Raw genomic sequence first — 57,671 nt, forward strand, 5'->3', positions numbered from 1 at the left:
TATTTCTGAGAGAAACGGCTCTCATTCTTTTTCACTTTAATTTATACAAATCTAATTTGATTTATTAGCACTGCAAACATAGGAGGAGAGGGGAGTAGCTTCACTCATATGTTTGATTAGGAATAAAAAGAAGAATATTGATTGTTGTTCTGTACCGGTTCCAGGTTCCCTTAGAGAGGGGTTGGGGTGAGGCCGCTGGGGGTTGATTAAGTCGCAAAATCTAAAACAAAAAAAACACGGCAACGTAATTGCCGTGTTTCTTAGTGTGTAAAAAAACATTTATAAAACTCCAAATCTTACCAGAAAACTGTGTAGAGCGCTGCAATAACGGCTATTACTATCAGCGAGCCTACCGTAAAAGACGGAGATACTTTAAACATAGACGAATCTACTTCCAGTCCATTGGTTTTAACACCTTTGCTGGTTTCTGATTTACTAATTATAAACATACCGGCAATACAAATTACAAATACAAATGCCATCCTGTCTAAGAAAGGTATTTCGTAAATGCCTGCTGCATTTGGCACGGCAAAGCCCCACTGGTATAAGAACGAAAGGTCTACATAAGCCGGCAGGAACTTAAAGAAGATGGAGAAAAGGAAACCGCCAATGGTTGCAAATAATGCTGCATTAGACGTTGCTTTTTTCCAGAAGAAACCAAGTATAAACATGGCAAAGATACCCGGGCTTACAAAGCCGGTGTATTCTTGTATAAACTCGAAACCACCTTTTTTGTCGATACCTAAAAACGGTGCTATCATAATGGCAACCACCATAGAGGCAACCACCGTTATTTTACCCACCTGTACCTGTTTTTTCTCGGTAGCCTCAGGGTTAATGTTTTTCTTGTAAATATCCAGCGTAAAGATGGTAGCAATACTGTTAGCCTTACCGGCTAACGACGCTACAATAGCTGCTGTAAGGGCTGCGAACGATAAACCTTTAAGTCCGCTTGGTAACAGGTTAAGCAGTACAGGATACGCCCTGTCCGGGTTTATAGAGCCGTCCTGTAGCATTTCTGTCTGAAAGCTACCGTGCTGATATAATACATAAGCTGCAATACCCGGTATAACCACGATAAGCGGCATTAATAATTTTAAGAATGAAGCGAATAGCAAACCACCACGGGCCGTTTTAAGGTCGGCACCAAGGGCACGCTGAGTAATGTACTGGTTACAGCCCCAATAGTTAAGGTTAACAATCATCATACCACCAATAAGTACCGATAGGCCCGGTAGTGCACTGTAGTTCTCGTTATCTTTTTCGAATATCATGTGGAAATGGTCCTGAGCCTGGGTTGTCATGATGCTAAAGCCATCAAGAATGCCATCGCCACCAAATTCTTTAGATACAAGGTTTACCGCAAGGTAGGTAGTTATAAGGCCCCCCAGGATAAGGAAAAACACCTGTATAACATCGGTAAAGCCAATAACCTTCATACCGCCAAGGGTAATCATGATAGAGAATATAGCAAGGAAACCAACACACAGGTTAAAGTCCAGGCCAGAGATACTGCTAATTGCCAATGCCCCTAAATACAATATAGAGGTAAGGTTTACAATAACATACAGCAATAGCCAGAACACGGCCATAATCATGGCTACAGTACCGTTATAACGCTGGTTAAGAAATTGCGGCATGGTAAATATCTTATTTTTAAGATATACCGGTATAAAAAATACGGCCACAACAATAAGGGTTAGGGCTGCCATCCACTCGTAAGTGGCAATAGCAAGGCCCAGCTTAAAGCCGCTGCCGCTCATGCCAATAAACTGCTCAGCACTAATGTTACTGGCAATTAAAGATGCTCCAATAGCCCACCATGTAAGTGAGCCCTCGGCTAAAAAGTAATCGTTGCTGCTTTCGCTTTCTTTCTTTTTGCGGTTGTATATCCATAATCCGTAGCCTACTATCAGAACGAAGTAAACCAGGAAAACGATATAGTCAGCAGTAGATAGTGCTTTCATAAAAGTTTGGGATTTGTGTTTGGGTTTGGTTTAAAAAATTATTTATTTCTGTTTGTAATGGGTTTCAGAAAGGTCGCGCAAAATGGCTGCGCTTTTTTCGGACGATACATCGCGTTGCGCTTCGGCCATCATTTCGTAGCCTACCATAAATTTCTTTACGCTTGCAGAGCGCAGTAATGGTGGGTAGAAATGCATGTGGAAATGCCATTCCGGGTGGTCTTGCCCATCGGTTGGGGTTTGGTGTATGCCCGATGAGTAAGGGAACGACGTTTCAAAAAGGTTATCGTACTTAACGGTAAGGCGTTTAAGGGCATCGGCAAAAGCCACGGTTTCTTCGGGCGTCATCTGGGTAATGTTGCCAAAATGCCTTTTGCTTACAATAAGAGTTTCATACGGCCATATAGCCCAAAAGGGTACCAGTACCACAAAGTGCTCGTTCTCTAAAACAACGCGCTCTTTGCGTTGCAGCTCTTCGGCAATATAGTCTGACAGTAAACTCCTGCCATTGGCCTCAAAGTATTTTTTAAGGTTGGCCTGTGTTTTTTCTACATTAGTGGGTAATGATGATTGCGACCATATTTGCCCGTGTGGGTGCGGGTTGCTGCAGCCCATAACGGCACCTTTATTCTCAAATATTTGTACGTGGTTTATAAAATCGCGGCTGCCCAGGTCTGTATACTGTTCTTTCCAGGCTTGTATTACTTTTTGTATGGCGCTAACTTCCATTTCAGGAATAGTAAGGTCGTGCCTTGGCGAAAAGCAAATTACGCGGTTTATGCCCCTTTCCGGCTTTAGCTGGAAAAGCGGACTTGTTTCTGCGGGAGCCTCGGCTTCGCCTTCTAACAAAGAGGGGAAATCGTTATCAAAAACATATACATCGGTATACGCATCGTTATGTACGCCATTAGAGCGCTCATTGCCGGCGCAAAGGTAGCAGGTAGTATCATAAGCAGGCAGGTTTAATGCCTGTGTGCTTTCTTTTTGCCCTTGCCAAGGCCTTTTTGCCCTGTGGGGAGATACCAGTATCCATTCGCCTAAAAGCGGGTTAAAACGCCTGTGCGGATGCTCGTTATTATCAAATGCCTCCATACTATGCTTTGTAAAGGGTAGTACCTTTAGCTATTTTTACTTTATAAGCTTTAAGGCTTATGTTATACTTTTCTTTGTACTCTTTGCTAACACGCTCTATTAGGCTGTTAACCGCATCTTTTTTAACAAGATTAATAGAGCAGCCGCCAAAGCCGCCACCCATCATGCGCGAGCCTATTACATTTTCGTCGTTTCTAACGGCATCTACCAAAAAGTCGATTTCTTCGCAGCTTACCTCATAGTTTTTAGAAAGGCCATCGTGGGTTTTAAACATTAAGTCGCCTAATTTAGTAAAATCTTTGGCTTGTAACGCAGCAACGGCATCTAATACACGCTGAATTTCGCGCACTACAAAAAGGCAGCGCCTAAATATAACATCGCCAAGCTCCTCTTTATAAGCTACAACCTGAGCTTCGCTAAGGTCTCTAAAGGTATTAACTTCGGGGTAATATTGTTTCAGTTGGGCAAGGCCTTTTTCTACCTCGTTCCTTCGGTCGTTATAGCCCGATGTTAAATGCGTGTGTTTTACTTTGCTGTCCAGCAGTAATAAAGCATACTCTTTAAAGTCGGCGTTGTGGTATTCGTACTCTAATGTGTTACAGTCTAATTTTATAACCTTGTTCTTTTTGCCGAAAACACTGGCAAACTGGTCCATTATACCGCAGTTAACACCTACAAAGGTATGCTCTGATTTTTGTCCGATAAGGGCAATGTCCTGTTTAGAAAGGCCCAAGCTAAAAATTTTATTAAGCGCATAGCCAAAACCGCACTCTACCGCTGCCGAAGACGATAAGCCCGCACCCATAGGCACCGTGCTGCTAAAGGCAATGTTAAAGCCCGTCATGGCAAAGCCCCTGTCTTTTAACTGCTGCAGTACCCCTAAAAAGAAGTTAACCCACATTAAATCAACAGGCTTTAGTTCATCGGTAAGGTCGAAAGAATAAAACTCATTAAGGTCTTTAGCAATAATGGTGCATTTAGTGTCTGCATTGGCCGATACTGCAAAGCACACATATTTGTTTATGGCAGCCGGCAGTACAAAACCATCGTTGTAGTCTACGTGCTCGCCAATAATATTGATACGCCCCGGCGAAAGAAAAATATGATCGGGCGCGTTTTTAAATTGTTCTGTAAAATAAGCAGTAACCTGCTCTACTAATTTCTTTTTCATTATTTAGTATATCCTTATAGTTGTAATCTCAGATAAGCAGTTTGCCCGGCAGTAGTGTGCAAAATCTTTAAATGTTTACCGGTAGAGGCATTGTATTAAACCCAAACTTAACCCAAAATTTCTTTTGGTAAACAGATTGAACCCTTTACCGGGCAACAGCTTATCAACCCAAATTTTTATTGTTGTGCAGCCGTGCTGCTATTATTTACGCCCCTGCCGTTGTAAAGGCAAAGGTGGTATTGTGCTTGTAAACCCCGCCCTTTTTTAAAACCGGACTGGGAAAGTGGGATTGGTTGGGCGCATCAGGATAGTTTTGAGTTTCAAAACAAATACCGCTCGTGGTACCGTATGCTGCGCCCTCCTTCCCGTGTATAGTATCAAAACAATTACCTCCTACATATATATGTACAGAGGGCTGATTGGTATAAACCGTAAGTGTAAGGCCATTATGCGGGCTGTGCAGTGTTGCTGCCGCCTGGCCGTTATTATCTAAAACAAAAGAATTATCTATAATCGCAGGGCATGCCTTTGGTGTTGTAAAATCAAATTCGCTGCCCTTAACCTCTAAAAACGCTCCTGTAGGGATGCCGCCCGGGGTAACCTCCAGCATTTGCGCCGAATTTACATACAGCTGCTGGCCAGAAACCGTTTGCGTGTGCCCATCTAAATTAAAGTAGGCATGTTGGGTAAGGTTAATAACCGTATCGGCAGTAGAGGTGGCATTGTAAGCAACAGCCAGTTCGTTATTTTCGGTAAGGGTGTAGGTAACTTCAATAGTAAGCTCGCCGGGGAATTGCTCATCGCCATCGGGACTTGTATAGGTAAATGTAATAGCAGGGTTTTCGCCGCCCTGTAGTTGTTTCATTTGCCAGTATACACGGCTAAAGTTTATTTTACCGCCATGCAGGGTATTAGGGCCGTGGTTGGCGTTAAGTTTGTACTCGTTACCGTTTAGGGTAAAGGCCGCATTGTTTATTCTGCCTGCATACCTGCCTACAATAGCACCTAAATAGGGTGGCGATGGCAGGCTGAACGAATCGATATAACTATTAATATCGTCAAAGCCTAAGACAACATCAGTCTTTACATTATTTGCCTTTGGCACTTTTAAAGATGTAATGGTGGCACCGTAGTTTATAACGCTAACTTCCATACCGTTGCTGTTTGCCAGGGTGTAGCTGTGTACCTCCTTGCCATTTGGCAGGATGCCGAATAATTTCGTAACACAATTAGCGGTATTATATGAAATGTTATTTTTTTCCATTACTTTTTTATCAATAAAGCATCAAAAGTAAAAATTAAAATCAATTGACCATACCAGTGCCTACCAGTTTGTATAAATTAGCCACCAGTTTTGCTATAACGTTTGAAAAAACGCCTATAAACTCAGAAAAAACTTTCAGGAATTGATAAAATATACAACAAAATTTATGCAGTTGGGAGCAACCATTGTTTTTTATATTTTTATGCCGTAACCAAAACCACCTATTTTGCACAACACCCTCCTTATAATATTAGGCCTGCTGTTTATAGTAATGATGCTCGTGCTCCTGGCGCAGCGCATAAAAGTAGCTTACCCCATATTTTTAGTAGTTGCCGGGCTTGGCATAAGCTTTATACCGGGTATACCCAAAATTGGGCTTGATCCTGATGTTATTTTCTTGTTGTTTCTGCCGCCCCTATTATATGAAGCCGCCTGGTATACATCGTTTAAAGATTTCTGGAAATGGAAACGCCCCATTGCCCTGCTGGCCTTTGGGTTAGTATTTTTTACATCGGTAATTGTGGCGTACACATCGTCGGCATTAATACCGGGCTGCACCTTGGCATTAGGCTTTTTGCTGGGAGGTATTATATCGCCGCCCGATGCGGTTGCTGCCGGCACGGTTATGAAGGGGCTCGACACGCCCAAGCGCGCCGTTACCATACTGGAGGGCGAGAGCCTTGTTAACGATGCATCATCGCTTATCGTGTTCCGGTTTGCGCTGGCTGCCGTGCTTACCGGCACGTTCAGCTTTCAGGTAGCTGTGGGTCAGTTCTTTCTGGCTGCCGGCATGGGCGTGGTGGTTGGCTTGGCGGTAGCCCACGTAATTTATGCTATACACCGTTTTTTGCCTACCACCCCGGCAATGGATGCAGCACTAACATTAATGACGCCCTATATTATTTTTCTGGTGGCAGAAGAATTTCACTTCTCGGGTGTAATAGCCGTGGTTACGGGCGGCTTGTTTATGTCGTTCCGCGCCCACGAAATATTTACCACTGGCGATACTAACATTACTATGACAAGCGTTTGGACCACCATTATTTTTGTTATGAATGCCCTTGTTTTTGTATTGATAGGGCTGGAGCTGCCTAACATTATTGCCGCTATGGATGGGCACTATTCTATTATGGAGGGTATTACATACGGACTAATAATTAGTGGTATTACCATTGCGCTGCGATTTATATGGGTGTACCCGTCTACCCACATACCAAGGTGGCTTAGTAAAAAGATTAGGCAGGAAGCCAACCCCGGCTGGAAAGGCCCCCTGCTTGTAAGCTGGGCGGGTATGCGCGGTGTGGTGTCGTTAGCTACGGCGCTGTCTATCCCGGTGCTGATGGATGACGGATCGGCTTTTCCGCTACGCAGCCTCATTATCTTTATAACCTTTGTAGTGATATTTATAACGCTGGTAGTGCAGGGCTTAACGCTGCCGCTGATAATAAAACTGATCAGGTTTAAAGAACTGGATGAAGAGCTGCCACCCGAACAGCAGCAGGCTGCCATCAGGCTGCGTTTAAGCAGGGTTGCCCTGCAAAGATTACAGGATAACTACGCCACTGAGGTGGAGGATAACGGGCTGCTCGCCTTTTTTAAACGCGACCTTGAAGAGGGCATACAAATTACTCGCGAAAAACTGGACGCCTTGGAATGCGACCCCGCCGAACGTGACGATATTAAGCAGTATGCCACCGTGCTTAGGGATATTTACCACGTGCAGCGCAAGGAGCTTTTTAAACTGCGCAGCGACCAAATGTTTAGCGATGAAGAAATTAGGCGTACCGCCATGCAATTAAGCCTTGATGAGCTAAAGGTAAGCGGACACGAGCATTGATGTTTTATTATTTTGGGAGGCTACACAAAGTATTTGTAATGAAAACTATTGAATCTCTGGAAGTAATTTGACACGAATTTTTCCAATTAAAATTCGTGTCTGACTTCGCGAATCTTTGTACCCTTATTGTGAATCTTTTGCGTAGTAACTAATTGAGAAATAAACTTTAGTTAAAGTACCATCAGCCAACTGCCTTATTACCTTAGCTTTAAGATTGTAAACAGCACATCAATGGCGCCTTCAACTAAGAAGAACTTTTTTGATGCCTTTTCAAAGCCATCAGGATTACTCCCAATGGCTTAGTATGCTTTATTATAGCACTTATCCCCTGCTGTTCATAGCAGCAAATGCAGCGGCAGGATCTGATTTAGAAAGCTCGTAGATTAGGGCAGTATTGCCTGTGTGTATTTGGTAAGTATCTGATGCAAAAGCAGCTAAAAGGTCATCAGCCAGTACCGATGGTGCTATACCATTTTCGCCACCAATATCTTTAGAAAAACTGGTGTTTACCAACGGCGGCATTAACTCAAACACCTTAACCTGAGTATCTTCCAGTAAAAGGCGCAGCGACTGGCTGTACGAATGCAATGCCGCTTTACTGGCCGAATAGGTGGGTATACCGGCATTAGGCACAAACGCCGCGATTGAGCTAACATTTACTACGGCAGCCTCGGGTTGTTGTTTTAACAACGGCAGTAATTTTTCGGTTAAACGAATAACCGACAGGTAGTTAACCAGCATTTCGTGTTCGGCTTTAGCAAAAGCATCGGCATTTTCATCTAATTTGTAATAGTAGGCCTGACCTGCGTTGTTTATCAACACATTAAGATTAGGGAATTCGGCTGTTAGCCTTGCAACCAGTGCGGTAACATCTTCGGGCTTAGATACATCAAATGCAATGGCAGTTACCTTATTACCCAATTGTGCGGCGGCTTCGTTAAGGCGGTTCTGATCGCGGCCGGTTATTATAACGTGGTTGCCTTCGGCTATAAATCGTTCGGCTAAAGCTAAGCCAATACCGGCACTACCGCCGGTAATTAGCACTGTATTATCTGTTGTTTTCATTATTGATTATTTTGAATTTATATTATTACTATCATTTTTGCCACAAAGGCACAAGGGGGCTTTTCACTAAGTCCGCAAGGCTAACTGCCTTTGGCAGAGTGACACAAAGCTTTGTGCACATCAGTTTGTAAAACAACCTGGCCTCCTTGTGTATCTATGTATTTTAGCTTTGTGTACACCGTGCTAACTTTGTGACGCGTAGCGCTTGTGGTTAAAATTTTAAATTAAACCTTCTTAAAAATAGTACTCGCCGTATGCCCGCCAAAGCCAAAGGTGTTGTTTAGCACGTAGTTAATCTCGGTTTTTTGGGCTTTGCCTAAAACAAGGTTAAGTCCTTGTGGTACAGCAGGATCAATGTTTATGGTGTTAATGGTAGGAGGGATAATACCATGCCTGATGGCCATAATACTGATGATGCTTTCAACCGCTCCGGCAGCACCCAGCAGGTGGCCCGTCATGCTTTTGGTAGCGCCAATGGGCGTGTTAAGTCCTTTAAAAACAGTACTAATAGCGGTTAATTCACTTATGTCGCCCTGACCTGTAGAGGTGGCGTGCGCGTTGATGTAGCTTATCTTATCGGGCGTAATATTGGCATCGGCCAATGCCTTTTGCATACCTAAATTGGCACCAAGCCCATCGGGTGGTGTACCTGTAAGATGATAGGCATCGGCAGCCATGCCACCGCCCACAATCTCGGCGTAAATAGTTGCGCCACGGGCAATTGCATAATCCCAGTCTTCTAAAATCAGCGCTCCGGCACCCTCTCCGGCTACAAAACCATCGCGGTCAACGTCGAAAGGCCGCGAAGCCCCCTGTGGGTCATTGTTACGTTTAGATAGTGCATGCGATGCATTAAAACCACCTATAGATGAGGGTGTTAACGCCGCCTCGCTACCGCCTGCTATCATTATTTTTGCTTTACCAAGGCGGATGGTATCAAACGCTGCAATAATGGCGGTATTAGATGATGCGCAGGCCGATACCGTAGCATAATTGGGTCCGTGCAGTCCGTAACGTATTGATAGTACGCCGGCTGCAATATCCACTATCATTTTTGGAATGAAGAATGGGTTAAAGCGTGGCGTGCCATCTCCGGTGTGAAATTCGCGCAGTTGCTCCTCAAACGTGCCAATGCCCCCGTTACCCGATGCCCAGATAACGCCAATATCAAACCGCTCGTGCTGAGGCATTTCGGCAAAGTTTAACCCTGAGTCTTTAACCGCTTCTTCAGTCGCGGCAATGGCATATTGTGTAAACAGGTCGTACTTGCGTACCTCTTTTTTCTCTATGTAATCTTCTGCATTAAAGCCTTTTACCTCGCAGGCAAAGTTGGTTTTAAACTTAGAAGCATCAAATTTTGTTATAGGCCCGGCACCGCTTTTGCCTGCCACTATATTGGCCCAAAATTCGGCTACATTGTTGCCTAACGGCGTTATAGCGCCAAGGCCGGTTATTGCTACTCTTTTCATAATCAATTAATTGGTGTTTTAATCATGTTGGTATACCCTTTGGCTATAAGGCGGGTACGGTCGTGGTTCCAGACCTCGCACTGGGCGTTTACAATTTGCTTACCCTTCTTAATTACAGCGGTTTGCGCTATAATTACATCGCCTTCTTTAGCCGAAGCAAAGTAATCTATGGCCAGGTTGATGGTTACGTGAAAAAACGGCTCGCCATAGGCAATCAGCGTAGCACCAATGGCATCGTCTATTATGGCGGCGGTTACGCCTCCGTGCAGGGTGCCGAAAGGGTTGGTCATTTCTTTACGGATGGTGTGCTGAAATGCCAGGCTACCTTCTTGTACAGAAAGCACAATTGGGCGTAAAAAGTTCATAAATGGAGATGGAGATTGCACTACCCCTTTACCTATAAACTGCCTTAAAAATGCTGCTTCTTTTGTGTCCATACTGTCTATTTTATACCGATCGGTATATTTTTAATTACAAAAATCCTTTATATTTCATAATATACCAATCGGTATATTTTATGTCAAAAAAAATCTATTTTATACTTTTAGTTTCGCTTTAAATTAGCCAAAAAATACCTGCATTATAAAATATACCAATCGGTATATTTTTAGGTAAATTTTTTAAGGGGTAATTTCCTTAAGCATTTTTAAACCCTGTTTTACGGCGGCGTTTAAACCGTCGTTTTTACCGGTAACTTTTGCCAGCATAACGCCACCTTCTATAAGGGCAATATAGGCGCCGGCAAATTCCTTTGCATCTACTCCCAACCTTATCTGTCCGCTATCCTGTCCGGCATTAATAATTCCGCCAATGGTCTTATACCAATTGTCTATAGCATTAGCTGCTTTACGGCGCAGGGCATCGTGGGTATCGTCGGCCTCAATGGCGGTATTTAAAATTGGGCAGCCGTATTGCAGGCTCGTAACGTGTTGAAGATCTGAAAACACATCTAAAAACACCCTAAGCTTATCTATTGGGTGCTCTTTGTCTTCCATTTTACGCTTTACAGCAGATGATAAGGTTCCATAATTATAGTCGAACGCCGCAAGGGCCACCTCGTCTTTATTGCCAAAGTTACCGTATATACTGCCTTTAGTCAGGCCGGTAGCCTCTGTAATATCGTTTAAAGATGTGCCTGCATACCCTTTTTTGTTAAAAATGGGTGCGGTGGTTTCTATAATAAACTGCCTTGTTTTTTCTGCTTTGCTCATAATCTCAATTTCACACTACAAAATTATACCAATCGGTATATTTTTCCAAATTATTTCATCGTTTATATTTATCAGTGCATAGATAAATCCTAATCTTATGCTAATGTGCGTGTTTTGCCTCTTTAAAAATGCTAAATTTGAGTATAGACTTTAAATTAAAATTATATGCAAATTACCATAAACACAGACAACCACATAGAGGGTAACGACCGCAGAGAGAGCTATTATACCGAGGTATTAAAAGAGAAGCTAAAACGCTTTGATGATAAGATTACCGGACTGGAAATTCACCTTACCGATGAAAATGCGTCCGACAAAACAACTGTTGCCGATATAAGGTGCCTTATCGAGGCCCGCATTAACGGACTTGCACCTCAGGCAGTTACCAACCATGCCGATACAGTAGAAAAGGCCATTGCCGGAGCTACCGATAAATTAAAAAAACTGCTGGAGCATACTTTTGATAAGATGCGCACGCACTAAGATACTTACCCGCACACAACTTAGAAACCTTTAGCCATACGGCTGAAGGTTTTTTTGTTTAATAGCCCCAACCTTGTGTTCCTCCATCTTTAGATGGCTGTCTTAGCGGGCTTTGTGTTTAGCGAATCAGTATAGCTTCGTGTCTTTGTGGTTAAAATTAAAGCTTTACGTGTTGTTTGTAGTTGAAATTTCTTAATTCCGTTGCGCTTTATTCGGAATCGAATACGCTGCGCTTCCATTTTATTCGCAGGAGGAATCTCAAACCACACCTTAAAAAGGGCTTTCTAAAATAATATCCAGTGCCAGGTAATTAGCATCTTTAATATGGTGGCCGTGGCCTCCCATAAGGTCGTTCATGTAGCCAATATCAAAGGTTACAGGTATAGCATCGGGCGAATAGCAGTAGTACAGGCAAAAGCGGCTTTCTTTATAGGCAAAGTCGCCCCAGCCGGCATCAGCGTCGTTGCTTATAGAAAATAAGGCTTCGGCGCTGCCCATCAGGCTGTTCTCTTTATCGGTATCTAACGGAAACAACACCTGTGTTTTAAACCTTGAACGCAACTGGAAACCGCCGGGCACATCATCAAAATCGGGGGTAAAAAACTTCCTGAGTTCCTGTCTATAAGTGGTTGTCCATTTAGCCGAAGACCCAATAGGAGTAGCATACGCAAGCCTTCCGTAGAGGCGAAACTCCTGCTGTATGGCAGGCGTTTCCAATTCATAAGGCGCCTCGCTTTCATACTGGTTCTGCCTCCTGTAGCTCAGGGCATAGTTGTATTGCCAATGGGTATTCATCTTGTGGTAAAACTCCTGGTTAAATACCAGTATCGACTGCTTTTTAAAGGGGTTGGCATCGCCCTCGGGGTCGCTTATCCTGCCAAGGCCCAGGTAAGTTACAAAGCTGTTCTTGGCATCCAGTTTTTGGCGTATACCCACGGCGCTCCAAAAAGCGGTGCTGGTAGTGCCCAGCCCGGGCGGACTAATTTGCGCCGATGCGGTACTTATAAATAGTAGTGTGATTATTGCCGGTAGTATACATTTGATATTTTGCATAGTAAGTGTTATTTTGATGCAAGTTGCAATGCGAAACTGGAAACAATTAGGATTAACCTGTTTTTAACAAACCATTGGTTGGGGGCGAGGTGTGTTATGATAGATACCTAACACACAGCCGCTTTAACGATCTCTTTTAGATACAAATAAATTTATATTTACAGATATAAAAATTTACATATTTGTAAACTTTTAACTGTTCATAAATTTTTATATAATTGTTTTTCAGTATTTTATGATGCTAAATTTGTAAACTTTGTGAGCTGTAATTTTTTTAGGATTTATTTTAGTTGTAAATTTACATCTCGTTACAAATACAATTCCCAACTCAATTATATCATTATGAGTACATCTCTAACCATAAAAAACGCAGCCACTTACACCCAGGAAGAAGCTGTAAACGCCTCTTTAGAATACTTTAAAGGCGACAGCCTTGCCGCTACCGTCTGGGTAAATAAGTACGCGCTTAAAGACAGTGCCGGCAATATTTACGAGCGCACGCCCAACGATATGCACCGCCGTATTGCCATCGAAATTGCACGTGTAGAATCTAAGTACGCCAACCCGCTTACTGAAGAAGTAATTTTCGACCTGATAAAAGACTTTAAATATCTTGTGCCGCAGGGCAGCCCTATGACGGGTATTGGCAACCCGTTCCAGATAGCATCGTTATCCAACTGTTTTGTAATTGGCAACGATAATTCTGACTCGTACGGTGGCATCATGAAAACCGATCAGGAGCAGGTACAACTCATGAAACGCCGCGGTGGCGTGGGGCACGACCTGAGCCACATTCGCCCTAAAGGCTCGCCGGTAAAAAACTCGGCGTTAACCTCTACAGGCCTGGTGCCGTTTATGGAGCGTTTTTCTAACTCAACGCGAGAGGTGGCCCAGGATGGCCGCCGTGGTGCGCTGATGCTTTCGGTATCTATAAACCACCCCGACGCTACCGATTTTATAGATGCCAAGATGGAGCAGGGCAAGGTTACTGGCGCCAACGTATCGGTACGTATAGACGATGCCTTTATGAAATCCGTACAGGCCGGTACCACTTACACCCAAAAATACCCCATATTTAGCGATACCCCTTTATATACTAAAGAGATCGATGCCCAGGCGTTGTGGGGCAAGATCATCCACAATGCATGGAAATCGGCAGAGCCGGGCATCCTGTTCTGGGATACCATTATTAAAGAATCATTGCCGGATTGCTATGCTGATTTGGGTTACAAAACACTGTCTACCAACCCGTGTGGCGAAATTCCGCTTTGTGCGTACGATAGTTGCAGGCTATTGGCCATTAACTTACTGTCGTATGTAGATAAGCCGTTTACCGCCGAAGCATCGTTTAACTACCCGCTATTTAAGCAGCATGTTGCCGCCGCCCAAAGGATAATGGACGATATTATTGACCTTGAACTCGAAAAAATCGACACCATACTTGCTAAAATTGATGCCGACCCGGAGGGTGAGGAAATTAAACTGGTAGAGAAAAACCTTTGGCTAAACATCCGCACCAAAGCCCGCGATGGCCGCCGTACCGGTATTGGCATTACTGCCGAAGGTGATATGCTGGCTGCCCTTGGCTTGCGCTATGGCAGCGATGAAGGTGTGGCATTCTCAGAAGAAATTCATAAAATACTTGCCGTTGAGGCGTATAGGGGTTCGGTTAACCTGGCTAAAGAGCGTGGTGCTTTTACAATTTATGATAGCGAACGCGAAAAAAATAACCCGTTTGTGCTGCGCATTAAAGAGGCCGATAGCCAGCTGTATTATGAAATGCAGGAGCATGGCCGCCGTAATATTGCATTGCTTACCATTGCCCCAACAGGCACCACCAGCCTTATGACGCAGACTACCAGCGGTATTGAGCCGGTTTTTCTTCCGGTATATAAACGCAGGCGTAAAGTTAACCCTAACGATAAAGATGTTCGCGTAGATTTTATTGACGAGGTGGGCGACAGCTGGGAAGAGTACGTGGTTTTTCACCACCGTTTTAAAGAGTGGATGGAAGTAAACGGCTTCGAAATTACCAAAAACTACAGCCAGGAAGAACTGGATGCCCTTGTAGAGAAATCGCCGTATTATAAAGCTACCAGTAACGATGTCGACTGGCTTAGCAAAGTGCGCATGCAGGGCAGGATACAAAAATGGGTAGACCACTCTATATCGGTTACGGTAAATGTACCTAACGAAACCCCCGAAGACGTGGTGGCTAAATTATATATGGAGGCCTGGGAGGCCGGTTGCAAAGGTGTAACCGTATATAGGGATGGGTCGCGCTCCGGGGTGCTTATTTCTAATTCTGAAAAGAAAGAAGAAAAAACCGGCGGTCTGCCAAGCATTTTCCCTACCAAGCGCCCACAGGTTTTACAGGCCGATGTGGTTCGTTTCCAGAATAGTAAAGACAAATGGATTGCCTTTATTGGCTTGATAGACGGGCGCCCGTACGAGATATTTACGGGTCTTGTGGATGATGAGGATGGTATCCTTATTCCGCGTTGGGTAACCGAGGGGCTTATTATAAAAAATAAGAACGATGATGGTACCACCCGTTACGATTTTCAGTACAAAAATATGCGTGGCTACAAGACTACCATAGAGGGACTGTCGCATAAATTTAACCCGGAGTACTGGAACTATGCCAAGCTAATTTCGGGCACGCTGCGCCACGGCATGCACATAGAAAAGGCGGTAGACCTTATCAACAGCCTTCAGTTGGACAGCGAGAGCATCAATACCTGGAAAAACGGTGTGGCCCGCGCCCTTAAGCGTTATATTGTAGACGGTACCGAGGCACACGGCCAAAAATGCAGCAATTGCAACTCCACCAACCTTATTTACCAGGAGGGTTGCCTTACATGCAACGATTGCGGATCGTCTAAATGCGGATAATCTTGCCAAAAATGTTAATGATATCTATAATCCGTTCTCTTTCGAGAACGGATTTTTTAATTTTAGGGGATTATGGCTTTTTCTAATTCCAAAATCTACAATGTAGCAAAGACCTTGCAGGTTAGCAGTACCGGAACCGGCCTCATTTCCTGCAAGGTTTTTAAAACCTTGTAGATATAATTTTTTTAATCTTACAGCACTATGACCCAAATACACAGCAACAGCGGCTTTTTACAATTTTTAGTGTTTGGCGCGCTTGGGCTGGTGCTAACCTTTAGCATTGTTTTTTTTATACTAAAGCGGGTAGGTAAAGATCCTAAAAACCTGCTGCCGGTCAACTTTGCTAACCGTATAAAATTCCCACTGCTACTTATAATCATTGCCCTGGTGCTGCGTATAGGCCTGGTTAACGATGTGTTTTTAGAGCAATACATAAAAATTATAGGGCATGTGTGCACACTGGTGCTCATTTTTGCCGCAACGTGGAGCTGCATTGTGCTGCTGCGGGCATTTAAATCGGGGCTAATGCGCAAGTACGATATTACCGCCGACGATAACCTGCATGCCCGCCGTGTGTTTACGCAGTTTACCATATTAGAGCGGGTAATCATCTTTTTGCTGGTGGTGTTTGCCATAGGCATTGCCCTTATGAGTTTTGATAACATCCGCGCCATAGGCATCAGCTTTTTAACATCGGCAGGTATTGCGGGAATTATACTGGGGTTCTCGGCACAAAAAATGCTGGCAACGCTGGTGGCGGGTATCCAGATAGCCATAACGCAGCCCATACGTTTAGACGATGTTGTTATTGTAGAGGGCGAGTGGGGCTGGATAGAAGAAATTACACTAACTTACGTAGTGGTACGCATTTGGGATAAGCGCCGCATGGTGCTGCCTACCACTTATTTTATAGAAAAGCCGTTCCAGAACTGGACACGAACCACATCTGAAATTTTGGGTACCGTTTTTATCTACACTGATTTTATGATGCCGGTAGATAGCCTTCGTGAAGAGCTAACAAGGCTATTAAATACAACCCCACTTTGGGATGGCAAAGTAAACGTACTACAGGTTACCGGTGCCACCGAAACAGGTATGGAGATCCGGGCGCTTATGAGCAGTAAAAATTCGCCCACCTCGTGGGATCTGCGGGTGTTTATCCGCGAAAAGCTTATTTATTATATTCAGCAGCATTATCCGGAGAGCCTTCCTCGAACGCGTATCGAAATGAAGTCGGCCGCAACAGCAACTACGCCATCCACACTTTAAACAATCACTATGGAAAATTTGAATGACTATCTTCCGCAAAGCATATCGGGCAAAAGAGTACTGGTTACAGGTGGTAGTACAGGCATAGGCCGTGCCATTGTGGTGCTGTTGGCATCGTTAGGTGCCGATGTGCTTTTTTTAGGCAATAAAGCGCAATATTTAAACGATGCCCTGGCCGATGCCAGCAGAACTGCCAAAGGCAAAGTGTTCGGCTTTGTAGCCGATGTATCTCAGGAGTCGGAAATTGAGCGTATTTTTAAAGAAGTAGATGATAAACTGGGCACGCTGGATATTTTAATAAATAACGCCGCAACCGGTGCCGGCAACGTTACCGATGGTGTGTATGCCGACTGGCAGTACGTGTTAGATACCAATCTGCTAAGTTACCTGGCCTGTTGTGCCGGGGCAATTGAACGTATGGCCAAAAGGCAGGAGGGGCACATTGTAAACATAGGCTCTATGAGTGCCGAAATACGCGAGGCTACCGGCTCTATTTATGTGGCCACCAAGGCGGGCATACAGGCGTATAGCGAGGCTTTGCGCAAGGAGGTTAACAAGCAGGGTATAAAGGTTACTTTGGTGGAACCCGGCGCGGTTGATACCGATATGCAGCAAAAGCCAACCGCCGAAAAGCTGCTAAAAGTAGAAAATTTAGAAATGCTAAAGGCCGATGATATTGCCGTGGCGGTGCTCTATGCCCTTAGCCAGCCCAAACGCTGCGATGTGGTAGAAATTAAGGTACGGCCACACCTTCAGCTAATATAAGTTTGGCATCATATAAAAATTAACCATTACTATAAAAGTCTTAGTAAACTTTTGCATCTTTGTAGGTATATGAATTCAGGTAACTTTATGCAGCGCATTTATCTTTTGTTGTTCTGTTTAAGCGGCTTTGTGTCGTTTGCACAGGTTATGCAAACCGTAGAAAAAGATACGATAGAATTAGACAGCGTGCCTGCCGTGGCCGACCCTAAATACCGCGAAGACCAATTTTATGCCTCGGTAGCTTATGCGCTTATGCAGGGCAACCCCGATGGTTATAAGCAATACTCGTTCTCAACCTCGTTAAGTACCGGTTTTTTGCGGGATATGCCCCTAAACAAACGCCGCAACCACTCTATTGCCCTTGGTTTTGGTTATACCTACAACAATATAAAACACAACCTTGCCGTAACCGAGAAAGGTGGGGTAAACAGCTATAATGTTATCGATAAAGACCAGTATAAACTCAATAAGCTGGTGCTGCATTATTTAGATGTGCCATTAGAATTCAGGTGGCGAAATTCAGACTCCATCAGCCATAAATTCTGGAGGGTGTACCTGGGTGTTAAAGCAAGTTATATGTTTTATAACAAAGCCCAACTGGAACCCGAAGAGGGCGGCGGAACGGTTAAAATACGCAAAGACCCCAATATTAATAAGTTTGTGTACAGCACGTATATTTCGGCAGGGTGGAATACCTGGAACTTTTATGTGTCTTACGGTACCCCAATTTACGATACAGCCATGATAGATGGTAAGAGGTTAAAAATGAGTCCCGTTAAGCTTGGGCTTATATTTTATATCCTGTAGCCCTTATGCTTACTACCTTAAAGCAGCATATAGAGCAGCTTGTACCGCTAACCGATGCCGAGTTTGCGCAAATTGCCTCATTTTTTACCGAGAAGAAATTTAAAAAACACCAATTCCTTATCCAGGAAGGCGAAGCAGCTCCCTACGAATTTTTTGTGGTTAAGGGCCTTGTTAAAGCCTATCATACAGATACCGATGGCAAAACCCACATACTGCAATTTGGCCAGGAACAATGGTGGATAACCGATTATCAGGCCTTTTACAGCGGCGCTACGGCAACCCTTGCCATAGATTGTATAGAAGATACCCACGTTTTGTGCATTACCCGCGCTAACCGCGAATTGCTGTGTGCCAACCAACGTAAAATGGAGCAGTTTTACCTTAAAAAGTCGAGCTTTGGCTACATGGCGCTGCAACGCCGCATACTATCGTTACTTACCACCAATGCTAAAGAGCGGTATGAGCAATTGCTGCTGCAATATCCGGGGCTGATTAACCGCGTTCCTAAAACGCTTATTGCTGCTTACCTTGGTCTATCGCGCGAAACGCTCAGCAGGCTTTCCTAAGCTTTCGCCGCAGGTGTGATGCACATCACAGTAAAATCGTGATGTACGTCCTTCGTTATATTTGGCTTTACGCCGAACTTTGTACCTGTAATTATAACCTAAATTATTTATGATGCATAAAATAACAAAGGCAATGGCTGTTATAGTACTGTTTGCTGTTGCTGTACAGGGATATTCTCAAACCGTAAAAAAAGAAGTTAAGATGAAAAAGAAAATATTATTTGTGGTTACCAGCCACGATACAAAAGGCAGTACCGGCGAGCCTACCGGGTTTTATTTGGGCGAGGTTGCACACCCGTGGGAGGTGTTGCACAATGCTGGCTATGAGATAGATTTTGTTAGCCCTAAAGGAGGCAAAGCACCTGTTGATGGCTTCGATCTGACCGATAAAGTTAATAAAGAGTTTTGGGAAAATGCCGAATACCACAACAAGATTGAGCATACCCTTACACCAGCCCAGGTTAACGTAAACGATTATGCTGCTATATACTATGCAGGCGGGCATGGCGCCATGTGGGACTTTGCCCATAATACAGCCCTTGCCAAACTTGCTGCTACAATATATGATAATGGCGGTATTGTGGGTGCTGTTTGCCACGGCCCTGCGGGACTGGTTAATATTAAACTGGCTAACGGTGAGTATTTGGTAGGCGGTAAAAAGGTAAATGCCTTTACCAACGAAGAAGAAACTGCGGTTAAACTGGAAAAAGTTGTACCGTTTTTGCTGGAAGATAAACTTATTGAACGTGGTGCTAAATTCGAAAAATCGGGTATGTGGCAGGTGCATGTAACTACCGATGGCAGGCTGGTAACAGGCCAGAATCCGCAATCGGCAAAAGGCGTAGGCGAGGCTATTTTAGCGTTGCTTAAAAAAGCGAAGTAAATTATTAGTGAAGATAGTTAAGGGGCGGGGAATGTAAATTCTCTGCCCTTTTTTGTTTTATGCCGATGGCAGCAGCCAGATGTACCACAGCCCTACCTGCGGCAAAATGCCCAGCAGTGCACCCAACGCCAGTTCGCTTAAAGAATGGGCTTTTAATTGCAGCCTGGACGAGGCTACAAAACCACAGCTCAGTATAAAAAAGGCAATTACATACACAAAGCGTATGTGGTAGTAAGCCGATATGCTAATTATAAACATGGTTAAGGTGGTAACACCCATCATGTGCAGGCTGGCTTTATGCCCAAAAAGTACCAGGGCAAGTGCCAGTACGGTACTTATCATCAATCCAAGAAAATAGTAGTATAATTCCGGAATGGTTACCGCCGCAAAGCTGTGCTTTACAAGCATAAGCAGCAGCAGCGAGTAAAATGCCAGTGGCAGCCTGCGCTCTTTTTTATCCAGCAGCATTTTAGATTTTATACGCCCTAACGACTGTAATAAATAAAACAACGATATGGGCAACAGCACCGTAAGTATAAGCACCTGTATAAAAACAAGGTAAATCTCGTTATTATGAAAGTACTTACCTGCTATAAAAAAGTAAAACAACGTAGCATATACGGGTATAAACAACGGGTGGAACAGGTAAGAAAACCAGCTTATAAACTTTTGCATGCGTTTATATTTTCTTTCTCATACGTGCTACAGGTATGTCTAACTGTTCGCGGTATTTGGCAATGGTACGGCGGGCTATAGGGTAGCCACGCTCTTTAAGTATATCGGCCAGTTTATCATCCGGCAGGGGTTTTCTTTTGTCTTCTTCAGAGATAACGGTTTCCAGTATTTTCTTAATTTCGATGGTAGAAACATCCTCGCCCTGGTCGTTTTTCATGGCTTCGCTAAAAAACTCCTTAATAAGCTTGGTGCCATAAGGGGTTTCTACATATTTGCTGTTGGCCACACGCGACACGGTAGAAATATCCAGCCCCACCATGTCGGCAATATCTTTAAGGATCATTGGACGAAGCTTGCCTTCATCGCCATCTAAAAAAAACTCTTCCTGATAGTGCATAATGGCATTCATGGTAACAAAAAGCGTTTCCTGGCGCTGGCGTATAGCGTCTATAAACCATTTGGCGCTGTCCAGTTTTTGCTTTATAAACTGCACGGCATCTTTTTGCTGGGATGATTTATCGCGGCTGTCTTTATAGCTTTGCAGCATTTCCTGGTAGTCTTTGCTAACATGCAGCTCTGGCGCGTTACGCCCGTTAAGCGAAAGTTCCAGCTCGCCATCTACAATTTTAATGGCAAAATCAGGTACCACATGCTCTACCGCTTTAGATGACGTACTGTCGTAGCTTCCGCCCGGTTTAGGGTTAAGCCTTTCAATTTCGTCAATAGCGGCGCGCAACTGGTCTTGCGAAATATCATATTTTTGAAGTAGCTTGTCGTAATGTTTTTTGGTAAAGGCATCAAACTGGGTTTCCAATATGCTAATGGCCAGTTCTATGGGGGCAGTAGGGGTTTTATGCTTTAGCTGAAGCAGCAGGCATTCCTGCAAATCGCTTGCGCCCACGCCGCTTGGCTCCAATTGGTGAATAATGTGCATAATATGCTCCACCATTTTCTCGTCGGTATACACGCCCTGTGTAAAAGCAAGGTCGTCTACTATATCCGGTATACTACGGCGAATGTAGCCCATATCGTCTATACTGCCCACGAGGAATTCGGCAATTTCGCGCTCATCGTCGTTTAGTATAAAAGTGTTAAGCTGGTCTATAAGGCTTTGGTGAAAGCTAACCGGGGCAGCAAAAGGCATGCTGCGGTCTTCGTCATCATCACTGTAATTGTTGGCCTGTAGTTTATAATCGGGGGTTTCGTCGTCGCTAAGGTATTCGTCTATATTAATCTCGTCGGCTTCAATCCTGTCGTTATCATAATCATCATAATCGTCAAATTCATCGGTAGTATCAAATTCATCCTTTTCATATTCCGGTTCGTCCGTTCCGGTTTCCAGGGCGGGGTTTTCTACCATCTCTTCTTTAAGGCGCTGCTCAAAAGCCTGCGTAGGCAGTTGTATCAGCTTCATCAACTGGATTTGCTGTGGCGATAATTTTTGCGATAACTTTAATTGTAAATTCTGCTTAAGCATATAAAACGGGACTATTTTGTACAGTATAAAAGTACAAAAAGCAGGCATAATTATTGATGCTTTTTAGATAAAATTATAAATGGCGTTAAGCAGAGTTGCCGATTTTGCTGATTGTGCGCGGCATAACATAAGTTATCTGTAATTGCTTAACTTAGCACATACTTAAAAACAGGTTATAATTTTACAAATACGGCTGCTTGAATACTTTTATTACATACTTTTTTTTGTTGGCCCTCTTGCCTGTCTATGCTCAAAGCCCAACGCAAAAAAAGCTGGATAGCCTGGAGCAGGTACTGCTGACTGTAAATAAAAACGACACCAAAAAAATAGTAAGCATTGGCGAATATCTTATAGCCAATACTGAATCTGACGAAAAGAAGTTTTACCTGTTGGGGATAATAATCTCGTCGTATGCTACTAACAACGATAAAAAGAAATCGATAGAATACCTTTTCAGGGCCAAGAAAATAGCCGAAGATATTGGCGATGTTGAGCTTACTACCAAGGTATACGCTACTTTGGCTAGCCTGTATGCATCGCTTAAGCTAAATGATAAAGCCATGCTGTATTTAAAAGAAGCCTGGCAGCAAACCGAAAAGCTACCTGCGGGTAACGAAAAAAGCAATATTCGTGCTTTTTTGTATAACGAACAGGGCAATTTTTACTATAATAACGAACAGTACAAACAGGCAAACACCAACTACAGGCAGTCTATTGCTGAGTTTAAAAAAGCATTGCCATCGGGCGGTGGGGCTAACACCCCGTTTTATTACAAGTCATTACTACACAATTACGGCAAATCGTTCCTGCAGTTAAACGAGCCCGATTCTTCTACGGCATATCTAAACAAAGCCCTTACGCTTAAAGATACGTTGTACCCCAATTTAAAGTATCATATTTATATTAGCCTTTCGGAGGCGTATGCCCACGCCGGCCACTACCAGCGGTCTATAGACACGCTACAGGTAGTGCTAAATGATAAAGGTTTTGATATACCCGAGCTACAATCAGCGGCTTATTTAAACCTGTCGCGCAACTATAAAGCATTGGGCGATATTACCAATTATGCGCTTTATAACGAAAAGTACCTTGCCCTTAGCCCGTATGTAAAAAATGAAGACCTGGCCGCCATAAGTACTGTGTTTAATGCCGAACAGGGCGAAGCTATTGCGTCGGCTTCAGCATCTAAGCAAGATAGTTATTTGCTTATGCTGTGCCTGCTATTGGTTGTTGGAGCGGGGTCTGTTACGGTATATGTTATCTACAGGAAGAAAAAGAAAGAAAAGGCTATTTACACGTCGATTATAAAGAATCTGGAAAGCAAACTCACTCTCCCAATAGCTGAAGTAATTACGGAAGAAGAAGAGGGAGAAACCCCGCAGGTTTCTATACCGCTACCGGTTGAGCAGGAGATTTTAAGTAAGCTGAGGCAGTTTGAAAATTCGGTAAAATTTACCAACCCTAAGCTTACTATTGCAACGCTGGCAGTACAGTTTAAAACCAATACTACCTATCTGTCTGAAATTATAAACCGCGAAAAAGGCAAGAATTTTAATGCCTACATCAACGAGCTTCGCATTAATTACATTTGTAATAAAATCTACACCAATCCGGAATATCTCAATTATAAAATAAGCTACCTGGCCGAATCCTGCGGCTTTAATTCGCACAGTGCCTTTGCTACTGTCTTTAAAAATGTGACGGGAATTTCGCCGTCGGCATTTTTAAAACAGGCTTTAAAAAACAATGCCAATACATTGGTTGAATTTAATTAAAAAGCTGATTTATAGTTATATAAGGCGGTTTTTAGGCTTTATAAATGGCTGATTTTACAAGCCTGTTGCTTTGCTCTTACTGTTTGTACTGTTACTTTTACAACTATACAAAAATTAAGACCATGAAAAAAACTACCTTGTTACTTACAGGTTTGCTGTTATCAGTTAAACTATTTGCGCAGGTTACTCCGTACACCACTGCAGCATCTTTACAAAACGATTTTACTGGCACTATAGTTACCGAAGACTTTACCGGTGGTCTAAGCGAACCTTTTATTTGCGGAAACGTAGTTAGCAGCGCAGGCAACGATTGCTTTGAGGCAGGCGTGCTTGTTGCCGGGTTCGAATTATCGGCCACTAACGATGGGCCTATTGTTTTTTTACCGGAAGGTTTTTTACCGTCGGAAAACGAAACACCGAGATTGGGCGCCAATGCCGGCCTTGAAGTTACAGTACTTACTTTTACGGCCGATAATGTATTTGCCGTAGGCCATTCGTTACACGTTGATAACAGCGGCGATTTTAACTATACGGTGTACGATAAAAATGATGCCGTTATTTATGATGAAGACCTTGCATTCTCTGGTTTTTACGGAATTATTTCTAACACACCTATTGGCAGGATAGAAATTAAATCTTTAGCTGATGCAGGAGAATTAATAGGCGATTTAATAATGGGCACCAATACCCTTAGTGTAAATAGCAATAAGGCCAACCAGTTTACCTACTATCCAAACCCGGTTAACGATGTGCTTACCGTACAGTCGGCTACGGCAATAACATCTTTAAAGGTGGTAAACATGCTGGGCCAGGTAGTGGCTCAAAACAATGCAAGCACTACTATAAGCCTTAGCGCTGTAAATACAGGAAGCTACTTTGTACAGGCCACTTTTGAGAATGGCGCTACCGAAGCTTTCAGGGTTGTTAAGAAATAACTATCTTATCTTATAAAACAAAAAAGGCATTACAATGTAAATTGTAATGCCTTTTTTGATATGTAGTGAACCCTGTTTTTAAAACTCTGCGTTTTGCGGAGTTCTTGGAAAAGGAATAACGTCTCTAATATTACCCATACCGGTTACAAACAATACAAGGCGCTCAAAGCCAAGGCCAAAGCCACTGTGTACTGCGGTGCCAAAACGGCGGGTATCAAGGTACCACCAAAGTTCTTTTTCGTCGATACCAAGGTCGGCAATTTTTTGCTGAAGCACCTCAAGGCGCTCCTCACGCTGCGATCCGCCCACAATCTCGCCAATACCCGGGAAAAGGATATCCATTGCCCTTACGGTTTGCCTGTCTTGTGGCGCATCATCATTAAGCCTCATGTAGAACGCTTTAATTTTTGCAGGGTAATCAAACAAAATTACCGGGCATTTAAAGTGTTTCTCTACTAAAAAGCGTTCGTGCTCACTCTGTAAATCAGCACCCCACTCTTCAATAATATAGTTAAATTTCTTGTTCTTATTAGGCTTAGAGTTTTTAAGAATCTCAATAGCCTCGGTATAGCTAACACGCTTAAAGTTGTTCTCTAAAACAAAGTTCAGTTTTGCCAAAAGGCTCATTTCACTACGCTCTGCCATTGGCTTTGTTTTCTCCTCGTCAGTCAAACGCTGGTCTAAGAATTTAAGGTCGTCTTCGCAACGCTCTAAAGCATATTTAATAACGTACTGAATAAAATCTTCGGCAAGGTCCATGTTGGCATCCAGGTCGTTAAAAGCAACCTCCGGCTCTACCATCCAGAACTCGGCAAGGTGGCGGCTTGTGTTACTGTTCTCGGCACGGAAAGTTGGACCAAACGTATATACCTGGCCCAAAGCCATAGCATAGGTTTCGGCTTCAAGCTGGCCCGATACGGTTAGGTTGGTTTCCTTACCAAAAAAGTCTTGTTTATAATCTACAGCACCTTCTTCGTTCTTGGGGGCATCGTTTATTGGCAATGAAGTTACATGAAACATCTCGCCCGCGCCCTCGGCATCGCTACCGGTAATAATTGGCGTGTTTACATACACAAAGCCTTTTTCCTGAAAGTACTGGTGGATGGCAAAAGATAGTACCGAACGTACCCTCATAATGGCACCAAAAGCATTGGTACGCACACGCAGGTGGGCATTTTCACGCAAAAACTCAAGGCTTGGCTTGTTTTTTAGCTGTATAGGATATTTTTCGGCATCGCTGTCGCCCAGTATTTCAAGGTGTTTTACCTGTATTTCGTGCTTTTGGCCTGCGCCCTGGCTTTCTGTAAGGTTGCCCTTTACCAAAACGGCTGCACTTGTGGTTAGGCGTTTAAGGGTATCGGCAGATGTGTTTTCAAAATCTATTACTGCCTGTATATTATGAATTACAGACCCGTCGTTAATGGCTAAAAACTGATTGTTCCTAAAAGTTCTTACCCATCCTTTTACAATTACATCATCAATCGGCTTCGTGCTGTTTAGCAGGTCTTTAATTTTTGTGTGCTTCATTTTTAAAAAAGATTAATCTTTGTTTGTCTACAATAATTGCATAATATATATGTACTGGCCATGCAAATGCCTGCAAATGTAGTAAAAAGCACAAAAAAGTAGGGCTACCAACTACACAAATTTGTAACTGGCCTTTAAATATTATCTTTGCAAAAACAAATAACCATGAACTGGATACTGCTTATTATTGCCGGATTGTTTGAAGTTGGCTTTGCCTCCTGCCTTGGTAAGGCTAAAGAAACAACCGGCATGGTTTCTAACTACTGGATGGGTGGCTTTTTTGCCTGCCTTACCATAAGTATGGTGCTGCTTTACAAAGCTACCCAAACCCTGCCTATTGGCACTGCCTATGCGGTATGGACGGGCGTTGGCGCCGTGGGTACCGTGTTAGTGGGTATTGTGGTTTTTAAAGAACCGTCAGACTTTTGGCGACTGTTTTTTCTTGCTACCCTTATTGCCAGTATTATAGGGCTAAAGGTGGTAACGCATTAATAAGATGTTGTTTAAGATTGCAATTTGTTTGCGTAAGATATTCCGTTCCACGCTCCCCTCTCCTTTGGAGAGGGGTTGGGGGTGAGGCCTATATAGATGAAGAATCCTTATAGGATAATCGCTCTGCTAAAACAGTTTTGATTTTAGAGCAAACCGCTGTTATATCTTTTGTAACTTCTTCGTTAGTAAATCGGACTATTTTAAACAAATATTTCTGTTCCAACGCTAAAGTCCTGGCTTCATCTAATTCTATTTGGTCTTTAGTATTATGGTAGCCACCATCTATTTCTATGATCAATCGCTTTTCAAGGCAAACAAAGTCGGCAATATAGATGCCAATAGCATGTTGCCTCCTGAACTTTAATCCGAGATTTTTATTACGCAAAGCATTCCAAACCAAAGCTTCGCTTTTAGTAGGCTCTTTACGGTTGTTTTTAGAGTGCTGAATTAACTCTTTTGCCAATAACTTATCTGCGGTTTGATAATGAGGCGCGGCTTCGGTTTTCTTTTCTTCGGGAGATGAATTGTTGGATGAGCCTGTACGTGATATATCCTGCATATCCTAAAACAAATTAAGCACATACGATATTTTAACAGATAAATTCCGGTCGAAATGGGGTAGCTGGTACGGCCCGTAGCGGTAAAATGCCGTTAACCCCAGGCCTTTATAAATTTCGTTGAATTCGATGCCGCTTTCGTAATAGCCGTCTTCGAGTGTTTTATAGTTAAGGCCTATATGATGGTCTTTATTATCCATACCGCCAATGGCAAAACGGGTAACCAGCATAGGCGATAATTTAATACCTCTAAAAACGGTAAAACGGTTAATGCCATGTTTTACCTGCAGCATCATGTAGCGGCTGGAAAAGAACTCATTAAAATACATGGTTTCAAAACTGTTCTTGCCGGCAAAAGTAATACGGGCAAGTATGCCGTTACGGTCCAGGTTGTTGGGCGATGTACTGTACAGATGAGTAAGGGGCGTATCGCCAATGGCAAGGCCGGTTTGCACCAAAGCCGTGGTTTTTTGCCCATTGAGGTATTTTTTTTCAAACTCTGCCCTAAAGTCTAACTTGCCGAAATTAAAATCGCCGCCCAAAAGTCCCGATACTGCCTGCGAGTACTGGAACGCGAATTTAGGGAAGCGTTTTTCGACCTCAATCCGTCCGGACGGGGTTTGCATATAATCGCTAAACGGGTTCCACTGCAAGGCTACCGATGCCATAGTAAGGTTGAAAACCGAATAGGGGTGACTACCCGATGGGTCGTACACGTATTCAAATTTAGGGTCTATGCGGCTGCGGGTAATTTGCCACATGCTCTCGGTTTTGGGTATTATCTTGGTCTCTACATAACCATTCCAGGCCTGGTAATTGTAAAAGGTAGAAATGTTGATAGGGCGGGGGTCGTAAATTTTAAACACCCGCTTATCAGTAGCAAAAGAGGTACTGCCAATCTCTCTGATATCATCGGTATACGAACCGCCTACCCATGAGTTAGAAAATTTACCCAAGCGTACTGCGCCGCCGAGGCTGTATTTAAATTCGCCATCTTTAGTGCCGTACGCCCCATAAGTGCTTATACGGAAGGTTTCTGCCAGCTTATCGTTAGTTACAAAGCCTACTCCAACCCTAAAGCCCTCGTAGTTGTTGTATTTTACAATCTGGCGCAGGTCAAGGTCAATAGGGCCAATGGGCACATATCCGTTAATAATGCGCCTGCCCAGTAAAAGGCGCTGCTCCCAGTTTTCTTTGGCCACAATACTATCTAAAGCCATGTAGGTGGTAAGACTACGGGAATCAAGCGTATCAGTGCGGAATTGGTTCCAGTAACTCTCCGGGCGGTTTATGGCCTCATCTTTTATTTCGATGGCTACCGATGTACGCCTTATGGTAACAGGAATGTTGAATTTCTTTTCAAAATTTTGCGATTCAGAATACAGGTACACAAAGTCTGACGGGTCTTTTTCGCGGTTGTTGCCCTGGCTTTCTACTGCATCAAATTTTATGGTTTCGCCTAAAATTTTAATATCCTGCTTGTTGTTGCCTTTTACAATTTTAAGCGTTTTATGGTCGGGAAACCAAAGCCCCATATCTTCCTCGTACGTAAAAAAATGGGTAGAGGTAATATCCAGAACATTCTTAACCCTGAACACAGCTTTAGAAACGCCGTAGGTAGTAGTGTCTATGTACAAAATACCATTCAGCTTTTTCTTCATCCGGTTTTTGGAGCTAAAATATATCATGTACGAATCCCGGTTGTTAACGCTAACGGTATCCAGTATTTTGTAATTGTATTCGGTTAAGGCATCATCGGCCATTGGGCCGGCATACTTAGTTTCCAGCAGGTCTATCTTATCGGTATACACCGAATACGATTGCAGTTTTAGGCCTATAAACTCATAAAGTGGCTGCTTAAAACCCGCCATGCGCGTAGCAAGCACCTCTTCTTTAAGGCCTTGGTCGCGGTTAAATTTATATTCAGATACTTTTTCGGTTTGGTATAAGTGCCTTTTGTCAATCAGTTTTTTAAACTTAAAGCGGCTGGAATCTATCTTGGCCAGTCGTTTACCAATTTCTTCATACACAAAAACCGAATCAAGTTTACTGCTTATGGAATCGGGGTTGGCAGTAACAACAAGCCTGTCGTACGTCTTGTAGCTAAAGCTGGCCAGTTTTTGCTGCGGATTGGTAATGGGCTTACGGCGTATGGCCCTGCCCATAATTTCTTTAGCGGGGTTATTATCGTTTATAACAAGCTCTTTTAAAACCTCAGAGTGCGCAGCAAGCTTTATGGTATAAAACCGCCTTTCGGGTGTTATAGTCACGCTTTGGGGAGTATAACTGGTATACGTAGCCGTTATTGTGGCCGATGGCTGCTCCAGTACCAGTTTGCCATCAACATCGGTAATGTAATTTTTACCCTGCGATATTATGGTTGCAAAAGGCAGGCCGGTATTGTTTTCGGCATCTTTAACGGTAACCGTAATAGCGGTTTGCGCCCCAACGGAGATAGAAAGCAATAAAAATAAAAACGTAAGGATTTTCATAAGTTTCTTCAAACCTGGGAGTTATTTATTTTTTTGAAGAATCCTGATAGCAATTAATAACGGTTGCTATTTTAATTGTCCTGTCATCTGCAGTGTATAAAACTTTATAATTTCTAATTATCACCCGTCGGTATTTATTATAAATTTCGTCAATTTGGAATTGTTCGGGAAATACTATCTGTTTAGGTGCAGAAAAAATTTCACTTCTGATTTTTAAGGAAGTCTCTTCTGAGTTTCGCTCAAGCAAATTGTAGTAAATTGACCTTAAATCCGCAATTGCTTCGTCAGACCATTTTATAAGAAGTTTTTCTAAAGGCATTACCAGGATTTCATGTCGTTAAAAAGTTCGTCGTCAGTCATGTACCGGCCTTCTTCTATGTCTTTCAGTCCTTTATCTGCTTTTGCTTTATATTCATTAATGTTTAAAGGTTCGCCAACAGCATTGTAAGCAACAATTTCATTTTCCATTTCTGCCTTAAGAGCAAGTACTTTTTCTACTTTAGCCTGATCTCTTAAATGCATTATCCAGTCCAGTATTTCCAGTTTTGTTACAGCTATATCCATGGCGCAAATTTATTGATATGTAAAGATAACGACTTTTCTTTGAATTTATGATAGCAAAAAAAAGTCTGCCATGTGGCAGACTCTTCTTAACTTATACTTTCATGATCTCTGCTTCCTTAAGGGCAAGCAGTTCGTCTATCTTTCTAATGTAAGCATTGGTAAGTTCCTGTACCTCTTCTTCGGCGCCTTTGCAAACGTCTTCAGAAAGTCCGTCTTTCTCCAGCTTCTTAATATCGGTATTGGCATCCTTACGGGCACTGCGCACACCAATTTTAGCATCTTCGGCCTCTACTTTTGCCTGTTTGGCAAGGTCGCGCCTTCTTTCTTCGGTTAATGCAGGCACGCTGATTATAATGTTATCGCCATTGTTCATTGGGTTAAACCCAAGGTTAGCAATCATAATAGCTTTTTCTATAGGGTGCAGCATGTTTTTTTCCCAGGGGGTAACAGTAATAGTACGTGCGTCGGGCACGTTAATGTTAGCCACCTGGCTTATTGGGGTTTGCGACCCGTAGTAATCTACCTTAACACCACCCAGCATAGCAGGGCTTGCCTTACCGGCACGAATGTTTAAAAATTCTTTTTCTAAGTGGGTTAAAGAACCTTCCATCGATTCTTTTGTGCTATCTAAAATAAATTCAATCTCTTCCATAGTTTTTAATTCTTACGGTATAAAAAATTAAACGTTTACAGTAGTTCCAACCAATTCGCCTTCGCAAACCTTAACAAGGTTGCCCGGTTTGTTCATATCAAAAACAATAATTGGCAATGCATTTTCCTGGCTAAGGGTAAATGCAGTAGTATCCATTACATTAAGGCCTTTTTTAAGCACATCCTCAAAAGTAAGGGTATCATATTTAGTGGCAGTAAGGTCTTTCTCCGGGTCGGCAGTATAAATACCATCAACGCGGGTACCTTTAAGTATTACATCGGCTTCTACCTCTACGCCCCTAAGTACAGCAGCGGTATCTGTAGTAAAATACGGGTTACCGGTACCGGCTCCAAATATTACAATACGGCCTTTTTCAAGGTGGCGCACGGCTTTTCTTTTAATATAAGGCTCTGCAATAGCTTTAATTTCTAAAGCAGTTTGCAGGCGTGTTTGCATACCGGCATCTTCCAGGGCGCCCTGTAAAGCCATACCGTTAATAACGGTGGCCAGCATGCCCATGTAATCTCCCTGAACCCTATCCATACCGTTACTGGCCCCGGCTAACCCCCTAAAGATGTTTCCGCCGCCAATAACAATAGCTATTTGTACGCCTTTATCGTGTATTTGTTTAATTTCCTGGGCATATTCGGCAAGCCTTTGTGGGTCAATACCATACTGCCTTTCGCCCATAAGAGCTTCTCCGCTTAGCTTTAACAGGATTCTATTGTATTTCATAGGGTTATTTTTGTGGTGCAAATATAGTAATAATTGTTTTTGCTAAAAGCACAATTTTATACCTGTGCATAACTAAACTATTAAGTCCTGGTACGACTTTTTAGCCGACTCATATCCAATCTGGAAAATCTCGTCCATCTTGGCCTTATTGGTCTCAAAAGTACTAAACAGTGCCAGCTCATCGGGGCTTATAACCCAATCGCACAGTGTAAACTTCTGCATGTTGCTGTTGGCCGAAAGCAAATCGTAAGCACGGGTGGTAACTGACTTGATAGAAGTAAGGTCTTCTTTATCAATTTTTTGTATGGGGCTAACATACACGCCAATAAGCGTATCGCAGCGACCCTGTAAAATATCGGTAGGAAAGTGGTTAATGATACCGCCATCGCTATACAGGCGGCCGTCTATCTCGTAAGGCGAGATAATACCCGGAAATGCCGACGAGGCCAGTACGGCATCGGCAACTTTGGTCTCCGACCCAAATATTTTTAGCTTGCCCGATACTAAGTCGGTTGCGGTAAGGTGCATTTTATAGGGTAGGTCGCCCAGTGTGGCTTCTTTAAAAATACCGTCGAAATAGTCTTTAAAGGCTACCGAATCGATAAAACCGGGCTTACGGAAGGTAAAATGCCGCCAGTGGAAAAAGTAAATGGACTTAAAAAATTCCAGTATTTCTTCGGGTTGCTTGCCCCAGGCGTAAAGTGCTGACACAATGGCGCCTGAACTGGTTCCGGCAATGTGAGAAGGGCGGATGCCTATCTCATCAAAAAATTTTAAAACGCCCGCGTGGGCTATGCCTTTGGTGCCGCCCCCCGAGAGGATGATGCCAATGGTGTTTCCGTCAAATTTCATTAGGATGTGATTTCCTGACTAAATTACAGTTTTTTATTGAATGGCCTTTTTTTTGATGTACTAAAAATAGAAGTATTTTTGCATTAAATTTTGCAGTTATGATAACAGATGAATCGTTAATTGAAAAAAGCCTTAAAAACGGCTTTTCTTATACCGAGTATAGAAACCATGTAATGCAATTGCTTATGGATGGGCTCTCTACAGGTGCCACCCAAAGCGAAGACCTTACACATTATACCACCCTTAACGAGGTGCGTATGAACCGCCTTGACAAAACCATTAAGCTGCCTGAGGATATTAAAAACCGCCTTGCCAACCTTAAAAAGGAGCATACGCTTTTAGTAATATCTGAAGGATGGTGTGGCGATGCTGCCCAGATATTGCCTATTATAAATAAAATGGCCGAGGCGAGCGATAAACTTAGCATAGAGATTGTTTTGCGCGATGAGAACGCCGAACTCATGGATGCTTACCTAACTAACGGTGCGCGCTCTATACCTAAAATGGTATTGTTGGATGATGCTTTAAATGCCCGCGCAAGCTGGGGCCCAAGGCCACAGGGTGGTGCGCAGCTTATAAGGGATTATAAAGAACAATTTGGTGTAATAGACCAACAGGTTAAAACCGATTTGCAAAAATGGTACCTGCAGGATAAAGGCCACAGCACTATGGAAGAAATAACGCTGCTGCTTGAAAACGCAGAAAACATAGAGTAATTTCAAATTTCAAACATATTTTTGCCACGAATTACACTAATTTCCACAAATTAATTTTTTGAAATTAGTGTAATTCGTGAAATTCGTGGCAAACTGGAATCGTAATTTGAAATTCGTAATTCAAAAAAACTATTTCCACTTCAGGGTTTCCATAATATTTTGCATGTCTTCTTTTATGTAGGCAGCTGCCGGCATAACCGAATCGAAATTGGGTTTGGCATAAAAGTACATAGAGGCCGTTAAAAAGTGGCGGGTACTATCGGTTACATAAAATTGGGCATTGGTAGCAGCATCGCCACCCACCTGAGAGAACATGCCGTAAACCTTTTTGTCGCGGTTAAGGTACGGCTGGGTTTCTATAGCATCGGCCTTTATGGTGTGCTTGTAAGTTAGCTCCTCCGCATCGCGTAAAAGCGACTCTAAATTATTGTTTACCGGTTTGTAAGTAAGGTAAATGGTAGCCTTCATTTTAGGGTACTCTATAGTAAAGCTGCAGTTGCCTTTATCTTTAACCGTAGCCAGTGAGTTGTAACCAAAAGTGTAAGGGCAATTGGCCTCGAAAGGTTTGTAGGTACCCATTGGATATTCCAGGTTTAAGTAAGCCTGCGGCTTAGGCACGGCATCATCTTTACAGGCTGTAAACAATATGCCTGTTAACCCTAAAAGCCCTAACCCCATTATTTTATTGATCATTTTCATGCAAGCGTAACCTTAATTTGTTTTATCCTTCTCCTATCAACAGATTCGACGGTAAAGATATTGCCATTAAAGGTAATTTTTTGCGCTTTTTTAGGAAAATTGCCGGTTATCTCCAACAGAAAGCCTGCCAGGGTTTCGGCTTCACCTTTGGCAGCCTCAAAAACATCCTCAGTAACATCGGTAATACGGTAAAAATCCTTCAGGCTTATCTTACCATCAAAAAGGTAATTGCGGTCGTCCAGCTTCGAATAAATAATATCTTCATCATCAAACTCATCGCTAATATCGCCCACAATTTCTTCCAGTATATCTTCTAACGATATAATGCCCGATGTACCGCCGTATTCGTCTACCACTATGGCAAGATGGTTTTTCATTTCCTGAAATTCTTTAAGCAGGTTGTCCAGCTTTTTATTTTCGGGTACAAAAAATGGTTCACGTAAAATAGACTGCCATTCAAAATTATCGTTGTCTATGTGGGGTATCAGGTCTTTTATAAACAAAACGCCTTCTATTTTGTCAATGTTATCGCGGTATACGGGTATGCGCGAAAAGCCGGTATCTACAATTTTGGGCATTATTTTGCTAAAAGGCTCCTCTATGTCCAATGCAAAAATGTCGATACGCGGACTCATAACCTGCCGTGCATCGGTATTGCCAAAGCTTACAATGCCTTGTAGTATTTTTTGCTCTTCGGCAGTGGCGTCGCCATAATCGGTTAGCTCCAGCGCCTGTGATAAACGGTCTATGGAAAATTCTGATTTTTGGTTGCCAAATTTTTTATGCAGCCATAACGATACCTCGCGCATGGGCACACTAAGCGGCGACAGTAATTTGTTAAGCACAAACAGCGGCCACGCAATTTTTTTAGCAAAGCGGCGGCTGTTTCGGCCGGCGTATACTTTGGGCAGCACTTCGCCAAACAGTAAGATAAGCAGGGTAATAATGGCAACTTCTACCCCAAAGCGCAGGCTAAGGAAGGGTATGGCCGAAAACGCATTCATACGGAAAAACAGTATGATGATGCCTATGTTTATAAAGGTGTTGGTAATAACAATAGTGGCTAAAAGCTTTTTAGGCTTTTCGAGCAGGGTGGCTATAAGGCTGCCTTTTTTGTTGTCTTTGCTATTTATTTTATCGAGGTCGTCTTTATTGAGGCTAAAAAGTGCCACCTCTGTACCCGATATAAAAGCAGAACAAAAAAGCAGCACAACAATGGCTGTAAAACCTATTACAAGGTTATAATCTATAGAAAATATGCTCGTGGGGCCGGGGTCCAAAATAGGGGGTGTTAGTTAAACAATCAAAACGGCAGGTCGTCTTCCGGGGCCGGCACGCTTGGTACATCATACGCCGGTGTTTTGGCAGGCTCGCTACCCGCAGCCACCGGCTGCCTGTTATTATTGTCGAGTTCTTTCTTAGTTGTTAGAAAGGTAAACTCTGTAACCTGAATTTCGGTAGTGTATTTAGTGGTGCCATCTTCGCCCTGCCACTGGCGCGATTTTATGCGGCCTTCTATATAAATCTTGTCTCCTTTGCTAAGGTATTTCTCACAAATTTCGGCAGCTTTATTGCGCACAACAAGGTTATGCCACTCTGTAGATGTTATCTTTTCGTTGGTTTGCTTGTTAATGTAAATTTCGTTAGTAGCCAACGGAAACCGGCCAATGCAATTGCCACCCTCAAAATAGTGGATCTTTACTTCGTCGCCCAGATGCCCAATAAGCATCACTTTGTTTAACGTACCGTTCATTGCTTTGTTTTAGTGTTAACCAAATGTAATAAAATTAATCATCAATCCCAATTGTTCTCTATAAAATTATGAATGACGATAGGAAACGGATATGTTTTTACCTGCTCAATATCAATAGATTCGGGCAATTCGGCGTCAGAAGTTACTTCCCAAAATCTAATGTGCAGTTTTTGGTGCGAGAGCTTGTGTATAATAACGTTTGGGTGCAGTAATTGTATGCCTTTTGGCGTAAATCCGAGCGGGGCAAAGGCTTTTATTAAGGCAATGGTCTCTTCTGTAGAGGTTAAACTTTCGGTCTCCAAAAGCGGAAATTCATACAATCCAAACCATATACCCTTATCGCCACGGCGGTTAATAATGGTGTTGCTGTTAGGGTCTTTTACTATTAAGTAATTAAAAAATTTATTGGTAACCTTTGTTTTCTTAAGTTTAACGGGCAGCTGGCTGACCTTTCCGGTTAAAAAAGCCACGCAATCGCGGTTAAAAATGCAAATACTACAGTCAGGATTTTTAGGTACGCACTGCAAAGCGCCAAACTCCATCATGGCCTGGTTAAAGGCAGATGCCTGTTTATGCGGCATAAGCGACGCTGCAAGGGCTGTAAACTCTTTTTTAGCTCCAGATGAAGATATATCAGTCTCTACGCCAAAAACGCGAGAGAGCACCCTGTAAACGTTTCCGTCTACCACGGGCACGGCTTCGCCATAACTAATAGAGGCAATGGCGGCAGCGGTATAATCGCCCACGCCTTTAAGCTGTAGCAGTCCGGAATACGAGTCGGGAAAATTTCCACCCATATCAAACGCCACCTGTTTTGCTGTGGCGTGCAGGTTGCGGGCGCGGCTGTAATAGCCAAGGCCCTGCCACAGTTTTAGCACCTGCTCTTCGGGTGCGGCGGCCATATCGTGCACCGTTGGAAAAGCATCTATAAACTTTAAAAAGTACGGCAAACCCTGTGCTACACGCGTTTGCTGCAACATAATTTCCGACAGCCATACGGGGTAGGGCTGCGGTGTTTTGCGCCACGGCAAATCGCGTTTATTATGTAAATACCAATTTATTAAAGACTTAGAAAACTCCATGATTATTGTAGGGTTTGCAAAAGTAAAAGTTTATGTTATTAAATTTTAATGCATTAACCTTGAATTATTGTTTTTTTAATTCTTATATTTGCGCACTCAAAAAAAATACACACAATAATAAATTTAGAAAGAAAATGACGAAAGCAGACATCGTAGCGAAAATTTCGGAGAAACTTGGACTAGAAAAAGGAGATGTACAAGCAACAGTTGAGTCTTTTATGGAAGAAGTAAAGACATCACTTGAAACCGGAGATAACGTATACCTAAGAGGTTTCGGAAGTTTTATCATTAAAACACGTGCTGAAAAAACTGGAAGAAATATTTCCAAAAATACCACTATTAAAATACCTGCACACAACATTCCGGCATTTAAGCCAGCAAAAATATTTGTTGACGGTGTTAAAACCAACACCGAAGTAAAAGCAAACTAATTAATTATTAACCACCAAACCCTTTACATGTTATGCCAAGTGGTAAAAAAAGAAAGAGACATAAGGTAGCTACTCACAAACGTAAAAAGAGAGCGAGAGCTAACCGTCACAAAAAGAAAAAGTAGTGCAAACTACTTTTTTCTTTTTTTAGGAAAAAAGTTTAAAAAGACTGAAAGACAAAAGATAATAAATTAACAGACTGTTTGTAAAGTTTCAGGTTTATTATCTTTTATCTAAAAGTCTAAAAATTAAGTTCATTGAAAGAAAGATTGCAGATTTTAGATCTTAGATTTCAGGTTGGCACTGCCTCCTGAAAACTGAGCCTGCCAACTGCTCTCTCCGGGTACAACAATACCTGTAAATTATTGTTTAATCCATCTGCTAAACGGTTGATGGTTGACAGTTGATAGTTGTTGGAAGCTTCCAACAACCAATAACCAGCAACCGATAACCAAATTGCGGATAAAAATGTACAGTGTGAACAAAGAATTAATTATTCGATCTGGTTCTGAAGCCGTAGATTTTGCCTTATTAAAAGATGGAAAACTAATTGAATTACACAAAGAAAAGGAAGACAAGAACCAGTTTGCGGTAGGCGATATTTTTATTGCCAAAATTCGTAAACCCGTGGCAGGCTTAAATGCTGCTTTTGTAAATGTAGGCTTTGAAAAAGATGCCTTTTTACATTACCACGACCTGGGCCCCAACCTCCCTTCGATGATGAAATTCATTAAACTTGTAAGCGCAGGTAAATTAAAAGACTACACCCTTAAAAACTTTCCTTTTGATAAAGAAATAGATAAAGACGGAGCCATTGCCGATGCGCTTAGCTCTAACCAGTCTATTCTTGTTCAGGTAGTTAAAGAGCCCATTAGTACCAAAGGCCCAAGAATAAGCTCAGAGCTTTCTTTAGCCGGCCGTTATGTGGTGCTGGTGCCTTTTTCTGACAGGATCTCTATTTCTCAAAAAATAGAATCTAAAGAAGAAAAAGACCGCCTTAAACGCCTTGTACAATCTATAAGGCCTAAAGGTTTTGGCGTTATCGTGAGAACGGTGGCCGAAGGGAAAAAAGTAGCAGAGCTGGATAAAGACCTTCAGAATTTGCTGGACAAATGGACAGCAATGTGCAAGAGAATACCCAGTGCCCACCACCCAAGCAAAGTGCTGGGCGAAGTAAACAAGGTATCATCTATCCTTCGAGATGTGTTTAATGACACATTTACCGGGATTTATGTAGATGACGAAGACCTTTTTTACGCAACCAAGGACTATCTGCAGGAGATAGCTCCCCAAAAAGCGAATATCGTGAAACACTACCAAAGTAAGGAACTGCCTTTATTTGAAAAATACAACATAGAAAGGCAAATTAAAACCTCCTTTGGCAAAACGGTTTCTATGAGCAAAGGCGCCTATTTAATTATAGAGCACACAGAGGCACTGCACGTTATAGACGTTAACAGTGGCAACCGCTCTAATAAAGCCCTTAGCCAGGAAGATACCGCCCTTGAAGTAAACCTTATAGCTGCCGCAGAGATTGCGCGCCAGCTGCGATTAAGGGATATGGGAGGGATTATTGTTGTGGATTTTATAGACATGTCTAACCCCGACAATAGAAAAAAGCTCTTTGACTTTTTACGAGAAGAAATGAGCGACGATAAAGCAAAACACAAGATCCTGCCTCCGAGTAAGTTTGGCTTAGTCCAGATTACGCGGCAACGGGTAAGGCCAGAGGTTAATATTAAAACCAGGGAAGAAGATCCAAACAACGAAAATGCCGAGATCGAGGCCCCAATTTTAGTTATTGACCGCATAACTGCCGACCTTGAACGATTAAAAGGCCACAAAAAAGTAGTGCTTAATGCACACCCTTTTGTAGCCGCATACCTTACCAAAGGTTTCCCATCCATACGCACTAAATGGTATTTAGAGCACAAAAAATGGATTAAAGTTATACCACGTGACGCTTACACGTATTTAGAATACCACTTTTTTGATAGCAAAGGAAACGCTATCGCAGAATAACACTAAACCGCCCCTGCTGATGTAAGGGCGGTTTTTTTGTTTACGGCAATTTGTAATAAATTTCGGTAGAATTTAGTTATACTTGTAATTAGATAATTGTCATACTATGCGATACATACTATTGTTGATTAGTGCTTTATTATTTTTTTCGTGTGAAGATGTAGAAAAACAGCATCAGTATAAAAATCAAATACCGAAATTTAAACTTCACGAAAAAATGCTTACTGTAGTAGATAGCATTAATAGTAATACCGAGGTGTTGCACTATATCATACAATTAGATACTAATTTTAGAAAGTTTAAATTGCCCCTAATCGATAAAATAGGTAATCCGGGAAGTAAATTAGAGGATAGATTTTTGAAGAGAGCAGTAGCTAAGTATAGGATTGATAAAAACTATTTTAAAGCTGATTTTGATAATAATGGGTACACTGATATTTTGATAATAGGAAGTTGGGAAGGATGGCCTGCATCTGTTGAGAAAGGATGGTTGCCGTATTCTTATGTGTTTATGAATTTTGGAGATCAGCCAGCTAAATCCTTTGAGTTTGAAGGAAGATCAGGTGTGTTGCCGGTTATAGAGCATAATAAAAGCGGAAGTTTTATTGAGATGCATGCTGCAATAACTGATGCAGAGAGGATGGAACTGCGAGATTCTGTTACTTGTTTAAAATGGGTTTCTTTAGGTTTTTCAGAAGTTACTGCACAAGCAGAGCATTATGACATTGAGAAAATACAATTTACAAAAGGGCCGTGTTTTGGTAGTTGCCCTATTTTTGAAATTACTTTGAATAAGGATGGCTCGAGCGTTCTACTTGCGGATCATTTTAATACTAATGGTGTTAGTGTAATACCAGAAAAATGTGCCTTTGGGAGTAAAATTGAAAAGCAGGACTTAACAAAAATCATGAATTTTCTTAATTACATTGATTTTCCATCGCTAAATGATTTGTATTTCGTGTCTTATACCGATGCGCCAACTGCTACGCTTGTTATAACTTATAATAACGGTAAGGTTAAAGAAATTGAGGACTATGGTTGTAGGGGAAATTATGCGTTGAAAAGTCTTTATGTTGCCTTGTCAGAACTTAGATTTAATCAAAAATGGATTGAGGTTGAAGAACCACAAGGTGTGAGGTTAAATACTCTTTATTAGTATTGTTTAAATATTTTTACCTACTAATAACCCAAACACCATCCCTGCTGGCAAAACCATAATTAATACCCTTTTCGGCATTGCTAATGCGCTGTGTTTTATTGTCGGGTTTGGCATCGGGTTTAAACCAGTGTTTCCAGACGGGGAATAAAGCCTCATATCTGGCCTTAGCCTTATCAAAAGTATAGGTTTTACCGTTGGCATCTTTAGTAACCACAAAGTCGGCTACAAAGCTGCCATCGTAGTCGTGTTGTGCTTTAATCTCGGCTTCGGGCATGCCCTCGGGTGTAAATACAATGCGAAGGTAACCGTGGTCGAACTCCTTGGTTTTGTAATGCACATATTTGCCCTTAAGCTGCATTGCCAGACTGTCGGCTACGGCGCGGGCCTCATCGGCACTCTTTAAACTTTTAAGCGAAGCTAAAAAATCAACATTTTGTGCAATTAGTATGCCGCTAAAAAATAAGGTGGTAAGAAGTAAAAGTTGTTTCATAACGCTGTGTAGTTTAAGTAAACCACATAAAGTTATAAAATAGGGCTTTGGGTTATGTAAAGCAAATCATAAAATTTTGGAGGCGGGATTTAGCCACGAATTTACGAACCTTTACCTGTCGACACTTGCTTTGCAAACGCGCCTTACTTTTTTCGACTCTAAAAAAGAAACAGGCCTAAGCCCGGTAGAATACCGCAAACAGTTTTAAATTAAAGTTTACAGTTCTTTATAATGGTGAGAACCGTCCTAATGATCAGGGCAGTTTTTTATTTTAGCACATCTTCACATTGTACATAAGGTAGTAAAACATTATAAAAGGCAAAATGGGCATGAGTAACAGGAACGGTATGCAATGTTCAAAATTTGTTGGCCTATTTACAAGAAGTAGTATAAGTACTGCCAAATTTATAAGCACCACAAGTATAAACCACACTATATAATAATACAATATAAAGCTTCGTTGCCCAATAATTAGTACCAATAGCCATGGTAATATAAATAGCACTGCCTCTGTAATTAAGAGTATAGTGATTTTTTGGGTAGGTTTTTTTGCTAACACACTCTGCCAGAGATTAAAAAAATAAATATGGCAAAAGGTAAGATAGGCATCAATAATAAAACGGGTATGTAGCGTAAAAAATTCTTAGGTTTATTTACAATCAATATTATAATCAGTGCGAGGTTTATAGCTATTGATAATGCGATCCACGCAATATAATAATAATACAAAGCATCATCTGATTCTATATGCTTCTGAATTAATAATGGCGCTATAAACAGTACCACCTCGGCAATAAGGGTAAGCAAAGCTTTTTGGGTAAGGGTTTTTGGCATTGTGTTGTAGCTTGTTATAAGCAACTAATGTACTGCTTAAAGTAATTAACTCGTAAGTATCTCTAAAAAATCTTCCCTAAAAATTTCTCGGGCACCAAGGCTTTCCAGGTGGCTGTTGTGTACCTGGCAGTCGAGCAGGCGGTAATTTTCTTCTTCCAGTTTTTTGGCAAGGGCAATAAAAGCCACTTTACTGGCATTGGGCACTTTAGAAAACATGCTTTCGCCGCAAAAAATATGGCCCAGGTCTATACCATACAGTCCGCCCACAAGCTGGCCGTCCATCCATACCTCGACTGATTTTGCATGCCCCAGTTCGTGCAGTTTGCAGTAAGCACGGGTCATATCGTTAGTAATCCAGGTGCCTGGCTGGCCTTCGCGCTTAATATCGCGGCAGTTGGCAATAACATCGGCAAAAGCCGTATTAAACGTAACGGTAAACATGTTGCGGTTTAAAATGTTGCGCATGCTTTTAGAAACCTTAAGCTCTGTAAACAGCAATACCATACGCTCCGGCGGACTCCACCATAGTATGGGTTCATCATCTTCAAACCACGGAAAAATACCACTCCTGTACGCCAGCATTAATCGCTCTGGCGATAAATCGCCCCCAATGGCCACAATACCTTCGGGCGAAGCATGGCGTAGGGGAGGGAAATAAAGTTCGCGCGATAAAAAATACATAAAGTGCTTTTTTGTTTTAATAGTAAACGTATGCAGGCATAACAAAATTATAGGTCTTTTCTCAAAAAAACAAAACCCCCACGATAAATCATGAGGGTTTGCATATAATTTTCAAATTCAAAATCTCAAAAAATCTAAAATCTGATATCTAAAATCTCAATATTAGTAACGGTAGTACTCTGGTTTATACGGACCTTCTACAGCAACGCCAATGTAAGCAGCCTGCTCGTTGTTAAGTGTTTCAAGTTCTACACCCAGCTTAGCAAGGTGAAGTGATGCTACTTTCTCGTCAAGGTGCTTAGGCAGCATGTAAACTTCGTTATTGTAGTTTGCGCTGTTAGCCCAAAGCTCTAATTGTGCAAGTGTTTGGTTAGTAAACGAGTTACTCATAACAAAACTTGGGTGGCCGGTAGCGCAACCAAGGTTAACAAGGCGGCCTTCGGCAAGAATTAAAATGTCTTTACCGGCAATAGTATATTTATCAACCTGAGGTTTGATTTCTATTTTAGAGGCACCGTGATTTTTATTTAACCATGCCATATCAATCTCGTTATCAAAGTGGCCAATGTTGCAAACAACAGTTTTGTCTTTCATTTGCTCAAAGTGGCGGCCTACAACAATATCTTTATTACCTGTAGTAGTAATAATAATATCGGCGTTAGCAATAACGGTATCCAGTTTTTTAACTTCAAAACCGTCCATTGCAGCCTGCAGGGCACAAATTGGGTCAATTTCGGTAACCGTAACAATAGATCCAGCACCTCTAAAAGAAGCAGCAGTACCTTTACCCACATCGCCATATCCGCAAACAATAACACGTTTACCGGCAAGCATCAGGTCGGTAGCACGGCGAACCGCATCTACAGCACTTTCTTTACAGCCGTATTTGTTATCAAATTTAGATTTGGTAACACTATCGTTAACGTTAATTGCAGGAACAAGCAGGGTTCCGTTTTTCATCCTTTCGTAAAGGCGGTGTACGCCAGTAGTAGTTTCTTCGCTCAAACCTTTAATATCGGCAACAAGCTCCGGGAAACGGTCAAACACCATGTTGGTTAAATCGCCACCATCATCCAGTATCATGTTAAGCGGTTTGCGGTCTTCGCCAAAAAACAATGTTTGTTCAATACACCAGTCAAAAGACTCCTCGTCAAGGCCTTTCCATGCATAAACCTGTATACCGGCAGCAGCAATAGCAGCAGCAGCGTGGTCTTGCGTAGAAAATATATTACAAGAGCTCCATGTAACCTCTGCGCCAAGGGCAACAAGGGTTTCTATAAGCACAGCAGTTTGTATGGTCATGTGCAGGCAGCCTGCAATACGCGCGCCTTTAAGCGGTTGTTGTGCACCATACTCAGCGCGTAGTGCCATAAGTCCGGGCATTTCGGCTTCGGCAAGTTCAATTTCTTTACGTCCCCATTCCGCAAGCGAAATATCTTTAACTTTATAGGCCACAAAAGGCAGCGTTGTAGTACTCATGAATATTGTATATTTGTATTAGCGAAAAATTTCTGCAAATTTAATGAATTGGTTTTTAATCAAAGCCCTTTTAACCGTAATAAATGCCTTTATATAAATCTGTTAAAATAAATAACGACACCCAATTGCTGGTATGGAAAAATACCGAAAGCATGGAAGAGCTGTCTGAGGCTGTGCGCCTTAAGGATGTGTGCGTGCTTAAAATGAGCAAAATGAAATCTGAGTCGCACCGCAAAGCCTTTTTGGGGGTTAGGATGCTTATGCAGCTGGTAGGGTATTCTGATTTTGACCTGTTTTACGATGCCGATGGCAAACCGCACCTTAAAGATGGCAAGCACATATCGATAACGCATTCGTATACCTTTTCGGCTATAATTATTAGCAACCAGGAAATTGGCATTGATATGGAAATGCAGCGCGAAAAGGTTATTACCATTGCCGATAAGTTTATTGAGCCGGAATTTGCCTATTTAGACCCTACCCACCTGGCCGATTATACCAAGATGCTTATTGTGGTATGGGGGGTTAAAGAGGCGGTTTATAAAATGATATCGCGCAGCGGGCTTAGCTTTAAGCAAAACATAGAGGTGTACCCGTTTAAGGCAGCCGATGCCACTGGAATGGCTGCCGTTAAGTTTGAGGAAATAGATGCGCAATATCCTTTTTATTTTGAAGAAATAGAAGATTTTATACTGGTGTACTGCCTTGGTAACAAGAATTTTTAACAAGACCTGATGCACGATATTTACGATTTTTTGAGCAATACATTGTTTAGCCAGTACAGCACGTACACGCTTACCCAAAAAATACTCGAATTTACTGCTGTTATATTGGGTATTACAAGTGTTATTTACTCTAAAAAGAACAATATACTGCTATATCCTACCGGGCTGGCAAGCACAATTATTTACATTTACCTGCTGTTAGACTGGCAACTTTATGGCGATTTACTTATTAATATGTACTATTTTTATATGAGTATTTATGGGTGGATTTTGTGGGGAAGGCATCGAAATGTTAAGGAATTCTTAAAAATAACAACTATTTCGCATTTAGATTACAAAATATGCATTATAATCTTTGTTGTTTCTATTATATTTGTGTCGTGTATTTACATGTACTTTAATATGTTTACTATTTGGTGGGCATACGTAGATACGGTAATGACCGGTCTTCTTTTTGTGGGCACGTGGCTACTGGCAAAACGGAAACTGGAAAACTGGCTTTTTTTAATAGCCGGAGACATAATAGCCATACCGCTTTTTTACCTTAAGGGCTATACGCTTACAAGTATTTTAAACTTATTTTTAACTGTAATTGCCATTTATGGCTACTTAGCATGGAAGACAACTTTACACGACAAAAAACTGCAACAATAAATATAACTATTTATGCAGAGTTTGATAGCAAAACCACTGCGGCATTGCTTAATCAGCAGCCTTTTGCCGAAGAAAAAAATAACCGCCGCCTTAATTTTAAAGCTAAAGACATTGGTTTGGTAAATACTCCAAAACAGTCTGACATGGCTATTGTTATTGCGCCCGAAGAAAACAGGGATGCCAACAACCTGGCAGAAATGCTTCGCCTAAACAGCAACCCACGCCTGCGCATTACCGAAGGTTATGATGATGTTTATGAGAAAGTATCTTATATAGTATCTGAACTTGAAAAAGCGTTTGAACTGGGCCTTTCTATTACCGATTTTGTGCAGATTTACAAGCGCAACATTACCTTAGAAAAAATTGGCAGCCAGGTAAACATCTTTAAAAACGGTATTGATAAAATTAACTTGGAGCGCCCTGCTGTTATTAGCGATGGCGTTTTTATGCTTGATAAAGAAACGGCACAACAATGTGCGGCGTATTTTGATAGCAAAAAAGATTTGTATAAGCTTAAAAAGTTTGTACCCGCATCTGGCGCAGCCACAAGGATGTTTAAATTCCTGCATGACTTTATTGCCGATTACAATCCGAAAAAAGAAACTATTAACGGTTACATAAACAGAAAAAAAGACAACTCGCTGGAGGTGTTTTTATTAGGTTTAGAAAAGTTTCCTTTCTATAAAGAAATTGCGGCTGAGGCCGAAAAGCATGTGGTGTACCCGGAGGCGGATGACGAGAATGTTCGCGAAGATGCCCGTAACTACAGCTTTATAAAAACCATGATTAGCGAGGATCTTTTTGATTACGCTAATAAGCCAAAAGGTATATTGCCGTTTCATTGCTATGGCAATCTTACTGCTACGCCGGTTTACGAACATTTAAGAGAGAGTGTGGCTTATGCGGGTTCGCAGGGGCAAACGCATGTGCATTTTACTATATCCGAAAATCACCTGAACGGTTTCCTGGATTCTATAAACGAAGTTAGGGCCAGGGTAGAAGAAGAGTCGGGTATAAAGATCAGTTTTAACTTTACTTATCAGCATAAAGAAACCGACACTCTTGCGGTAGATATGGCCAATAACCCTTTTAGGGACGAAAAAGGCAACCTGCTTTTTAGGCCCGGAGGCCACGGTGCGCTTATAGAAAACCTTAACCGCCTGGATGCCGATATTGTGTTTGTTAAAAACATAGATAACGTTAGGCATACCAAGATGGATACCATTTCGCTTTACAAAAAGGCACTGGGTGGCATGTTGGTAAAGCTTCAGCAAACTATATTTGATTACTTAGAGCGTATAGAAAAAAGGGAATTAAGCGAAGAGGAGTTAGACGAAATTGTAGAGTTTGCGTCTAAAAAACTTTCGCTGGATATATCTCCCGATTTTGATAAATTTACCCTTGAGAACAAGTTTTTGTACCTTACGGAGTGCCTGGACAGGCCAATTCGCATTTGCGGAATGGTTAAGAACGAAGGCGAGCCCGGTGGTGGCCCGTTTTGGGTAAAAGGCAAAAGGGGCAGGGTATCGTTACAAATTGTAGAAAGCTCTCAAATAGACCTTGATAATAAAATACAGAACCATATATTCTCTCAGTCTACCCATTTTAACCCGGTAGATTTAGTGTGTGGCCTTAAAGACTATAAGGGCAAAAAGTTTAACCTAACACAATATGTAGACCCTAATACGGGCTTTATTGTATACAAGAACAGGATGGGTAAAGACGTAAAATCGTACGAGCTTCCCGGTTTATGGAATGGTGCTATGGCCGGTTGGATAACCGTGTTTGTAGAGGTGCCGCTTAAAACCTTTAACCCGGTTAAAACGGTAAACGACCTGCTTAAGGCGGCGCACCAAAAACCGGTATAATATTTTAATTTAAATTGTGGATACACAAAAGATAGTTACAGAGCTTGGTTATAAAGCGGTTAGGAGTAGTGGTGCAGGTGGCCAGAATGTAAATAAGGTATCCAGCAAAGTGGTGCTTAGTTTTAATGTGGCGCAGTCGCAATATCTTTCAGAAGAAGAAAAAGCACTTATAGAAACACGCCTTGCCAGCCGCCTTACCGATGATAAGGTGCTTATTTTGCAGTGCGACGAAGACCGTAGCCAGATACGAAACAAAGATATTGTTACCAAACGGTTCTTTCAGGTTATAGAGGCTGCCTTAAAGGTAGATAAACCCAGAAAGCCTACACGCATACCACGATCGGTAATTAAAAAGCGTATAGAAGGCAAACGCCGCCAGGCCGATAAAAAGCAATCGCGCAAAAGGCCGGATTTTTAAGAGAAGACCACCAGATAATAGATCTTAGATAATAGACAAAACCCTGCTTAACGGCAGGGTTTGGTGTTTAGACATATTACTAATTGTTTATGGCAGAAAGACCTACAAGGTTTTAGAAACCTTGCAGGAAGTATACACGGCTTAGCAACCTGCAAGGTCTTAAAGACCTTGTAGGTTTAAAAACCTCATTAAACCACAGTAACTTATCGCGTAGCGATTTAATTTCGGTAGGCAATAAAATCTGCATGAACCTATTTTCCCGTAGGGAATTAATACCTCATAAAAAAATTGGCTGCCCCGGCAGGACAGCCAATTCTAAAAAAGTATGAAAGATGGTTTAAGCGCTTAGTTAATTGTGCCAATTATGGTTCCAACCGCAAAGTCAGATCCGCTGCAGCCGTTAGTGCCAAGGGCATCGCTGCCGTTACAGGCTGCAAAATTCCAGTACTGGCGGTCGCGGTGTAATGGGCCTTTACCTGTAGTACCCCATCCGCCATTAAAGTTAAACTCTGATTTATCACAGCTCATTTGCACAAGGTTGTTCCATGTGCTGGCTTCGTCGCTGGCATCGGCCGGGTTGCGGTAATCGCCAAAATACGTACAGGCATAGCCAATAAAGCTAATGGTGTTACTGTTGTTATACATGCCGTGGGCATATTTACCCACATAAGCCACAAGCCTTGTACCGGCAGCTACATTGCGCCAGTCTTTAGTGTACCAGCCACCATGCTGATAGTACGTTACCGTAACAATTCTCATTGTCGATTTTTTAAACTGTATTACAACGTGTTCCCAGTCGTAATCATGGCCACCCTGCCCAACAGAGCAAGGCTCCTGTTTTTTATAGGTAAACCAGTAGTCTATAAATACTTTATCAGTATCGGTAGGGTGCTGCTGCACATCATAGTACGTAGGAAAGTTAAGGCTTTGAGGCGCAGTGCTGTTAGTAAGCTGTAAGGTGCCGTTGCACACAATGCTTGCAGGGTTAGAGCTCGCCCATATATCTTCTACCGATGTTGGATAATCCGGCGCGGCGCGGTCAAACTTTACAAGCGGGGCAAAAGTTGCAGCCCAGCCCGATGCCTGAGATGACGTGATTTTGGTAGCACTCTCGGTACAATTGCAACCTAAAAACGGGTTGGTATTGGTAACGGCAAGCCTCCCGGTAAGTGCGTTAATAAGGGTGTCGGTAGTGGTAGCGTTGGTTTCGGCGGCTTCATCTACAGATGGTGCCGAACACGAAAACAGTGTAATGCTGAAAACGGCCAGCATAGTAAGCATAGTATTTTTCATTGAATGTAATTTGTTAATAATTAGAATGTAAAAAACTGACTTTGGTTTGTTGTAATGTTTGGATCGCGACCGTTGCAAAGAACATCATTACACGTTAACTGGCTATTTACTACATGTTTTTAAATTATTATTACTAAGTTAAGTGGCTGGTAATTAATTTAATTGTTGAATTAAAAGGCTATTTCTAACTATCAAAAAATCTTCTCAATACTTATTACTGTTGTCTCAATACTTTTTTTACTACATTTGCCCCGTCTCAAAGGGGTGCCCTAAACAATCGGGCTGAGATCATACCCAAAGAACCTGGGCGGGTAATGCCGCCAAGGGAATTAAAGGCTAAACAAGCGGAGTGCACGCCGTAAACTTTTGCCAAAAACAAATAGTAATTTAACATCAAAGGAATAATTGCCCCTTTTATTTGTAAATCAATTTTTACGAATGAAAATTTTATTCAATTCTTACCAAGTTGCAAAGTTGCAGAGATGCAAAGTTGCAAAGTCTCACAAATTATTTTTTTCGCTATCGCTATCCCTGTTTGGTGTTGCCGCTTTTGCACAGCAGCCCGTAGTGCAGGATACCACAAAGCTCGACGAGGTTTTGGTGCAGGCGGTACGTGTAAACAGCAAAACACCTGTAACCTTTAGCAACATTAGTAAAGAAGAACTGGCTCCCCGCAACCTGGGGCAGGACATACCAGTGCTGCTTAACTATCTGCCATCGGTAGTAACCACTACAGATGCCGGTAACGGTATTGGCTACACGTCTATGCGTGTGCGTGGGTCAGACGCCTCGCGTATTAACGTTACGCTAAATGGTATTCCGTATAACGACTCAGAGTCGCACGGTACATTTTGGGTTAACATGGGCGATTTTGCCTCATCGGTAGAAAACATCCAGTTGCAGCGTGGGGTAGGTACCTCTACCAACGGTGCAGGGGCTTTCGGCGCAAGCCTAAACTTACTTACCGATGCTTTTCAGAACAAATCGAGTGCAGAAATAGCCAACTCTGTAGGTAGTTACAACTCGAGGAAACATACGGTAAAATTCAGTACCGGCTTAATGAACAACCATTTCGAAATTGCTGGCAGGTTGTCTAATATCGAGTCAGATGGGTATATAGACAGGGCAGCATCCAGCCTTAAGTCATACTTTTTGCAGGGTACTTATGTGGGTAACACCACCTTGATTAAAGCATTGGTTTTTGGCGGAAAAGAAAAAACATACCAGTCGTGGAATGGCCTTGAAGACCCTGAAAAACTGAGAAACGACCGTACTTACAATACATCGGGCCAATATGAAGATGAGAACGGCATAACCCGTTTTTACGATAATGAAACCGATAATTACCAGCAGGATCACTACCAGTTGCATTGGAATGAGAAACTGTCGGAAAACTGGAACACCAACCTTGCCGTGCACTACACTATAGGTAAGGGCTATTATGAAAATTACAGGGATGATGCCGACTTTGCCGATTATGGCCTTGCCCCGGTTACCGTTAGCGGAGAAGAAATTACCGCTGCCGACCTTGTAACCCGCAAATGGCTGGATAACGATTTTTATGGCACTACATTTTCTACCAACTATAAAAAAGATGCTGTAAATGTAACCGTTGGTGGTGCCTGGAACAGGTACGAAGGCGGCCATTACGGACAGGTAATATGGTCGCAATATTCGGGCAACACCCGCCCCGGCGACCGTTATTATAACGATGATGCCAAAAAAACCGACTTTAACGTGTTTGGTAAAATAAACTACCAGGTAACCAACAGCCTTAGCATTTATGGCGATATGCAATACCGCAGGGTTAACTACAGTGCCGATGGTGTGCTTGTAGACCCGGTAGACGATACTTTTGATTTTTACAACCCCAAAGCAGGTTTAACCTTTACGGTAAACGATAAAAACAATATTTACTTTTCTTATGCGCGTGCCAACCGCGAGCCTCGCCGCGACGATTACGAGAACGGCAGTGCCAAACCCGAAACCCTTAACGATTTCGAGCTGGGCTGGAGGTTTAAACAAGGCAGGAATACCGTTAACCTAAACGGTTACTACATGCGCTATAAAGACCAGCTGGTGCTAACAGGTGCACTTAACGATGTGGGCTCGCCAATATATACCAATAGTGGCGACAGCTACAGGCTTGGCGCCGAATTAGATGCTACCATTTTTGTTACAGATAAAGTAATACTACGCCCTAACATTGCGGTAAGCACCAACAAAAACATCGATTTTTACTTTCAGAGAGATGGCGTGCTGCAAAACCTGGGTAACACCAATATAGCATTTTCGCCCAACTTTGTGGCGGGTAACGCTATAACGGTAATTCCGGTAAAGGGGTTGCAGGCAAGTTTGCTGTCTAAATTGGTAGGAGACCAGTACATGGGCAACATAGACAGCGAAGGCTCTAAACTGGAGAGCTATTTTGTAAACGATATTAATGTAAGCTATGAGTTTACTACCAATACGTTTATAAAATCAGTACTAATATCGGGCCTTGTAAATAACATACTGGATTATAAATATGAGTCTAACGGGTATTTTTATACTTATGATGACGATTATTCTAACCCCGGAAGTGTGCAAACCATAGAAGGTGCGGGCTATTACCCACAGGCAGGCATTAATTTTTTGCTGGGTGCCACACTTAAGTTTTAAATAGTTAGTTTTTTTGAGTTTTATACCCTGATTTATCCTGCTGTAATTTACAGCAGGATTTTTTTATACTTATCCGGATCTTCGGCAAAAGCCTTAACAATGCGGTTTCTTTCGGCCAGTAATTTATACATATAGCGGCTCAGGAAGAGGCTATCGGCCAGGCGGCCCAACATCCCGAAAGGGCTGGTGTAATCAAAAATGTCAGTCATAACCGCCTGTCCGTTTTCTTCGGTAAAAATGTGCTCGTGCCTAAAGTTTTTAAAAGCCCCCTGCACCATTTCATCGGCAAAAAAATACGGTCGGTTAAACGTGGTAATTTTAGAGCTTAGCCTTTGTGTTATGCCCAGGTGCCTGGCCTGCCAGGTAACGCTATCGTTAAGGTCCATCAGGCCTTCGGTCTTGCCGGCTACGGCCCGCTCGTTAGTATGCGTTGTAGATATTTTATGCAGGTCTACACTGCGCGACAAATCGAACACAACAGCTATGGGCGCATTAATAACAGTTTGTAGTTTTAGTCGAGGCATAGTTAATTAGATACCCTTATATAGGTGCTGCTTATTATCTCCACTTTATAAGGTTTAAGGGTATACTCTACATCGGCATTAGCCTGGCCGGTAAAAAGGCTGTACTCAACTTCGTCACAAGGGCAAATGGCGTTAATACCGTCTATTTGCAGTACAGAGCAATTGGTTAAATTCTGGTTAGGGCAGCTTGCCTCATAGGCACTGTAGCCACTGCCGGTATTCATAACTATAATGCCATTGATGCCAATGCCGGCATCGGTAATGCGCACAGGGTTGCCGGTAAACTGTAAATTACTGTACAGTGGTAACGACATATCTATATCTTTAGAAAAATTGTAGTTAGGCAGGTATTTGTTATTATTACGGAAATCGTCGCTGCTGCAGGCAAAAAATAAAGGCAGTAAAAAAAGGAAGAAAATATATTTTCTCATTGGGTAAATTTTTCTTTAATAATTATGAAACAAATTTAATTTAATTAACTTTGGTCTGTGCTATTAGGCATTTAAAAATTGATTTAACAAAAAAATGGTATCTTTGCCATGTAGGAATCCCGTCGTGATGGGATTTTTTCTATTTATATAAACGATGAAGTTATGAGTACAGTATCTTACTACACTGCAGAAGGGTTAAAAAAATTAAGAGACGAGCTGGATCAGCTTAAAAGTATAGAACGTCCTAAGGCCAGTGCGGCAATTGCCGAGGCCAGGGATAAAGGAGATTTGTCTGAGAATGCCGAATATGATGCTGCTAAAGAGGCACAGGGCCTTTTGGAGCTTAAGATATCTAAGATGGAAGAAGTAGTGTCTAACGCACGCCTTATAGACGAGTCGCAATTAGATACGTCTAAAGCGCTGGTACTTTCTACCGTAAAAATAAAAAACCAGGCCAACGGCATGGAAATGAAATACACACTTGTTGCCGAGAGCGAAGCCGACCTTAAAACGGGTAAAATATCGGTTACATCGCCAATTGGCAAAGGACTTTTAGGCAAATCGGTAGGCGAGATAGCCGAGATAAACGTGCCTAACGGTATCCTTAAATTCGAACTGCTTGAAATTACAAGAGACTAATTAAAGCCTTAGTTTATGAGCACTATTTTTACCAAAATTATAAACGGAGAGATACCGGCCTACAAAATTACCGAAGACGACAATTACCTTGCGTTTTTAGATGTAAACCCCAATGCTAAAGGCCATACGCTTTGCATACCTAAGCAGGAAATTAACAAGCTTTTTGATATGGACGAAGAGCTGTACCTTGGGCTTATGCAGTTTAGCCGCAAAGTGGCAAAAGCACTGGAAAAAACAGTAGATTGCAAAAGGGTAGGCATGGCCGTTGTGGGCCTTGAAGTGCCACACGCACACGTGCACCTTATACCGCTTAACGAAATGGACGAAATGCGTTTTGTAAATAAAGTTAAGCTTGAAAAAGAAGAATTTGAATCGCTTGCCAAAGCTATAGCAGCGAATTTATAAATTACAGGGCGGGAATTACTTTCCGCTTTTTTGTTACCAACTAACCCTAAACAAATTACAATGAAAAAATTATTACTTGGGCTTGGCTTTGCGCTATTCTGCCTGGTTTCTTGTGGCGATGACGATGCAGCTCCTGCTGTAAATTTAGAGAACATCAACAAAAAATGGTATGCAGTGTCGTACAAAATTGCAGGCCAAACTATACCTTATGATGGTAACCTTGCATGCGGTAAAGATTATTTAGAGTTTTTAGCCAACGGAACTGCCAGAGATGTAGATTATTACGATTGCCAGGAAGATCCGGATATCCTTACAGGTGTTTACAGCGCTGCAAACGAAACGCTAATTACAACTATTGATGATGAAACTATTACCTACACTATCTTAAAGCTTAATTCTGGCACGTTAGAGATAGAAGATAAGTCGGTTACACCAAACATTACTTACGTTTACACAAGTACTCCATAGTGTTTACTATAAGCATATTATAAAAAAAGCGGAAAGAGTTTATCTTCCCGCTTTTTTTATACCCTTTTAAAACTGGCCTGCATGGTGGTGCCTTTACCAATTTCTGAGTGCAGTACTTTTATCTTGCCCTTGTGGTATTCTTCTACAATACGCCTTGTAAGCGACAGGCCAAGCCCCCAGCCGCGCCTTTTGGTGGTAAAGCCAGGCTCGAATACCTTCCTGAACTGGGCTTTGGGTATGCCTTTGCCGGAGTCGGACACCTTTATTTTTACAAAGCGGTCTTTTTCTTCAATGCTCACATCAAGCTTGCCTTTGCCCTTCATGGCATCTATGGCATTTTTTACAAGGTTCTCTACGGTCCAGCTATGAAGTTCAGGGTTAAGCATAACGGGTATGGCATGGTTAGGCGCCTTAAAGCTGAATTCTACCTGCTTAGAAGCCCTGGAGCGCAGGTATTCGAAAGACTTTTCGGTCTCGGCAACAATGTCGCGTTCCTCTAACAATGGTTCCGACCCAATTTTACTAAAACGGTCGGCTATGGTTTGCAATCGCAATACGTCTTTTTCAACCTCGGCAATAGTGGTGGGGTCTACATCATCCACCCGCATAATTTCTATCCACCCCAGTAAAGATGATAGGGGTGTGCCAATTTGGTGGGCGGTTTCTTTAGCCATACCCGCCCAAAGCCTGTTTTGTGCGCCTGCCTTTGTAGCACGGTAAAAATTATAAATTACGGTGCTAAACAGCACAATAATAAGGGCAAGGGCAAAGGGATAGTATTTTAAAACATTAAGCAGTGTAGAGCTGCCGTAGTAAATGTATTGCGCCTCGCCATAGGTATTCATAACTATGGGCTGGTTCTGGCTCTTAAAATCTTCTATATACTCTTTGGCAAGTATGGAGTCTTTAGCAATAGCATCGCTAATATTGGCTGTTTTTAAAACATTGTTGTCTTTATCGGTAAGTATAATGGGTATAGAGGTGTTGTTCTCTAAAATTTTGCTGGGCAGTGTAACATCTTCAGTTTCAGGGTCGGCGTTGTTTAAACTATTTAACGATGCCGCCCACAGTTCCATTTTCATGTGCTCTTCGGCCCTGAATATCTGGAAAAGGTAGTAGGTATTCCAAACTATAAAAAGTACAGTAAAAAACGAAGCACCAATAATTATCCAACGGGTAAGGCTTCTTTTATCAGTAATTTGCATACAAAAATTTTGAGGCTTAAAGATACTAAAACTTACGGTAGATAAGGCGTAGCAGTTAATAACGCTAAAGGCATCCATTTTATTTTATCAACACACCCGTTTGCAATAGGCCAAAAAAGTATCTTTGCAGTCTAAATTAAAGCAGCATGCTTACTATAGACCCTAAAGAACTTACCACCCAAAAACTGCACGGCTACCTGCAAAGCAGTGTAGGCCCCAGGCCCATTGCACTTGCCAGCACGGTAGATAAAAACGGCGTACCCAACCTGTCGCCATTTAGTTTTTTTAACCTGTTTAGCAGCAACCCGCCCATACTAATATTCTCGCCGTCGCGCAGGGTTAGAGATAACACCGTTAAGCACACACTGCTTAACGCAGAGCTTAACCGTGAGGTAGTTATAAACGTGGTAAGCTACGGCATGGTAGAGCAAACATCGTTATCGAGTACCGAATATGCCGCCGGTGTAAACGAGTTCGATAAAGCCGGTTTTACCATGATACCCAGCGATATAGTAGCGCCATTCAGGGTTAAGGAGGCACCTGTACAGTTTGAATGCCGCGTTAACGATATTATTGCCCTGGGTACCGAAGGCGGTGCCGGCAACCTTATTTTATGCGAAGTGCTTAAAATGCACATAGATGAGAGTATATTAGACGAACATGGCGCCATAGACCAGCACAAGATAGACCTCGTGTCCAGGCTTGGAGGTAACTGGTACTCAAGGTCTTCGCAGGGGTTATTTGAGGTAGAAAAACCGCTAACCACACTGGGCGTAGGGGTTGATGCCATACCGGCCTTTGTTAAAAGCAGTGCTGTTTTTGATGGCAACGATTTAGGCAAACTTGGTAACGTAGAAACCTTGCCTACTGAAGAAGAAGTTAGTATATTTGTAAAAGAGAGCTTTGAGGTTAAAGGCGTGTTAAGTGCTGATGATCAGGATAAAAAGCTGCTTAAAGCCAAAGAATACCTGGATAATAACCGCGTAAGCGATGCCTGGAAAGTACTCCTGGCTAATAAGGGTTTCTAAGATAATTGTGTAACGATCGCTACCGCTAATGGTAGAAAATTATAAATAAAGATAAGATTATGGAAGTTTCAGGAAGAATTAAAATGATTGATGAAACCAAAGCTTTTGGTGCTAACGGTTTCAGAAAGAGAGAATTAGTAGTTACTACAGATGAGCAGTACCCACAGCACATTATGATAGAATTTACACAGGATAAATGCGACCTGCTTAACAGCTACCGCGTTGGCGAGCCTGTAAAAGTTTCCATAAACTTAAGAGGCAGGGAATGGGTTAACCCACAGGGAGAGACTAAATACTTTAACTCTATACAAGGCTGGAGAATAGAAAAAGCAGGCGATGCCCCTCAGGCTCAGCAAGGTGGCTACCAACAAGCGCCGCAACAAGGCTATGGCCAGGCACCTCAGGGTGGTGGTTACCAGCAGGCAGCCCCGGCTGCACGCGATGCTTTTGAACCTGCAACCAACTACAAAGAAGAAGAGCACGACGATCTTCCGTTCTAAGAATTTAGAATTTAGATTTGAGATTTGAGAATTTAGATTTGAGAATTTAAAATAGCTTCAAAAAGTGCTTAATATTTCACTTTTGGAGTTTGAGATTCGGCTTTTACGATACTAAGAAACCGATTGGCTTTTGCCTTTCGGTTTTTTTTGTTTTACACTTTTTGGAGAGGACAAAAATCGGTACAAAAAAAACCTTGCTGCCGGGGCAGAAAGGTTTTCGGGTTTTGAGTTAGTTAGTGAGGTTTAGCTCGCTACATTTTGCGGGTTATACCCCATGTAAGGAACGTGTTTTTCATGAAAAACAACCCCAAATTCTTCAAGTTCTTTAAGTATAGGCAAATACACCTCCCTGTTTATAGGCAGCTGCACGCCCGGCGTGGTTATTTTTCCGTTAAGTATCTGTAAGGCAGCCATTGCCACAGGCAGGCCTACCGTTTTTGCCATAGCGGTATACGTCTGGTCGCTGCCAATGCATACCATAGTGGCATCAACCTGTTTTTTCTGGCCGTTAAGCTCGTAGCCAAACTTGTGGTACATCACAATCATGTCTTTATCCTCAGGGCTAAGCGTCCATCGGTCCGATAGTATCTTTTCCAGTATCTGGGCAGGGGTGGCGTTGCGCAGCCCCACTATCTTGTTGGGGTTAAACAGGTCCAGGTCCAGCAGCTTATCCCACTGTATATCGTCCTGGTCTATTTTTAGTATGTGCCTCAGCTTAAGCTCCACCGAGTCGGTTGGGTGGTACGGCAGAAACGAGTTGGTAAACTCGCGGTAGCTCATCGTCTCAGAGTTTTCCATAATATAGCTGTCGTCGGTCATCCCTAAGGTAATAAACATATTCCACGACTTGCTAAAGCCCACCCTGCGCAGCGTGCCGCGGTATAGGGTAAGCGCATCATCCAAACCGTAAACACTGCGGTATTTAAGCGAGTCGCGGTTGGCATAGCCTTCAAAACGGCCGTAGCCCTCTACATGCATA

At 42.3% G+C, this 57,671-nt stretch carries 57 protein-coding genes (1 of these 57 running past the window's edge); 26 read left to right on the forward strand and 31 right to left on the reverse strand.

Annotated elements, in window-relative coordinates; genetic code table 11:
- Positions 1–296: 296 nt before the first annotated feature.
- The 4 genes from G509_RS0101545 to G509_RS0101560 all read right to left on the reverse strand — a co-directional run bounded on the left by G509_RS0101545 (position 297) and on the right by G509_RS0101560 (position 5,491).
- Positions 297–1,967, reverse strand: a complete 1,671-nt coding sequence (locus G509_RS0101545; protein ID WP_026989916.1) for a sodium/sugar symporter — start codon at positions 1,965–1,967, stop codon at positions 297–299.
- Between the two features lie 42 nt (positions 1,968–2,009).
- The gene (locus tag G509_RS0101550) at positions 2,010–3,056 is read right to left on the reverse strand and encodes a UDP-glucose--hexose-1-phosphate uridylyltransferase (protein WP_026989917.1); all 1,047 of its coding nucleotides are present in this window, start codon (positions 3,054–3,056) and stop codon (positions 2,010–2,012) included.
- Between the two features lies 1 nt (position 3,057).
- Entirely contained in the window at positions 3,058–4,227 is a 1,170-nt protein-coding gene (galK, locus tag G509_RS0101555) for a galactokinase (protein ID WP_026989918.1), read from the reverse strand.
- A gap of 205 nt (positions 4,228–4,432) precedes the next feature.
- Positions 4,433–5,491: an aldose epimerase family protein gene (locus tag G509_RS0101560; RefSeq protein WP_026989919.1), complete on the reverse strand. Its 1,059-nt coding sequence runs from the start codon at positions 5,489–5,491 to the stop codon at positions 4,433–4,435.
- A gap of 226 nt (positions 5,492–5,717) precedes the next feature.
- On the opposite strand from G509_RS0101560, the gene G509_RS0101565 reads away from it, so the two are divergent.
- Positions 5,718–7,328: a Na+/H+ antiporter gene (locus G509_RS0101565; protein WP_026989920.1), complete on the forward strand. Its 1,611-nt coding sequence runs from the start codon at positions 5,718–5,720 to the stop codon at positions 7,326–7,328.
- 321 nt (positions 7,329–7,649) lie between these two features.
- Here G509_RS0101565 and G509_RS0101570 read toward each other — a convergent pair whose 3' ends face one another.
- The 4 genes from G509_RS0101570 to G509_RS0101585 form a co-directional block, all read right to left on the reverse strand.
- Positions 7,650–8,393: an SDR family oxidoreductase gene (locus tag G509_RS0101570; RefSeq protein ID WP_026989921.1), complete on the reverse strand. Its 744-nt coding sequence runs from the start codon at positions 8,391–8,393 to the stop codon at positions 7,650–7,652.
- A 224-nt stretch (positions 8,394–8,617) separates the two neighbouring features.
- Entirely contained in the window at positions 8,618–9,862 is a 1,245-nt protein-coding gene (gene fabF, locus G509_RS0101575) for a beta-ketoacyl-ACP synthase II (protein WP_026989922.1), read from the reverse strand.
- A gap of 2 nt (positions 9,863–9,864) precedes the next feature.
- On the reverse strand, positions 9,865–10,299 hold the full coding sequence (locus G509_RS0101580) for a PaaI family thioesterase (RefSeq protein ID WP_026989923.1): 435 nt from the start codon (positions 10,297–10,299) through the stop codon (positions 9,865–9,867).
- A gap of 183 nt (positions 10,300–10,482) precedes the next feature.
- Positions 10,483–11,073 (reverse strand): TetR/AcrR family transcriptional regulator, encoded by a 591-nt coding sequence (locus G509_RS0101585; protein WP_026989924.1) that lies wholly within the window; start codon positions 11,071–11,073, stop codon positions 10,483–10,485.
- Positions 11,074–11,238: 165 nt separating this feature from the next.
- Between G509_RS0101585 and G509_RS0101590 the strand changes: the two genes are divergently transcribed.
- Positions 11,239–11,556 carry an HPF/RaiA family ribosome-associated protein gene (locus G509_RS0101590; protein ID WP_026989925.1) on the forward strand — a complete coding sequence of 106 codons (318 nt, stop codon included), beginning with the start codon at positions 11,239–11,241 and terminating at the stop codon, positions 11,554–11,556.
- Positions 11,557–11,826: 270 nt separating this feature from the next.
- Here the strand turns inward: G509_RS0101590 and G509_RS0101595 are convergent, their stop codons facing one another.
- Positions 11,827–12,609: a DUF2490 domain-containing protein gene (locus G509_RS0101595; protein ID WP_026989926.1), complete on the reverse strand. Its 783-nt coding sequence runs from the start codon at positions 12,607–12,609 to the stop codon at positions 11,827–11,829.
- 342 nt (positions 12,610–12,951) lie between these two features.
- On the opposite strand from G509_RS0101595, the gene G509_RS0101600 reads away from it, so the two are divergent.
- The 6 genes from G509_RS0101600 to G509_RS0101630 all read left to right on the forward strand — a co-directional run bounded on the left by G509_RS0101600 (position 12,952) and on the right by G509_RS0101630 (position 19,794).
- Positions 12,952–15,504: an adenosylcobalamin-dependent ribonucleoside-diphosphate reductase gene (locus G509_RS0101600; protein WP_026989927.1), complete on the forward strand. Its 2,553-nt coding sequence runs from the start codon at positions 12,952–12,954 to the stop codon at positions 15,502–15,504.
- A gap of 201 nt (positions 15,505–15,705) precedes the next feature.
- Positions 15,706–16,773: a mechanosensitive ion channel family protein gene (locus G509_RS21265; RefSeq protein WP_035738354.1), complete on the forward strand. Its 1,068-nt coding sequence runs from the start codon at positions 15,706–15,708 to the stop codon at positions 16,771–16,773.
- Positions 16,774–16,782: 9 nt separating this feature from the next.
- A complete protein-coding gene (locus G509_RS0101615; RefSeq protein ID WP_026989929.1) occupies positions 16,783–17,538 on the forward strand; it encodes an SDR family oxidoreductase in 756 nt (251 codons plus the stop codon).
- 69 nt (positions 17,539–17,607) lie between these two features.
- Positions 17,608–18,345, forward strand: a complete 738-nt coding sequence (locus tag G509_RS0101620) for a porin family protein (RefSeq protein WP_051199887.1) — start codon at positions 17,608–17,610, stop codon at positions 18,343–18,345.
- A gap of 5 nt (positions 18,346–18,350) precedes the next feature.
- Positions 18,351–18,911, forward strand: a complete 561-nt coding sequence (locus G509_RS0101625; RefSeq protein ID WP_026989931.1) for a Crp/Fnr family transcriptional regulator — start codon at positions 18,351–18,353, stop codon at positions 18,909–18,911.
- A 109-nt stretch (positions 18,912–19,020) separates the two neighbouring features.
- Positions 19,021–19,794, forward strand: coding sequence for a type 1 glutamine amidotransferase domain-containing protein (locus G509_RS0101630; protein ID WP_242604891.1), 774 nt, complete (start codon positions 19,021–19,023; stop codon positions 19,792–19,794).
- Positions 19,795–19,851: 57 nt separating this feature from the next.
- Here the strand turns inward: G509_RS0101630 and G509_RS0101635 are convergent, their stop codons facing one another.
- Both G509_RS0101635 and rpoN read right to left on the reverse strand, forming a co-directional pair.
- Entirely contained in the window at positions 19,852–20,469 is a 618-nt protein-coding gene (locus G509_RS0101635) for a hypothetical protein (RefSeq protein ID WP_026989933.1), read from the reverse strand.
- 4 nt (positions 20,470–20,473) lie between these two features.
- Positions 20,474–21,946 carry an RNA polymerase factor sigma-54 gene (gene rpoN / locus G509_RS0101640; protein WP_026989934.1) on the reverse strand — a complete coding sequence of 491 codons (1,473 nt, stop codon included), beginning with the start codon at positions 21,944–21,946 and terminating at the stop codon, positions 20,474–20,476.
- 197 nt (positions 21,947–22,143) lie between these two features.
- On the opposite strand from rpoN, the gene G509_RS0101645 reads away from it, so the two are divergent.
- Both G509_RS0101645 and G509_RS0101650 read left to right on the forward strand, forming a co-directional pair.
- Positions 22,144–23,721: a helix-turn-helix domain-containing protein gene (locus G509_RS0101645; protein ID WP_026989935.1), complete on the forward strand. Its 1,578-nt coding sequence runs from the start codon at positions 22,144–22,146 to the stop codon at positions 23,719–23,721.
- Between the two features lie 122 nt (positions 23,722–23,843).
- Positions 23,844–24,656 carry a T9SS type A sorting domain-containing protein gene (locus G509_RS0101650; protein ID WP_161627160.1) on the forward strand — a complete coding sequence of 271 codons (813 nt, stop codon included), beginning with the start codon at positions 23,844–23,846 and terminating at the stop codon, positions 24,654–24,656.
- Positions 24,657–24,734: 78 nt separating this feature from the next.
- Here G509_RS0101650 and asnS read toward each other — a convergent pair whose 3' ends face one another.
- Positions 24,735–26,183 (reverse strand): asparagine--tRNA ligase, encoded by a 1,449-nt coding sequence (gene asnS, locus G509_RS0101655; protein WP_026989937.1) that lies wholly within the window; start codon positions 26,181–26,183, stop codon positions 24,735–24,737.
- Positions 26,184–26,348: 165 nt separating this feature from the next.
- Between asnS and G509_RS0101660 the strand changes: the two genes are divergently transcribed.
- Positions 26,349–26,675 carry a DMT family transporter gene (locus G509_RS0101660; RefSeq protein ID WP_026989938.1) on the forward strand — a complete coding sequence of 109 codons (327 nt, stop codon included), beginning with the start codon at positions 26,349–26,351 and terminating at the stop codon, positions 26,673–26,675.
- A gap of 88 nt (positions 26,676–26,763) precedes the next feature.
- On the opposite strand, the gene G509_RS21270 is transcribed toward G509_RS0101660, so the two are convergent.
- The 7 genes from G509_RS21270 to G509_RS0101695 form a co-directional block, all read right to left on the reverse strand.
- The gene (locus tag G509_RS21270) at positions 26,764–27,234 is read right to left on the reverse strand and encodes an endonuclease domain-containing protein (RefSeq protein ID WP_051199889.1); all 471 of its coding nucleotides are present in this window, start codon (positions 27,232–27,234) and stop codon (positions 26,764–26,766) included.
- A gap of 3 nt (positions 27,235–27,237) precedes the next feature.
- Entirely contained in the window at positions 27,238–29,724 is a 2,487-nt protein-coding gene (locus G509_RS0101670; RefSeq protein WP_026989939.1) for a DUF5686 family protein, read from the reverse strand.
- A gap of 25 nt (positions 29,725–29,749) precedes the next feature.
- Positions 29,750–30,043 carry a type II toxin-antitoxin system RelE/ParE family toxin gene (locus G509_RS0101675; protein WP_026989940.1) on the reverse strand — a complete coding sequence of 98 codons (294 nt, stop codon included), beginning with the start codon at positions 30,041–30,043 and terminating at the stop codon, positions 29,750–29,752.
- Positions 30,043–30,288 carry a hypothetical protein gene (locus G509_RS0101680; protein ID WP_026989941.1) on the reverse strand — a complete coding sequence of 82 codons (246 nt, stop codon included), beginning with the start codon at positions 30,286–30,288 and terminating at the stop codon, positions 30,043–30,045. Before G509_RS0101680 ends, G509_RS0101675 begins: the two co-directional genes overlap by 1 nt.
- A gap of 91 nt (positions 30,289–30,379) precedes the next feature.
- Entirely contained in the window at positions 30,380–30,940 is a 561-nt protein-coding gene (frr, locus tag G509_RS0101685; protein WP_026989942.1) for a ribosome recycling factor, read from the reverse strand.
- 27 nt (positions 30,941–30,967) lie between these two features.
- On the reverse strand, positions 30,968–31,675 hold the full coding sequence (pyrH, locus tag G509_RS0101690) for a UMP kinase (RefSeq protein WP_026989943.1): 708 nt from the start codon (positions 31,673–31,675) through the stop codon (positions 30,968–30,970).
- 72 nt (positions 31,676–31,747) lie between these two features.
- Positions 31,748–32,527: a patatin-like phospholipase family protein gene (locus G509_RS0101695; protein WP_026989944.1), complete on the reverse strand. Its 780-nt coding sequence runs from the start codon at positions 32,525–32,527 to the stop codon at positions 31,748–31,750.
- A gap of 98 nt (positions 32,528–32,625) precedes the next feature.
- On the opposite strand from G509_RS0101695, the gene G509_RS0101700 reads away from it, so the two are divergent.
- Positions 32,626–33,243 (forward strand): thioredoxin family protein, encoded by a 618-nt coding sequence (locus tag G509_RS0101700; protein WP_026989945.1) that lies wholly within the window; start codon positions 32,626–32,628, stop codon positions 33,241–33,243.
- Between the two features lie 129 nt (positions 33,244–33,372).
- On the opposite strand, the gene gldD is transcribed toward G509_RS0101700, so the two are convergent.
- The 4 genes from gldD to mutY are packed head-to-tail and all read right to left on the reverse strand — an operon-like array spanning position 33,373 to position 36,777.
- Positions 33,373–33,936, reverse strand: a complete 564-nt coding sequence (gene gldD / locus G509_RS0101705; protein ID WP_026989946.1) for a gliding motility lipoprotein GldD — start codon at positions 33,934–33,936, stop codon at positions 33,373–33,375.
- Positions 33,937–33,938: 2 nt separating this feature from the next.
- Positions 33,939–35,222: a gliding motility-associated protein GldE gene (locus G509_RS0101710; RefSeq protein WP_026989947.1), complete on the reverse strand. Its 1,284-nt coding sequence runs from the start codon at positions 35,220–35,222 to the stop codon at positions 33,939–33,941.
- A gap of 23 nt (positions 35,223–35,245) precedes the next feature.
- Positions 35,246–35,695, reverse strand: coding sequence for a single-stranded DNA-binding protein (locus G509_RS0101715; RefSeq protein ID WP_026989948.1), 450 nt, complete (start codon positions 35,693–35,695; stop codon positions 35,246–35,248).
- A gap of 41 nt (positions 35,696–35,736) precedes the next feature.
- Positions 35,737–36,777 (reverse strand): A/G-specific adenine glycosylase, encoded by a 1,041-nt coding sequence (mutY, locus tag G509_RS0101720; protein ID WP_026989949.1) that lies wholly within the window; start codon positions 36,775–36,777, stop codon positions 35,737–35,739.
- 134 nt (positions 36,778–36,911) lie between these two features.
- On the opposite strand from mutY, the gene G509_RS0101725 reads away from it, so the two are divergent.
- The 3 genes from G509_RS0101725 (at position 36,912) to G509_RS0101735 (ending at position 40,386) form a co-directional block, all read left to right on the forward strand.
- Positions 36,912–37,208, forward strand: a complete 297-nt coding sequence (locus G509_RS0101725; protein ID WP_026989950.1) for an HU family DNA-binding protein — start codon at positions 36,912–36,914, stop codon at positions 37,206–37,208.
- 468 nt (positions 37,209–37,676) lie between these two features.
- Positions 37,677–39,230, forward strand: coding sequence for an Rne/Rng family ribonuclease (locus G509_RS0101730; protein ID WP_207382716.1), 1,554 nt, complete (start codon positions 37,677–37,679; stop codon positions 39,228–39,230).
- Positions 39,231–39,336: 106 nt separating this feature from the next.
- Complete coding sequence (locus tag G509_RS0101735; RefSeq protein ID WP_026989952.1) at positions 39,337–40,386, forward strand: DUF6438 domain-containing protein; 1,050 nt, start codon at positions 39,337–39,339, stop codon at positions 40,384–40,386.
- A 16-nt stretch (positions 40,387–40,402) separates the two neighbouring features.
- On the opposite strand, the gene G509_RS0101740 is transcribed toward G509_RS0101735, so the two are convergent.
- Positions 40,403–40,879, reverse strand: a complete 477-nt coding sequence (locus G509_RS0101740) for a hypothetical protein (protein WP_026989953.1) — start codon at positions 40,877–40,879, stop codon at positions 40,403–40,405.
- 76 nt (positions 40,880–40,955) lie between these two features.
- Here G509_RS0101740 and G509_RS23805 point away from each other — a divergent pair, with 76 nt between their 5' ends.
- Complete coding sequence (locus tag G509_RS23805) at positions 40,956–41,087, forward strand: hypothetical protein (RefSeq protein WP_262486793.1); 132 nt, start codon at positions 40,956–40,958, stop codon at positions 41,085–41,087.
- 671 nt (positions 41,088–41,758) lie between these two features.
- On the opposite strand, the gene aat is transcribed toward G509_RS23805, so the two are convergent.
- Both aat and ahcY read right to left on the reverse strand, forming a co-directional pair.
- On the reverse strand, positions 41,759–42,394 hold the full coding sequence (aat, locus tag G509_RS0101760; protein ID WP_026989956.1) for a leucyl/phenylalanyl-tRNA--protein transferase: 636 nt from the start codon (positions 42,392–42,394) through the stop codon (positions 41,759–41,761).
- 162 nt (positions 42,395–42,556) lie between these two features.
- Positions 42,557–43,873, reverse strand: a complete 1,317-nt coding sequence (gene ahcY, locus G509_RS0101765) for an adenosylhomocysteinase (RefSeq protein WP_026989957.1) — start codon at positions 43,871–43,873, stop codon at positions 42,557–42,559.
- Between the two features lie 83 nt (positions 43,874–43,956).
- Between ahcY and G509_RS0101770 the strand changes: the two genes are divergently transcribed.
- Genes G509_RS0101770 through arfB form a run of 4 tightly spaced genes read left to right on the forward strand, consistent with a single transcriptional unit; the run spans position 43,957 to position 47,538 of the window.
- Positions 43,957–44,598, forward strand: coding sequence for a 4'-phosphopantetheinyl transferase family protein (locus G509_RS0101770; RefSeq protein WP_026989958.1), 642 nt, complete (start codon positions 43,957–43,959; stop codon positions 44,596–44,598).
- A gap of 9 nt (positions 44,599–44,607) precedes the next feature.
- Positions 44,608–45,252 carry a nicotinamide riboside transporter PnuC gene (gene pnuC / locus G509_RS0101775; protein WP_026989959.1) on the forward strand — a complete coding sequence of 215 codons (645 nt, stop codon included), beginning with the start codon at positions 44,608–44,610 and terminating at the stop codon, positions 45,250–45,252.
- Positions 45,213–47,120, forward strand: coding sequence for a DUF4301 family protein (locus G509_RS0101780; RefSeq protein ID WP_026989960.1), 1,908 nt, complete (start codon positions 45,213–45,215; stop codon positions 47,118–47,120). Before pnuC ends, G509_RS0101780 begins: the two co-directional genes overlap by 40 nt.
- Before the next feature lie 16 nt (positions 47,121–47,136).
- Entirely contained in the window at positions 47,137–47,538 is a 402-nt protein-coding gene (arfB, locus tag G509_RS0101785; protein WP_026989961.1) for an alternative ribosome rescue aminoacyl-tRNA hydrolase ArfB, read from the forward strand.
- 345 nt (positions 47,539–47,883) lie between these two features.
- Here the strand turns inward: arfB and G509_RS0101795 are convergent, their stop codons facing one another.
- Positions 47,884–48,831, reverse strand: a complete 948-nt coding sequence (locus tag G509_RS0101795; protein WP_026989962.1) for an NPP1 family protein — start codon at positions 48,829–48,831, stop codon at positions 47,884–47,886.
- Positions 48,832–49,269: 438 nt separating this feature from the next.
- Between G509_RS0101795 and G509_RS0101800 the strand changes: the two genes are divergently transcribed.
- On the forward strand, positions 49,270–51,492 hold the full coding sequence (locus G509_RS0101800) for a TonB-dependent receptor (RefSeq protein ID WP_026989963.1): 2,223 nt from the start codon (positions 49,270–49,272) through the stop codon (positions 51,490–51,492).
- A 47-nt stretch (positions 51,493–51,539) separates the two neighbouring features.
- On the opposite strand, the gene G509_RS0101805 is transcribed toward G509_RS0101800, so the two are convergent.
- Positions 51,540–52,016 carry an SRPBCC family protein gene (locus G509_RS0101805; protein ID WP_026989964.1) on the reverse strand — a complete coding sequence of 159 codons (477 nt, stop codon included), beginning with the start codon at positions 52,014–52,016 and terminating at the stop codon, positions 51,540–51,542.
- 2 nt (positions 52,017–52,018) lie between these two features.
- Positions 52,019–52,447: a Rieske (2Fe-2S) protein gene (locus G509_RS0101810; protein WP_026989965.1), complete on the reverse strand. Its 429-nt coding sequence runs from the start codon at positions 52,445–52,447 to the stop codon at positions 52,019–52,021.
- Positions 52,448–52,609: 162 nt separating this feature from the next.
- On the opposite strand from G509_RS0101810, the gene greA reads away from it, so the two are divergent.
- Genes greA through G509_RS0101825 form a run of 3 tightly spaced genes read left to right on the forward strand, consistent with a single transcriptional unit; the run spans position 52,610 to position 53,959 of the window.
- Entirely contained in the window at positions 52,610–53,086 is a 477-nt protein-coding gene (gene greA / locus G509_RS0101815; RefSeq protein WP_026989966.1) for a transcription elongation factor GreA, read from the forward strand.
- Positions 53,087–53,101: 15 nt separating this feature from the next.
- Positions 53,102–53,491, forward strand: a complete 390-nt coding sequence (locus G509_RS0101820) for an HIT family protein (RefSeq protein ID WP_026989967.1) — start codon at positions 53,102–53,104, stop codon at positions 53,489–53,491.
- A 60-nt stretch (positions 53,492–53,551) separates the two neighbouring features.
- Positions 53,552–53,959 (forward strand): lipocalin family protein, encoded by a 408-nt coding sequence (locus tag G509_RS0101825; protein WP_026989968.1) that lies wholly within the window; start codon positions 53,552–53,554, stop codon positions 53,957–53,959.
- 56 nt (positions 53,960–54,015) lie between these two features.
- Here G509_RS0101825 and G509_RS0101830 read toward each other — a convergent pair whose 3' ends face one another.
- Complete coding sequence (locus G509_RS0101830) at positions 54,016–55,164, reverse strand: sensor histidine kinase (protein ID WP_026989969.1); 1,149 nt, start codon at positions 55,162–55,164, stop codon at positions 54,016–54,018.
- A gap of 146 nt (positions 55,165–55,310) precedes the next feature.
- Between G509_RS0101830 and G509_RS0101835 the strand changes: the two genes are divergently transcribed.
- Both G509_RS0101835 and G509_RS0101840 read left to right on the forward strand, forming a co-directional pair.
- Positions 55,311–56,192: a flavin reductase family protein gene (locus tag G509_RS0101835; protein WP_026989970.1), complete on the forward strand. Its 882-nt coding sequence runs from the start codon at positions 55,311–55,313 to the stop codon at positions 56,190–56,192.
- Between the two features lie 59 nt (positions 56,193–56,251).
- On the forward strand, positions 56,252–56,692 hold the full coding sequence (locus G509_RS0101840) for a DUF3127 domain-containing protein (protein ID WP_026989971.1): 441 nt from the start codon (positions 56,252–56,254) through the stop codon (positions 56,690–56,692).
- Positions 56,693–56,935: 243 nt separating this feature from the next.
- Here G509_RS0101840 and G509_RS0101850 read toward each other — a convergent pair whose 3' ends face one another.
- Positions 56,936–57,671, reverse strand: the 3' portion of a protein-coding gene (locus tag G509_RS0101850) for a saccharopine dehydrogenase family protein (protein WP_026989972.1). 635 nt of this gene lie beyond the right edge of the window; 736 of the gene's 1,371 nt are visible here — the last part of the coding sequence; the start codon falls outside the window, past its right edge; it ends in the stop codon at positions 56,936–56,938.

It is taken from the genome of Flavobacterium subsaxonicum WB 4.1-42 = DSM 21790, from assembly GCF_000422725.1.
Classification (GTDB): domain Bacteria; phylum Bacteroidota; class Bacteroidia; order Flavobacteriales; family Flavobacteriaceae; genus Flavobacterium; species Flavobacterium subsaxonicum.

Bases quoted from the DNA above. Each gene is read 5' to 3' on its own strand.
- G509_RS0101545 (WP_026989916.1), bottom strand. From the start codon at position 1,967: ATGAAAGCACTATCTACTGCTGACTATATCGTTTTCCTGGTTTACTTC.
- G509_RS0101550 (WP_026989917.1), bottom strand. From the start codon at position 3,056: ATGGAGGCATTTGATAATAACGAGCATCCGCACAGGCGTTTTAACCCG.
- galK (WP_026989918.1), bottom strand. From the start codon at position 4,227: ATGAAAAAGAAATTAGTAGAGCAGGTTACTGCTTATTTTACAGAACAA.
- G509_RS0101560 (WP_026989919.1), bottom strand. From the start codon at position 5,491: ATGGAAAAAAATAACATTTCATATAATACCGCTAATTGTGTTACGAAA.
- G509_RS0101570 (WP_026989921.1), bottom strand. From the start codon at position 8,393: ATGAAAACAACAGATAATACAGTGCTAATTACCGGCGGTAGTGCCGGT.
- fabF (WP_026989922.1), bottom strand. From the start codon at position 9,862: ATGAAAAGAGTAGCAATAACCGGCCTTGGCGCTATAACGCCGTTAGGC.
- G509_RS0101580 (WP_026989923.1), bottom strand. From the start codon at position 10,299: ATGGACACAAAAGAAGCAGCATTTTTAAGGCAGTTTATAGGTAAAGGG.
- G509_RS0101585 (WP_026989924.1), bottom strand. From the start codon at position 11,073: ATGAGCAAAGCAGAAAAAACAAGGCAGTTTATTATAGAAACCACCGCA.
- G509_RS0101590 (WP_026989925.1), top strand. From the start codon at position 11,239: ATGCAAATTACCATAAACACAGACAACCACATAGAGGGTAACGACCGC.
- G509_RS0101595 (WP_026989926.1), bottom strand. From the start codon at position 12,609: ATGCAAAATATCAAATGTATACTACCGGCAATAATCACACTACTATTT.
- G509_RS0101600 (WP_026989927.1), top strand. From the start codon at position 12,952: ATGAGTACATCTCTAACCATAAAAAACGCAGCCACTTACACCCAGGAA.
- G509_RS21265 (WP_035738354.1), top strand. From the start codon at position 15,706: ATGACCCAAATACACAGCAACAGCGGCTTTTTACAATTTTTAGTGTTT.
- G509_RS0101615 (WP_026989929.1), top strand. From the start codon at position 16,783: ATGGAAAATTTGAATGACTATCTTCCGCAAAGCATATCGGGCAAAAGA.
- G509_RS0101620 (WP_051199887.1), top strand. From the start codon at position 17,608: ATGAATTCAGGTAACTTTATGCAGCGCATTTATCTTTTGTTGTTCTGT.
- G509_RS0101625 (WP_026989931.1), top strand. From the start codon at position 18,351: ATGCTTACTACCTTAAAGCAGCATATAGAGCAGCTTGTACCGCTAACC.
- G509_RS0101630 (WP_242604891.1), top strand. From the start codon at position 19,021: ATGATGCATAAAATAACAAAGGCAATGGCTGTTATAGTACTGTTTGCT.
- G509_RS0101635 (WP_026989933.1), bottom strand. From the start codon at position 20,469: ATGCAAAAGTTTATAAGCTGGTTTTCTTACCTGTTCCACCCGTTGTTT.
- rpoN (WP_026989934.1), bottom strand. From the start codon at position 21,946: ATGCTTAAGCAGAATTTACAATTAAAGTTATCGCAAAAATTATCGCCA.
- G509_RS0101650 (WP_161627160.1), top strand. From the start codon at position 23,844: ATGAAAAAAACTACCTTGTTACTTACAGGTTTGCTGTTATCAGTTAAA.
- asnS (WP_026989937.1), bottom strand. From the start codon at position 26,183: ATGAAGCACACAAAAATTAAAGACCTGCTAAACAGCACGAAGCCGATT.
- G509_RS0101660 (WP_026989938.1), top strand. From the start codon at position 26,349: ATGAACTGGATACTGCTTATTATTGCCGGATTGTTTGAAGTTGGCTTT.
- G509_RS21270 (WP_051199889.1), bottom strand. From the start codon at position 27,234: ATGCAGGATATATCACGTACAGGCTCATCCAACAATTCATCTCCCGAA.
- G509_RS0101670 (WP_026989939.1), bottom strand. From the start codon at position 29,724: ATGAAAATCCTTACGTTTTTATTTTTATTGCTTTCTATCTCCGTTGGG.
- G509_RS0101675 (WP_026989940.1), bottom strand. From the start codon at position 30,043: ATGCCTTTAGAAAAACTTCTTATAAAATGGTCTGACGAAGCAATTGCG.
- G509_RS0101680 (WP_026989941.1), bottom strand. From the start codon at position 30,288: ATGGATATAGCTGTAACAAAACTGGAAATACTGGACTGGATAATGCAT.
- frr (WP_026989942.1), bottom strand. From the start codon at position 30,940: ATGGAAGAGATTGAATTTATTTTAGATAGCACAAAAGAATCGATGGAA.
- pyrH (WP_026989943.1), bottom strand. From the start codon at position 31,675: ATGAAATACAATAGAATCCTGTTAAAGCTAAGCGGAGAAGCTCTTATG.
- G509_RS0101695 (WP_026989944.1), bottom strand. From the start codon at position 32,527: ATGAAATTTGACGGAAACACCATTGGCATCATCCTCTCGGGGGGCGGC.
- G509_RS0101700 (WP_026989945.1), top strand. From the start codon at position 32,626: ATGATAACAGATGAATCGTTAATTGAAAAAAGCCTTAAAAACGGCTTT.
- gldD (WP_026989946.1), bottom strand. From the start codon at position 33,936: ATGATCAATAAAATAATGGGGTTAGGGCTTTTAGGGTTAACAGGCATA.
- G509_RS0101715 (WP_026989948.1), bottom strand. From the start codon at position 35,695: ATGAACGGTACGTTAAACAAAGTGATGCTTATTGGGCATCTGGGCGAC.
- mutY (WP_026989949.1), bottom strand. From the start codon at position 36,777: ATGGAGTTTTCTAAGTCTTTAATAAATTGGTATTTACATAATAAACGC.
- G509_RS0101725 (WP_026989950.1), top strand. From the start codon at position 36,912: ATGACGAAAGCAGACATCGTAGCGAAAATTTCGGAGAAACTTGGACTA.
- G509_RS0101730 (WP_207382716.1), top strand. From the start codon at position 37,677: ATGTACAGTGTGAACAAAGAATTAATTATTCGATCTGGTTCTGAAGCC.
- G509_RS0101735 (WP_026989952.1), top strand. From the start codon at position 39,337: ATGCGATACATACTATTGTTGATTAGTGCTTTATTATTTTTTTCGTGT.
- G509_RS0101740 (WP_026989953.1), bottom strand. From the start codon at position 40,879: ATGAAACAACTTTTACTTCTTACCACCTTATTTTTTAGCGGCATACTA.
- aat (WP_026989956.1), bottom strand. From the start codon at position 42,394: ATGTATTTTTTATCGCGCGAACTTTATTTCCCTCCCCTACGCCATGCT.
- ahcY (WP_026989957.1), bottom strand. From the start codon at position 43,873: ATGAGTACTACAACGCTGCCTTTTGTGGCCTATAAAGTTAAAGATATT.
- G509_RS0101770 (WP_026989958.1), top strand. From the start codon at position 43,957: ATGCCTTTATATAAATCTGTTAAAATAAATAACGACACCCAATTGCTG.
- pnuC (WP_026989959.1), top strand. From the start codon at position 44,608: ATGCACGATATTTACGATTTTTTGAGCAATACATTGTTTAGCCAGTAC.
- G509_RS0101780 (WP_026989960.1), top strand. From the start codon at position 45,213: ATGGAAGACAACTTTACACGACAAAAAACTGCAACAATAAATATAACT.
- G509_RS0101795 (WP_026989962.1), bottom strand. From the start codon at position 48,831: ATGAAAAATACTATGCTTACTATGCTGGCCGTTTTCAGCATTACACTG.
- G509_RS0101800 (WP_026989963.1), top strand. From the start codon at position 49,270: ATGAAAATTTTATTCAATTCTTACCAAGTTGCAAAGTTGCAGAGATGC.
- G509_RS0101805 (WP_026989964.1), bottom strand. From the start codon at position 52,016: ATGCCTCGACTAAAACTACAAACTGTTATTAATGCGCCCATAGCTGTT.
- G509_RS0101810 (WP_026989965.1), bottom strand. From the start codon at position 52,447: ATGAGAAAATATATTTTCTTCCTTTTTTTACTGCCTTTATTTTTTGCC.
- greA (WP_026989966.1), top strand. From the start codon at position 52,610: ATGAGTACAGTATCTTACTACACTGCAGAAGGGTTAAAAAAATTAAGA.
- G509_RS0101820 (WP_026989967.1), top strand. From the start codon at position 53,102: ATGAGCACTATTTTTACCAAAATTATAAACGGAGAGATACCGGCCTAC.
- G509_RS0101825 (WP_026989968.1), top strand. From the start codon at position 53,552: ATGAAAAAATTATTACTTGGGCTTGGCTTTGCGCTATTCTGCCTGGTT.
- G509_RS0101830 (WP_026989969.1), bottom strand. From the start codon at position 55,164: ATGCAAATTACTGATAAAAGAAGCCTTACCCGTTGGATAATTATTGGT.
- G509_RS0101835 (WP_026989970.1), top strand. From the start codon at position 55,311: ATGCTTACTATAGACCCTAAAGAACTTACCACCCAAAAACTGCACGGC.
- G509_RS0101840 (WP_026989971.1), top strand. From the start codon at position 56,252: ATGGAAGTTTCAGGAAGAATTAAAATGATTGATGAAACCAAAGCTTTT.